Origin of the sequence: Mycobacterium sp. DL99 (assembly GCF_004762045.1) — a bacterium.
In the GTDB taxonomy this organism is placed as follows: Bacteria; Actinomycetota; Actinomycetes; order Mycobacteriales; family Mycobacteriaceae; genus Mycobacterium.
This window is the reverse complement of the sequence record NZ_SJOM01000007.1, coordinates 4,811,420-4,868,450: the sequence shown is the minus strand read 5'-3', so window position 1 is coordinate 4,868,450 and position 57,031 is coordinate 4,811,420. Positions and strand designations below refer to the sequence as shown.

Genomic DNA, 57,031 nt, shown 5'->3' with positions numbered 1-57,031 from the left:
CCCGCATTTCGGCCACCCTGGCCCCGATCACCGACATCGATCCGGAGCACACCGCCGATGAGCTGACCGAACAGGTGCAGAAGGCCATCGACGGCAAGGGGCTGATTCCATGAGCCGCACCGACAACCGCACGTCCGAACGCAAGTTGGCGTTCGCGCTGATCGCGCCCGCCGTGATTCTGATGATTGCGGTGACCGCGTACCCCATCGGATATGCGGTGTGGCTGAGCCTGCAGCGCTACAACCTGGCGGCCCCGGACGACACCGCCTTTGTGGGGTTCGCCAACTACCAGACCATCCTCACCGACCGCTACTGGTGGACGGCGTTCGCGGTGACGCTGGCGATCACCGTCGTCTCGGTGACCATAGAGTTCGTACTCGGCATGGCGCTGGCACTGGTCATGCACCGCACCATCTTCGGTAAGGGTGTGGTCCGTACCGCGGTGCTGATCCCCTACGGGATCGTGACGGTGGCGGCCTCCTACAGCTGGTACTACGCCTGGACGCCGGGTACCGGTTACCTGGCGAACCTGCTACCCGACGGCAGCGCCCCGCTGACCGAGCAGCTGCCATCGCTGGCCATCATCGTGCTCGCCGAAGTGTGGAAGACCACCCCGTTCATGGCGCTGCTGCTGCTCGCCGGCCTGGCGCTGGTGCCGCAGGATCTGCTCAACGCTGCCCAGGTCGACGGCGCCGGAGCCTGGACGCGGTTGGTGAAAGTGATTCTGCCGCTGATCAAACCGGCCATCCTGGTCGCGCTGCTGTTCCGGACCCTCGACGCGTTCCGGATCTTCGACAACATCTATGTGTTGACCGGAGGTGCCAACAACACCGGGTCGGTGTCGATCCTGGGGTACGACAACTTGTTCAAGGCATTCAACCTCGGATTGGGTTCGGCCATCAGCGTGTTGATCTTCCTGTCGGTGGCGATCATCGCGTTCATCTTCATCAAGATCTTCGGTGCGTCGGCGCCCGGTGCAGACGTGGAGGGACACCGATGACCGAGCGAGTGGGTGCGCGGCGCGCGACCGGGTGGACGATCGTGAACATCCTGGTGGTGCTCTATGCGTTGGTACCGGTGTTGTGGATCCTGTCGCTGTCGTTGAAACCGACGTCAAGCGTCAAGGACGGCAAGCTGATTCCGACCAAGATCACGTTCGACAACTACAAGGGCATCTTCAGTGGCAACATCTTCACCTCGGCACTGATCAACTCGATCGGTATCGGTCTGATCACCACGGTGATCGCCGTGGCGATCGGCGGCATGGCCGCCTACGCCGTGGCACGGTTGGATTTTCCCGGCAAGAAGCTGTTGGTGGGCGTAGCCCTGTTGATCGCGATGTTCCCGCAGATCTCGCTGGTGACCCCGATCTTCAACCTGTGGCGGAGCATCGGGTTGTTCGACACGTGGCCCGGGCTGATCATTCCCTACATCACGTTCGCACTGCCGCTGGCGATCTACACACTGTCGGCGTTCTTCCGGGAGATCCCATGGGATCTGGAGAAGGCCGCCAAGATGGACGGGGCCACTCCGGCCCAGGCCTTCCGCAAGGTGATCGCGCCGTTGGCGGCCCCGGGCATCGTCACCGCGGCCATCCTGGTCTTCATCTTCGCGTGGAACGACCTGCTCCTGGCGTTGTCGCTGACCGCGACGCAGCGGGCGATCACCGCACCCGTGGCGATCGCGAACTTCACCGGCAGTTCGCAGTTCGAGGAGCCGACCGGGTCGATCGCGGCGGGCGCGATGGTCATCACCATCCCGATCATTATCTTTGTTCTCATCTTCCAGCGGCGCATCGTCGCTGGCCTTACATCCGGTGCGGTAAAGGGGTAATTGGATGGCCGAAATTGTGTTGGACCGGGTCACCAAGAGTTACCCCGACGGTGCAGGCGGTACCAGAGAAGCCGTCAAAGAGTTCTCGATGACCATCGCCGACGGCGAGTTCATCATCCTGGTGGGGCCGTCGGGCTGCGGTAAGTCGACCACGCTGAACATGATTGCCGGGCTTGACGACATCTCGTCGGGCGAGCTGCGCATCGGGGGCGAGCGGGTCAACGAGAAGGCGCCCAAGGACCGCGATATCGCGATGGTGTTCCAGTCCTATGCGCTCTACCCGCACATGACGGTGCGCCAGAACATCGCATTCCCGTTGACCTTGGCCAAGCTCAAGAAGGACGAGATCGCGGCCAAGGTCGAAGAGACCGCCAAGATCCTCGACCTGACCGAACTGCTCGACCGCAAGCCGGCCCAGCTGTCCGGCGGGCAGCGTCAGCGGGTGGCGATGGGCCGGGCGATCGTGCGCCGCCCCAAGGCATTCCTGATGGACGAGCCGTTGAGCAACCTGGACGCCAAGCTGCGCGTGCAGATGCGTGCCGAGATCGCGCGGCTGCAGAGCCGGCTGGGCACCACCACGGTCTACGTGACGCACGATCAGACCGAGGCGATGACGCTGGGGGATCGCGTCGTGGTGTTGCTGGCCGGCGAGATCCAGCAGATCGGCACGCCTGACGAGCTGTACAACAACCCCGCGAACCTGTTCGTGGCCGGTTTCATCGGATCCCCGGCGATGAACTTCTTCCCGGCCACCTTCACCGACGTCGGGGTGCGGCTGCCGTTCGGCGACGTCACTCTGACGCCGCAGGTGCACGATCTGCTGGACCGTCAGCCCAAACCCGACAACATCATCGTCGGAATCCGGCCCGAGCACCTGGAGGATGCGTCGCTGCTCGACGGGTACGCCCGGATCCGGGCGCTGAGCTTCGGAGTGCGTGCCGACATCGTCGAATCGCTCGGTGCGGACAAGTACGTGCACTTCACCATCGACGGTGCCGGCGCCGAGGCGGCGCAGCTCGCCGAGTTGGCCGCCGATTCCGGGGGCGGTGTCAACGAGTTCGTGGCTCGGGTGTCGGCAGAATCCACGGTGGCCAATGGTCAGCAGATCCAGTTGGCGTTCGACACCTCAAAGTTGGTGATCTTCGATGCCGAAACCGGAGCGAACCTGACCCGTACCGAGCCCGTGGCGGCCGAGGAGCCCGAGGAGCCCGAGACCGAAGAAGCCGAGGCACCCGAGGCATCCGAGGCAGCTGCACCCGCCGAATCGGCCGAATCGGCCGGAGAACCGACAGAAGAGTGATCGACGTCCTGGCTGCGGTTCGCGCCCATGTGGTCGAGCACTTCGATGCGGCGGGTATCACCGCGGAACCTGTCAGCGCCAGCGTCACCTTCCTGGGAACCGAGCGCATCGATGTGCTGCGGTTCGGGCCGGACCTGCGGGCCGGGGGTACCGACAGTTCTGGCAGGGATCTGTATCACTATGTGACGCTGGGCTGTTCGCGGCACCCGATGTTCGATCCGACTGAGCTGGTCTCCGATCCGATCCACGGTCCCCGGGCCGAGGTGGTGCTGTCGCTGCGGGGGCCGACCCCCGGCGGGCTGGCCCGGTCGCTGGCCGTCCTGGCTGCCGCACCCGCCGTGGAGGGGCTGATCCTGGAGGCCGACGCGCTCGTCGACCTGGAGACGCAGTTGTTCGACTCCGCACCGTTCAGTGCATTCCTGTTGGGCCCCAGCGATATCGGCGAGGTAGTCCTGCCCGACCCGCTGTCTCCGGTGACGGTGCTCTCGGCCACGCCGATCACTGCCACCGAGGCTGCCTGGGTGCGGCTCAAGGGTGCGGATGCGATGCGCGAGGCGTGGCAGACCGACGGGGTCGACGTGCTCGATCCGACCCGTAGGGCCGCCAGCCCAAGCTGATCCGGGCTAGAGCCAATCGTTGTGACGGAACGTGCGGTACAGCACGAAGCAGATGGTGGCCATCGCCAGAAGCACGGCGGGATAGCCCCACGTCCACTGCAATTCGGGCATGTGTTCGAAGTTCATCCCATAGATCCCGGCCATCGCGGTGGGTACCGCGGCGATCGCCACCCACGCCGAGATCTTGCGCATGTCGACGTTCTGCTGCATGGCGACCTTGCCGAGCGCGGCCTGCACCAGTGAGCTGAGCATCTCGTCGTAGCTCGTGACGCGGTCGGAGGCCTGCACATTGTGGTCGTGCACGTCGCGCATGTACCTGCGCACCTCGACCGAGATCAGGTCGTTGTGGTCGGTCAGCAACCGGGCCAGCGCAAGCGTCAACGGCGCCACGGCACGGCGCATCTCGACGACCTCCCGCTTGAGCAGGTAGATGCACTCGATGTTGGTGTGCGTGCGGGGGGAGAAGATGTCCTCCTCCATGGCGTCGATGTCGGTTTCCATCAAGTCGGTCACGTCGAGGTAGCTGTCCACCACGTGGTCAGCGATCGCGTGCATGACGGCGAATGGTCCGAGTTTGAGGATGGCGGGCGAGGATTCGAGCTGTTTCCGGACCCCGGCCAGTCCGCCGTGCTCGCCGTGCCGCACGGTGACCACGAAGTCCGGCCCGACGAAGATCATGATCTCGCCGGTCTCGACGATCTCGCGGGCCAGCGCCACCGACTCGTGCTCGACGTAGTTGATGGTCTTGAGCACCAGGAACAGGGTCTTGTCGTACCGTTCGAGCTTGGGACGCTGGTGGGCGTGCACAGCATCCTCGACAGCCAGCTCGTGCAAGCCGAAAACGTCTGCCACCGACTGCATCTGGAATTCGTCGGGTTCGTGCAGGCCGATCCAGACGAACGCCTTCTCGCCTGCGGCCTGCAGTTCGCGGACCTTGTTCAGTGCCGCCGCGTGGGTGTATTTGCCGGGCAGCCGGTCGCCACCGCTGTAGACACCGCAATCGACCATGGCCCGCGCCACCGGAACGTGGATCGTCCTGGCGTCCGGGTCTGCGGGCCGGGTCCTCGCCGTGGCCCGCAGGGCCGGTGGCAAGGCGCGGAATGTGGGCATCGTTTCCGGCCTTCCTGCGCGATGTGCAGCAACCTGATCAGCACAACGAATGGTACGCGTACCTACTGTTAAGTAACGCTCACCAGCGGGGAACCCGCCCCTGTGAGAATTGGCATTGAAGTACCCTTGCGCCGTGTCGGAAAGTACAGTCGCCTCCTCGTCCGAGCGCTCGTCAGCGGAGCGCACCCCGCAAGTTGTCATCGAAGACGCCGAGATCTTCGATCATCACGAAGGCGGAAAGCTCTCGGTCGAGTTGAAGGAGCCGCTGGATACCCAGCGTGCGCTGTCGATCGCCTACACCCCTGGCGTCGCCCAGGTGAGCCGGGCGATCGCCACTGATCACACCCTTGCCGCCAAGTACACATGGGCCAACCGCCTGGTCGCGGTGGTCAGCGACGGTACCGCGGTGTTGGGCCTCGGCGACATCGGCCCCGCGGCGTCGCTGCCGGTCATGGAGGGTAAGAGCGCGCTGTTCAAGTCCTTCGGAGGGCTGAACTCGATCCCGATCGTGCTCGCTACCAAGGATCCCGACGAGATCGTCGAAACCCTGATCCGGCTGCGTCCGACGTTCGGCGCGGTGAACCTGGAGGACATCTCGGCCCCGCGGTGCTTCGAGATCGAGCGCCGGGTCATCGAGGCGCTGGACTGCCCGGTCATGCACGACGACCAGCACGGCACGGCGATCGTGGTGCTGGCCGCGCTGCTGGGCGCCACCAAGGTGCTCGAGCGGGACATCCATGCATTGCGTGTGGTCATCTCGGGTGCCGGTGCGGCGGGTGTCGCCTGCGCAAACATCTTGCTGAACAAGGGCATCGCCGACGTCGTCGTGCTCGATTCGCAGGGCATCGTGCACTCCGGCCGGGACAACCTCAATGCCTTCAAGGCGGAGCTGGCCGGGCGCACCAACCCGCGCAAGCTCACCGGCGGTGTGGCCGAGGCGCTCGAGGGCGCCGACGTCTTCCTCGGGGTGTCGGCCGGCGTCGTGCCCGAGGAGCTCATCGCGACGATGGCGCCCAACGGCATCGTCTTCGCACTGTCCAACCCGGATCCCGAGATCCACCCGGACGCCGCCCGCAAATACGCGGCGGTCGTGGCGACCGGGCGCAGCGACTTCCCGAACCAGATCAACAACGTGCTGGCCTTCCCCGGGGTATTCCGCGGTGCACTGGATGCCGGCGCCCGCCGCATCACGGAGAAGATGAAGGTGGCGGCTGCCGAGGCGATCTTCTCCGTCGTCGGCGATGATCTGGCCGTCGACCACATCGTGCCCAGTGCGCTGGATCCGCGGGTCGGCCCTGCGGTTGCGGCCGCGGTCGCGGCGGCGGTTGACCCCGCAGAGTCCTGAGCTCACGAATGCGCCGCACCCTGGCGTCGGCACTACTGCTGCTGTTGGCGCTGGTGGCACCGGTGTTGGGGGGATGCGTGTCCAACTCGGCCCCGGCCGCTCTTGCGGTCGGGGCGGGTCCGGCGCCCGAGTCGGTGCTGCTCGGTCATCTCTACGCGGCGGCGCTGCGCTACTACGGCACCCCGGCGGTGGTGACCGACACCGATGGCGTCCCCGGCGTGCTGGATTCCGGATCGGTGACGGTGCAGCCGGGGTTCACCGGCAGGTTTCTGACCGAGCTCGATCCGAGCGCCACGGCACGCGCGGATGAACAGGTCTACCGGGATCTGCTGTCGGCGCTACCCGAAGGTGTCGCGGCCGGCGACTACACCATGTCGGCGCAGGACAAGCCCGCGCTGGTGGTCACCACGGCCACGGCCACGGCGTGGGGTGGGACCGATCTGAGCGCGCTGCGCCGTAACTGTGCCAAGGCCCGGCCGGGTGCCGTGGCGTCGATGCGTGTGCCCGCGGCAGTCGGGTCGTGCACGTTGCCCACGGCACTCGTGTTCCCTGATGACAAGAGCCTGTTCGTGGCCCTGCGGGCCGGCAAGATCAACGCGGCCTGGTCGACGACGGCCGATCCTGCCATCCCGTCGGACCTGACCGTGTTGGCTGACAAGACGTCCCTGATCCGCGGCGAGAACGTGGTGCCGCTGTATCGCCGCAACACGCTCGACGAGCGCCAGATCCTGGCTCTCAACGAGATCGCCGGTGTCCTCGACACGGGGTCACTGGCCGATATGCGCAGGCAGGTCGCCGAGGGCAAGGATCCCGGTGCGGTGGCCGATGCGTTCCTCCAGGCCAACCCGCTGGGTCACTGAGCCTTCCCGGTCAGCCGGGCAGGCGCCGGGTGATGACCAATCCGGCCACAGTGGCCGGCACCAGGACCATCACTCCCAGCCAGTCCGACGGTGAACACCGCGAACGAGCACACCAACAGCAGTGCGGGTACCTGCCGCCATCGTGAAATCCGTTGCGGGGCAACGCTGGAAAGCAGGTCCAGAGTCGCGAAGCGCAGCACGCGCCTGCGTTGTGACACCTGCGCCACCGCATACCGGGCGCACAGGGCCGGTACCGGTGTCTGCTGCTGTCAGGCTCAGGCGTGGCGGATGCGCAGCGGCATGTCCGGGTCGGCGTGCCCGCCGATCGCCTCTCGGATGACAGCGAGTACGCGCGGGTCTGTCGCGACGTAGACCTGGCGCTTGCCGTGCCGTTGGGCGCGCACCAGGCCGGCCAGCTTGAGCTTGCCGAGGTGGTGGCTCACGGTGGCCAGGCTCTGTCCGGTCTTGTCGGCCAGGGTGCCGACGTCCTGTTCGCCGCGGGAGAGCAGCCACAGGATGTGCAGACGTACGGGCGCGGACAGCAACCCGAAGGTGGCCGCGGTGTCTTGCAACAGCCGCGGCGGAAGCTCGTCGTCAGCTGGCGTGGGGTCGGGCACGGAACTCCTCTCGGTGGCATCTGCCAGGCTGACGGATTTCTAACAGTTGTGCAAGCGTTTGACTGTTCGGATGTCTTGGGTTCTACTGGACTGCGACGCCGCACCCGCGGCGAACGGCGGCTTGGAGGTGGACCACATGGTCGAGGGAAGTAGTACCCGCCTCCGCGCACGGACGCAGCGCAACCTGTTGCAGTCCGTCTAGCCGGCCTCGGTCCGCGCGGAGCACAAACCCCACCCAAGGAGCCTCCGACGCGATAAGGACCGGATCATGACCTCACCCGGGATTCACCGCAGTGCGGGCCGTCTCGACGCGGTCGGCGACGTGATGCCGCTGCGCGAACTGGCCGAGGCGCCGGTGTTCACGGTGTTCCAGCAGATGGACGCGACGCCGCGGGGACTGACCGAAGCGCAGGCGGCTGAACGGCTGCACCGCCAAGGCGAGAACCTCCCAGCAGCCGCCGAGGACGGCTTCTTCGCGCGGCTCGCCGCGGCACTGCGCAGTCCGTTCGTCGCCCTGCTCAGCGGACTCGCCGCGATCTTCGTGGCCGTCGGTGACCCGCGCGGATCCATCACCGTGGCCGTAATGGTGGTCCTCGCGGTCGGGCTGCGGCTGTGGCAGCAGACGCGGACGGTACGGGCGACGCGACAGCTGCGCACCCTGGCATCGGCCACCGCGACGGTGCGCCGCCGGGCCGACGAATCCGAGGAACCGCTCGAGCGTGAAGTGCCGGTGAGCGACCTGGTGCCCGGCGACGTCGTGACGCTGCGGGCCGGCGACGTGGTGGCAGCCGATCTGCGGCTGCTGTCCTGCACCGACCTCCTCATCGACCAGTCGGTGCTCAGCGGTGAGGCGCTGCCGGTGCGCAAGAGCGCCTCGGTGGCCGACGGCGCCGCGGCCGGCACCGGGATCATCGAATCGGCCAGCCTGTGCTTCGCGGGATCGGCCGTGGTCGCGGGAAGCGGTACCGCGGTGGTGGTGGCCACCGGAAGTCAGACCTACGGCGGATCGCTCGCGCGCGACGCCGCTCGCGTGCGCACGGAGTCCAGCTTCGACATCGGGGTCCGCACCGTCGGCTGGACCCTGATCCGGTTCATGCTGGTGCTGGTCCCGATCGTGTTCGTGGTCAACGGATCAGTCTCTGGAATCTGGTCCCAGGCAGCGATGTTCGCGGTGGCGGTGGCGGTCGGCCTGACCCCGGAGATGCTGCCCGTCATCGTCACCTCCAATCTCGCACGGGGTGCCACCCGGCTGGCCCGCGACCGGGTGGTGGTGAGCCGGCTCAACGCCATCCAGGATCTGGGTGCGGTGGAGGTGTTGTGCGTCGACAAGACCGGAACCCTCACCGAGGACCGGGTGGTCTACGCCAACAGCATCGACGTCACCGGCCGGATCGATCACGGGGTTGCCGAGTTCGCCTACCTCGCATCATTTTTCGCCGATGAGTCGCACGACCGGCTGGACGCCGCGATGTGCGAGATGCTGGCCGAACACGGCATGCCGTTGCTGGCCGAGGCCGCTTTCGACAAGGTCGACGAGATCGCCTTCGACCCTGCGCGCCGCCGCTCCAGCGTGGTGGTGCAGCGCCAGCCGGATGAGCATGTACTGATCTGCAAAGGTGATCCCGACCGGGTGCTGCCGCGCTGCTCGCGGGTGTGGCTGGAGCAGGCGGATGTCGCGCTGGGCGACGACGTCCGGCTGGAGGCCGACGATCTCGTTCAGGCTTACCGCAGGCAGGGGATGCGGGTGCTGGCCGTGGCGGTCAAGCCGGGACCCGCCCGCCTGGAGCATTACCGCGAGGACGACGAAACCGACCTGATACTGGCCGGATTCGTGGGATTCGTCGATCCGGTACGGGCCAGCGCGGCGCCCGCTGTCGGCCGGCTCGCCGACTGCGGCGTCGAGGTGAAGATTCTCACCGGCGACAGCGCGATCGTCGCCCGGCAGGTCGCCGGCCAGGTCGGGGTCGACCCGGAGCGGGTGTTGGTCGGTACCCAGATCGACCGGATCGGCGACCACAGGTTACCCGCGGTGGTGACCGGAACGTCGGTGTTTGCCGAGTTGGGGCCGGGGCACAAGGTCAGGATCGTGTCCGCGCTCCGCCAAAATGGCTGTGCTGTCGGCTTTCTCGGTGACGGAGTGAACGACGTCGCGGCGTTGCGCACCGCCGACGCCGGGATCGCCGCCGACACCGCCACCGACGCGGCCAAGGACGCCGCCGACGTGATCCTGTTGGACAAGGATCTCGAAGTGGTGGCCCGCGCCGTGGTCGAGGGCCGGCGCACGTTGGCCAACACCATGAAGTACGTCAAGATCACCGCCGCGTCGAACTTCGGCAACGTGTTGTCGGTCGTCGCCGCAAGTGTTCTCCTGCCGTTCCTGCCGATGCTGCCCATCCAGTTGATGGTGCAGAACCTGCTGTACGACACCGCACAACTGGCCTTGCCGTGGGACCGGGTCGAGCGTGACTACCTGCGTGCGCCGCGACGGTGGCCGTCGGACGGCCTGGTCGGCTTCATGGTGGTCTTCGGTGTGCTGAGCTCGATGTTCGACCTGGCCACATTCGCCGCGCTGTGGTGGATCTTCGGGGCCGGCCAGAACCCGGCGATGTTCCATGCCGGTTGGTTTGTCGAAGGCCTGCTGACCCAGCTCGCGGTGGTGCTGGTGCTGCGCTCGACAATGGCGCCGTGGCGCGGCGCGCGTCCCGCCCGCATCGTGGTGGCGGCAGCCGCCGTCGTGGCGGGTGTGGGTCTGGTCCTCGGGTTCACCCCGTTGGCCGGTCTGCTCCAAATGAGTCCGTTGCCAATGACATACGCACTGTGGTTGACCGCGGTCGTGGCGGCGTACGGACTCGCCGCGCACGTGGTCAAGCGCAGGTACCTTCGCCGGCACCGTAGCTGGCTGTAATTCCTTCACGATTTCGAAAGCGAGCGCAGGATGACGACTGCGGAGATGTTGCTGCGCCTTGGGACCGGGGTGGGCCTGGGGGCACTGATCGGACTGGAGCGCCAGTACCGGGCGCGTATGGCGGGGCTGCGCACCAATGCGCTGGTGGCCGCCGGGGCCACGCTTTTCGTGTTGCTCTCGGCGCACGGCTTCGCCGGTGCCACCGCTGACCCGACACGGGTGGCCGCCCAGATTGTGTCCGGTATCGGATTTCTCGGCGGCGGGGTGATCCTGCGCGAGGGATTGACCGTGCGCGGGCTGAACACCGCGGCCACCCTCTGGTGTTCGGCGGCGGTCGGTGCGCTGGCGGGGGCCGGCATGTACGTCGAGGCGGTCGCCGGTGCCGGTGTCGTGGTCGCCGTGCACGTGATCCTGCGGCCGGTCGGGATGTTCGTGGACCGGCAGCCCGACACCGGGACCGAGACCCCGACCACCTACACGTTCCGCGCGATGGCAGCCGACAGCGCCGAGGCGCACGTGCGCACAGTTCTGGTAGATGCACTGTCCCGCACCGATTTTGCGCTGCAATCGGTGCAGAGCACGCACATGGCCGACGGCGACCGGGTTGAGGTGTGCGCGACGCTGAGGGCACCCGGGCGTGACGACAAGGGCATGGAGACGGCGGTCAGCCGGTTGTCGTTCGAGCCGTCGGTGATCAGTGTGCGGTGGCAGATCGACGAACCAGAGACCAACGAGGATCAGGACTGAGGCGATATGGCTGTGACACAAACCTTTCCGACCCGCGGCGCCCTGTCGCGACCGTCCCGCAGCGTGGCTGCCGACGTGCTGGTGTTCGTCGGCGCGGCCGCGGTGCTGTGGGTGGTCGTGCGGCTCGTGCAGAGCGCCGCAGTGCCGTGGCAGGTGACCTCCGCCCCGTCCTCGGTGTCCACCGATCTGGCGAATCTGCCGTACTACGCGGGCCGGTCGCTGTTGCGCATGTTCGCCGCGCTCGGGCTGTCGCTGGTGTTCACCTTCGTCTACGCCACCGCCGCGGCACGCTTGCGGCGGGCCGAGAAGGTGCTGATCCCACTGCTGGACATCCTGCAGTCGGTGCCGATCCTGGGCTTCCTGTCGATTACCATCACCGGCTTCATCGCGTTGTTCCCGGGCTCGGAGCTCGGGCTGGAATGCGCCGCGATCTTCGCGATCTTCACGTCGCAGGCCTGGAACATGACGTTCTCGTTCTACTACTCGCTGAAATCGCAGCCGCGTGAGCTGGATGAGGCCTGTCGGCTGCTGAGACTGTCTCGGTGGCAACGGTTCTGGCGGGCGGATCTGCCCGGCGGCATGATCCCGCTGGTGTGGAACGGCATGATGAGTTTCGGCGGCGGCTGGTTCTTCCTCACCGCGGCCGAGGCGCTCAGCGTCAACAACCACGAATTCGCGTTGCCGGGTATCGGCGCGTTCGTCGCCGCCGCGAGCGACGCAGGTGAACTGAACAAGGTGCTGGTGGCGATCTCGGTGATGATCGTGATGGTGGTCGGGGTGAACGTGCTGTTCTGGCGCCCGCTCACGGCCTGGGTGGAACGGTTCCGGATGGAGGATTCCGAGGCGGCGCAGGCGCCACGCAGTATCACCCTGGACGTGTTGCGCCGGTCGAATGTCTCGCGCCTGGTGGGACGTCCGCTCGGTTTTCTGGTCTACCCGATGGATCGGGTGATGTCGGTGTTCGGCATCGCCGAGCGCCCACTACGGACCGCGATGGCCCGGCGCCGGTTGGGGGACTGGGTGTTCGGGGTCGTTCTGGCGGTACTCATCGGGTACGGCTGCTATCGCGCGATCGGTTTCATCTCGAGCACCGTCGGTCTCGGCGAGGTCGGCGATGCACTGCTACTCGGGCTGGCCACCTTTGCCCGGGTCGTGGTGCTGGTGGCGGTCGCGACCGCGATCTGGGTTCCGGTGGGGGTGTGGATCGGATTGAACCCCAAGGTGTCCCGGCTGGCGCAACCGGTGGTCCAGGTGCTGGCGTCGTTTCCGGCGAACTTCCTGTTCCCTCTGGTCACCGCGGTGTTGCTGTTCACCGGCATCAGCCTGAACATCGGCGGCATCCTGTTGATGGCACTCGGTGCGCAGTGGTACATCCTGTTCAATGTCATCGCGGGGGCCAGCGCGATCCCCAACGACCTGCGCGAGGCCGCCGCCAATCTCCGGCTACCGCGAATGCTGTGGTGGCGCAAGCTGATTCTTCCCGCGATCTTCCCGAGCTACGTCACGGGCGGCATCACTGCCGCGGGCGGGGCCTGGAATGCGTCCATCGTGGCCGAGGTGGTCAGCTTCAACGGCACCACGCTGACCGCAACCGGTCTGGGTGCCTACATCACCCATGCGACCGCGGCAGGCGACGGCGGTCGCATCCTCGTCGGCGTGATCGTCATGAGCATGTACGTGGTCGCGACCAACCGGCTGTTCTGGCGTCGCCTGTACACCTTGTCCGAACGCCGATTCTCCTTGTCCTGAAATGAAATCCGATGGAGGTTCCCATGACCGACAACGTACTGATCAGCGTCGACGGCGTGAGCAAGAGTTTCACCGGGTCGGCCGGTGACTCCCTGCTGGTGCTCGACGACATCAAGCTGGACCTGCGGGCCCGCGAGGTCGTCGCACTGCTGGGCCGCTCCGGCTCCGGCAAGTCGACCCTGCTGCGCACGATCGCCGGCCTGATCGCCCCGACGAGCGGCTCCGTCCGTTATCGCGGCACCGAGCTCAACGGCGCGAATCCAGGCACCGCCATGGTGTTTCAGACGTTCGCGCTGATGCCGTGGCTGACCGTGCAGGACAATGTCGAGCTCGGCCTGGCCGCCCGCGGTGTGTCGCCGTCACGGCGGCGGGCGCAGGCCCTGGCCGCGATCGACATGATCGGCCTGGACGGGTTCGAATCGGCTTATCCGAAGGAGCTTTCCGGCGGCATGCGGCAGCGGGTCGGGTTCGCCAGGGCGCTGGTGCTGGAGCCGGATCTGCTGTTGATGGACGAGCCGTTCTCCGCGCTGGACGTGCTGACCGCCGAGAACCTGCGCACCGAGCTGATGGCGCTGTGGACCGGAGGGCAGTTCCCGACCCAGGCGATCTGCCTGGTGACCCACAACATCGAGGAGGCCGTGCTGCTCGCCGATCGGGTCATCGTGCTGGACGCCAACCCCGGCCGGATCCGCGCCGAGGTCAGCGTGGACCTGGCCCGGCCCAGGGACCGCCGCGCTCCGGCGTTCGAGGCGCTGGTTGACAAGCTCTACGAGCTGTTGACCGGTACCGAATCCGGTGCGGCGCGGCCCGAATCCACCGAGGCGACCCCGACGAGCGTCCCGCTGCCGGATGCCACCGTCGGCGGCCTGGCCGGGCTGGTCGAGATCGTCTACGCCAGAGGCGGGAAAGCCGACCTGCCCGACATCGCCACCGAACTCAACTTCGAGATCGACGACCTGCTGCCGCTCGTGGACGCCGCGGCCATGCTCGGGATGTTGCACGTGCGCCACGGGGACCTCGAATTGACGGTTACCGGAGGTGAATTCACCACCGCCGACATCCAGTCGAGCAAGCGGATCTTCGCCGAGCAGGCGCGCACACGGGCGCCGTTGGTCCGCACCATCTGCACCGCGCTGGGTACCAGCTCCGATGGAAACCTGCGGGCCGGGTTCTTCCTGGATCTGCTCCGGCGTGGGTTCGGTCCGGACGACGCCCAGCGCCAACTCGACATCGCGATCGACTGGGGTCGCTACGGCGAGCTGTTCGACTACGACACCGACAGCGACCAGATCTCGGCAGATCCAGTGGCCGGCGTCAGCGCGGGATCATCCGACCCATCGCGGAGGCGAACAGCTTCTGGTAGCCGGAGCCGGTGATCCGCACGATGACGTCGAGGATCTTGGCGTCGGCCCCGACCAGCACGCGCGCCTTGTCCTTGCGCACGGCCTCGAGGATGATCGTGGCGGCGCGCTGGGGAGTGGTGTTGGCCAGCTGCCGATCGAAGGTTTCCGCGAGCGCCTTCTGGTCCAGTCCCTCGGCGACGGTGGCATTGCGCGCGATGGCGGTCTTGATCCCGCCCGGGTGCACACACGTCACCTTGACCGGATGCTTGGCCAGGGCCATTTCCTGACGCAGGGCCTCGGTGAAGCCGCGCACCGCGAACTTGGCCGAGTTGTAGGCGGCCTGGCCGGGAACCGAGAAGATGCCGAACAGGCTGGAGACGTTGATGACGTGCCCGTCGCCGGAGGCGATCAGGTGCGGCAGGAAGGCCTTGGTGCCGTTGACGACGCCCCAATAGTCGACGTCCATCACCCGCTCGATGTCCTTGAACTGGCTGATCTCGACGTCGCCGCTGAATGCGATGCCTGCGTTGTTGTAGATCTGGTTGACCTTGCCGAAGTGCTCCTTGACCGCGTCGGCGTAGAGCAGGAAAGCCTCGCGCTCGGTGACGTCGAGCCGGTCGGTCTTGACCTCGGCGCCGATCGCCTTGAGGCGTTCCTCGGTGACGGCCAGGCCTTCGGTGTCGACGTCGCTGATCGCCAATTTGGCGCCCGAGCGTCCCAGCTCGATGGCCAGAGCCTGTCCGATGCCTGATCCGGCGCCGGTTACGACGGCGACCTTTCCGGCGAAGCCTTCCATGCCCACTCCCTTGTGTCGTTCGACCTTTTGTCGAGATTAGCCGGTACCCGCGGTCTCGCGTTCGTCGGCTGGCTTGGTGGCGGTCACCAGGTGAGTTCCCACATAAGGGCCGCCCCACCACATCCGCCAGCCGAGATTTCTTCGCCGCACGTCTTGCCAGCCGATGGCGCGCAACCGGTCGGTGTGGCGCCGGGTGTCCCAGATATCGGCGATCGCCAGTCGCCCACCGGGGCGCAACACCCGGGCGGCCTCATCGAGTGCGCGGGACCGGCCGGCGCGATCCGGGATGTTGTGAATGGCCAGGCTGCTGACGATGACGTCGACGCTGGCATCGTCGAACGGCAGCGCGGTCATGTCGCCGGTGTGTACCTCGACCCTGTCGGCGACGCCCTCGGCTGCCGCGTTGGCCAGAGTCTGCTCCGGCGAGTTGCCGGTCTGATCGGCACGCCACAGGTCGACGCCCAGGGCGCGTCCGTCCGGTAGCCGTTTGGCCGCGGCGTGCAGCACCGCGCCGCGCCCGCAGCCGAGATCGAGCAGCGTCTCATCGCCCCGCAGGGCCAGGTCGTCGAGGATGTCGCGCCACACCACGAACTTCCCGCGCCGCGTGGCGTGCACGAACAATCCGACGGTGGTCGCCAGCAACGCGGCCAAACCCCCTGCGAGCCGGCCGGTTCGGTGTCGACCGCGAACGATGCCGATGATCGCCGTGATCAGCAGGCCGATGAACGCGCCGCCGGCGATCGCGGCCTGGTTGCGTGCCGACACCTTGTTGTAATCGCCGTCGAATCCGTAATCCGGGGAGTCCATTTCTCCCACGGTAGGGCTATGACGCCGCCGCGCGCACCGGCCGCCATACCTGCGCCAGGGCCTCCAGCGGAATTCCGAGGGCGTCGCTCAGTCCGACGACCGTGCCGAACGCGGGGGAGGGCAGCCGGCCGGTCTCGATCTTGCGCAGGGTCTCCGGGGAGATGCCGGCATGTTCGGCCACCTCGTCGAGCGAGCGGGCGCCCCGGGCGGCGCGCAGGGTCTCGCCGAGCCGTCGGCCGGCCGCGATCTGTGCGGGTGTGAGCGGGGTGCGGACCACGGCTCCACGGTAGCGCCGGTATTTATATACCGCTAGTGTTGGTATTTAAATACCGAGGAAGGTGTAGACATGATCGAGCTGAAGACCGACGCCGAGATCGAGAAGATGCGGGTCACCGGGCGGTTCGTGGCCGAGGTGCTCAGCGAGCTGAGTGGGCTCGCCGCGATCGGAGTGAACCTGCTCGACCTCGAACACCACGCCCGCGACATGGTCAAACGCCGCGGCGCCGAGTCCTGCTACTGGGACTACGACCCGTCGTTCGGCAAAGGTCCGTTCCGCAACGTCATCTGCCTGTCGGTCAACGACGCTGTGCTGCATGGCCTTCCGCATGACTACCGGCTGTGCGACGGCGATGTGCTCAGCATGGACTTCGCGGTGTCCATCGACGGTTGGGTGGCTGACGCGGCGCGCACCGTGATCGTCGGCACCCCCGCGGCCGCCGACGTGCGACTGGTCCGGGCCACCGAGGAGGCGCTGGCCGCCGGAACCGCCGAAGCACGGCCGGGTAACCGGCTCGGCGACATCTCGGCCGCCATCGGCGCCGTCGCGGCCGACTACGGCTACCCGGTCAACCTCGAATTCGGTGGGCACGGGCTGGGCCGGACCATGCATGAGGACCCGCACGTGCCCAACCGCGGCAATCCGGGCCGCGGCATGAAGTTGCGGGCGGGGATGACGCTGGCGCTCGAACCGTGGCTTGCCGCCGGCACCAACCGCATCGTCTACGACCGCGACGGGTGGACCATCCGATCGGCCGACGGCTCCCGTACCGCCCACACCGAGAACACCGTGGCGATCACCGAGTCCGGCCCGCTGGTACTGACGTGCTGACTCTTGCTGCCGCCTAGTGCTCGGGGCGCAGCAACAGTGTCGCGACGACGCTGATCACCGCGGTGGCCACCAGGTACCCGCACGCCAACCAGGGGGTGCCGCCGCCCGCCGCGATCAACGCCGTCAGGATCAGCGGGGTCAGGCCAGAGGCGTAGACCCCGGAGAGCTGATACACCGTCGACAGCCCCGTGTAGCGGGTGCGGGTCGGGAACAGTGACGCGTACAGCGTGCCCTGCGCGCCGTAGAACCAGGCGTGAATGACCCCGAACGCCAACAACATTCCCACCGCGTACGCCACGATGTTGCCGGTGCCGAACAACGCGAACGCCGGGAACACCACGACCGCGTATGCGGCGATGCCCGACGCGTAGACGGCCTTCGGGCTGAACCGGTCGGCCAGGAGACCCGACACCGGCAGCAGCACCGCCATGAGCAGCGCTGCCGCGGTCACCACGGCCAGGACGGGCACCTTGCCCAGGTGCAGGGTCGCGGTGGCATACGAGATGGTGAACACGCCCCAGGTGTTGAACGCGGCGCCCTCGCCCCAGCGTGACAAGAGGCCCAGCACGGTCGAGCGCAGCGTCGGGGGACGGAAGATCTCCTTCACGGGGACCGCCGAGCGTTCGTCGTCGTCGCGCAGCTTCTCGAACGCCGGGGTCTCGGCCACCCGGAACCGCACCACGACGCCGAAGATCACCAGCACGACGCTGAACAGGAACGCGATCCGCCACCCGTAGGCCTGGAACGCCTCGGCCGACAGCCACAGCTGCAACAGTACGAACACCCCGGTGCCGAGCGCCAGGCCCAGCGCCAGCCCGACCTGGGGGATGCTCCCGAACAATCCGCGGCGATGACGAGGGCTGTGCTCGACGGCCAGCAGCACCGCGCCGGCCCACTCACCGCCGAGGGCGAATCCCTGAACCACGCGCAACACCAGAAGCAGGACCGGCGCCAGCACACCGATCTGCGCCGCGGTGGGCAGCACACCCATCAACGCGGTGGCCGTGCCCATCAGCAGCATCGTCAGGGCGAGCGTCTTCTTGCGGCCGATCCGGTCGCCGATGTGACCGAAGACGAATCCGCCGATGGGCCGGACCAGGAACCCGACCGCGAACGTGGCGAACGCCAGCATCGTGCCGACGAAAGAGCTCTGGTCCGGGAAGAAGGTGTGGTTGAACACCAGGCTCGCGGCCGTGGCGTACAGGAAGAAGTCGTACCACTCGATCGTCGTCCCGAGCACGCTGGCCAGGACCGCGGTGCGCACCGTGGCGGGATTGGTGGGTGTCGCTGGGCCCGTCTGGGCGGGGGCGGCGACGGGCGTCAATGTCACCCTAGTTGTCTAGTTACCGCCACTCGCCCCGCCCAGCGTTGTGCGCACCCTGATCGAAACCCGCCCCGAAAGAAGCGAAATGGTCGCTACCGTCGTGCGGCAGCGACCATTTCGTTGACTTCGGAGATCAGGGAAGCTGGTTACCCGAAGGCCAGATCGATGATCTCCTGCTGTTCGACGGCATGCACCTTCGACGACCCCGAGGACGGAGCCGACATCGCGCGCCGCGAGATCCGCCTGATCGGGGTGAAGTAGTCCGGCAGCACCTCGGGCAGGGTCAGGCCCAGCGACGGCCATGCACCCTGGTTGGCCGGCTCCTCCTGTACCCAGAACTTCTCCGTGGCGTTCGGGTAGCGGTCCAGCGTCTCCGCCAGCCGGCGCCGCGGCAGCGGGGCGAGCTGTTCGAGACGCACGATCGCGACGTCCTCACGGTTGTCCTTGGCCTTGCGCGCCGCCAGGTCGTAATAGATCTTGCCGCTGCACAACAGGACCCGGGTGACCTTGCTGCGGTCGCCCTCACCATCGGTGTAGGAGGCTTCCTCCAGCACCGAGCGGAACTTGTTCTCGGTGAAGTCCCGGATGTCGCTGACGGCGGCCTTGTTGCGCAGCATCGACTTCGGGGTGAAGACGATCAGCGGACGCTGGATGCCGTCGAGGCCGTGGCGGCGCAACAGGTGGAAGTAGTTCGCCGGGGTCGACGGCACCGCGATGGTCATCGAACCCTCGGCCCACAGCTGCAGGAAGCGCTCGATGCGGCCCGACGTATGGTCGGGGCCCTGGCCCTCGTGGCCGTGCGGCAGCAGCAGCACGACGTCGGACAGCTGACCCCACTTGGCCTCACCGGAGCTGATGAACTCGTCGATGATCGACTGGGCGCCGTTGACGAAGTCGCCGAACTGGGCCTCCCACAACACCATTGCGTCCGGATTGCCCACCGAGTAGCCGTATTCGAAGCCCACCGCGGCGTACTCCGACAGCGCCGAGTTGTACACCAGGAGCTTGCCGCCGGTCGGGGTGCCGTCGGTGCTCGTGGCCAGCAGCTGCAGCGGGGTGAACTCCTCGCCGGTCTTGCGGTCGACGATCACGGCGTGGCGCTGGGTGAACGTGCCGCGCTGGGTGTCCTGGCCGCTCAACCGGACCAGCTTGCCCTCCGAGATGAGCGACCCGAGCGCGAGCAGCTCGGCGAATGCCCAGTCGACCTTGCCTTCGTAGGCCATCTCCCGGCGCTTCTCCAGCACCGGCTTGACGCGCGGGTGCACGGTGAACCCGTCCGGCAGGGCCAGGTGGGCATCGCCGATCCGGGCCAGCAGCGACTTGTCCACCGCGGTGGCCAGCCGCTGCGGGATCTGCTGGTCGGACTCGACGGACTCGCTGGGTTCGGCGGCGTGCTTCTCCAGTTCGCGCACCTCGTTGAACACCCGCTCGAGCTGGCCCTGGTAGTCGCGCAGGGCGTCCTCGGCCTCTTTCATCGAGATGTCGCCGCGGCCGATCAGGGCCTCGGTGTAGGCCTTGCGGGAGCCGCGCTTGGTGTCGATGACGTCGTACATGTACGGCTGGGTCATCGACGGGTCGTCGCCTTCGTTGTGTCCGCGGCGGCGGTAGCACAGCATGTCGATGACGACGTCCTTCTTGAACGCCTGGCGGAAGTCCACGGCCAGCCGCGCCACCCAGGCGCACGCCTCCGGGTCGTCGCCGTTGACGTGGAAGATCGGCGCACCGATCATCTTGGCGACGTCGGTGCAGTACTCGCTGGAGCGCGAATCCGTTGGCGCCGTGGTGAACCCGATCTGGTTGTTGACCACGATGTGGACCGTGCCGCCGGTCGTGTAACCGTTGAGCAGCGCGAGGTTCAGTGTCTCGGCGACCACGCCCTGGCCGGCGAATGCCGCGTCGCCGTGCAACATCAGCGGGACGACGGGGTACTCACCGGAGACGTCGGCGTCCCTGCTGCCGTCCAGTAGATCCTGCTTGGCCCGGACCAGGCCCTCGAGCACCGGGTCGACCGCTTCGAGGTGCGACGGGTTGGCGGTCAGCGACACCTGAATGTCGTTGTCGCCGAACATCTGGATGTAGTTGCCGGATGCGCCGAGGTGGTATTTCACGTCGCCGGAGCCATGCGCCTGCGACGGGTTCAGGTTGCCCTCGAACTCGGTGAAGATCTGGCTGTAGGGCTTGCCTACGATGTTGGCCAGCACGTTGAGCCGGCCGCGGTGTGGCATGCCGATGACGACCTCGTCGAGCGCGTGCTCGGCGCACTGGTCGATCGCGGCGTCCATCATCGGGATGACGGTCTCTGCACCTTCGAGCGAGAAGCGCTTCTGCCCAACGTATTTGGTTTGCAGGAAGGTCTCGAACGCCTCGGCCGCATTGAGCTTGCTCAGAATGTACTTCTGCTCGGCGACGGTCGGCTTGTCATGCTTGATCTCGACGCGTTCCTGCAGCCAGCGTTGCTGCTCGGGCTCGAGGATGTGGGTGTACTCCACGCCGATGTGGCGGCAGTACGCATCCCGCAGCACCGACAGCACATCGCGCAGCTTCATGTGTTGCTTGCCGGAGAACCCGTCCACCTTGAACTCGCGGTCCAGGTCCCACAGCGTCAGCCCGTGGGTGTTGACGTCGAGGTCCGGGTGACTGCGGAACCGGGTGTTGTCCAGTCGCAGCGGGTCAATGTCGGCCATCAGGTGGCCGCGGTTGCGGTAGGCCGCAATCAGTTCGATGACACGTGCGTTCTTGTCGGCGATGGAGTCCGGGTTGTCCGTGCGCCAGCGCACCGGCTCGTACGGGATGCCGAGTTCGCGGAAGATTTCGTCGAAGAACTCGTCGTCCAGCAGCAACTGGTGGATGGTGCGCAGGAAGTCACCCGACTCCGCGCCCTGGATGATGCGGTGGTCATACGTCGAGGTCAGGGTGATCAGCTTGCCGATGCCCAGGTCGGCGATGCGTTCCTCGCTGGCGCCCTGGAACTCGGCCGGGTACTCCATGGCGCCGGCACCGATGATGGCGCCCTGGCCCTGCATGAGCCGCGGCACCGAGTGCACGGTGCCGATGGTGCCCGGGTTGGTCAGCGAGATCGTCACGCCGGAGAAGTCCTCGGCGGTCAGCTTTCCGTCGCGGGCCCGCCGCACGATGTCCTCGTATGCTGCGATGAACTGGCCGAAATGCATGGTCTCGCAGCGCTTGATCGCGGCCACGACCAGTGAGCGGCTGCCGTCCTTGCCGGGCAGGTCGATGGCCAGGCCCAGATTCGTGTGGGCCGGCGTGACCGCGGCGGGCTTGCCGTTGGCCTCGGCGAAGTACCGGTTCATGTTCGGGAACTTCTTGACCGCCTGCACGATGGCGTAGCCGAGCAGGTGGGTGAAGCTGACCTTGCCGCCGCGGGTGCGCTTGAGGTGGTTGTTGATGACGACGCGGTTGTCGATCATCAGCTTGGCCGGGATGGCCCGCACGCTCGTCGCGGTGGGCACCTCCAGCGAAGCGTTCATGTTCTTGACGACGGCTGCTGCGGCGCCGCGCAGCACCTGCGTCTCGTCGCCCTCGGCCGCGGTGGGAGCGGCCGGCGCAGCCTTGGCCGGAGCCGCTTTTGCCGGAGGCTTCGCGGGCGCCGCCGGAGCGGCGGTCGCCGGAGCGGGCGCCGCAGGCGCGGCCGGAGTTGCTGCTGGCGCAGCCGGCGCTGCTGGCGCGGCCGGAGTTGCTGCTGGCGCAGCCGGCGCCGTCGACTGACCGTTGGCGACGGTGTTGTCGGTGGTGGGCTCAGGGGAGTAGTCGACCAGAAATTCGTGCCAACTCGGATCCACCGAAGAGGGATCCTCGCGGAACTTGCGATACATCTCCTCGACCAACCACTCGTTCTGCCCGAATGGTGAAGGTGAACTGCTCACGGCAGACACTCGCCTCGATTCTTATGTCCGGCTCGCCGTCACAAGGAGGCTTGCCGCTTGTGTTTCTTCTGTGGGCGGTTGACCCCGCTCGACCGCCGCATAAAGGCTATCGCCTTTCGGCGCGACCCGAGGTCGGCATGGGCCTCAGGACTTTGCGGACGGCAGTACATGCAGCGTTGCAGGCCACCGCGGCGGGGGCGCGCCGAACGCCTGGCGGGCGTTGGCGACGATCTTCTTACCCATCAGCCGGTTGCCGACACCGCCGATGACAGCACCGATACCCACCGGCAGCATCTTGCCGAAAGCCATCGCGCCGCGCTTGAGCGTATACCGCTTGACGAAGTACTTGACCAGCCGGGAGTTGAGCTGCGACACGGCGGGCAACGGTAGGGTCGCGGCACCGTCGGACAGCCATGCGCCGCTTGTGCGTCCGGTGCCCAGGAGGTCGGCGATGGCGTGCTTGCTGTCATCGCCGACGAGCACCGAGAGCACCAGGGCGCGGCGCCGTTCGCGGTGGTCGGCGGGGATGCCGTGGACCTCGGCGACCGCCAGCACGAACACCGACGTGGCTTCGAGGAACACGACTGTCTCGCCGGCGACGGCCGACAGGGCCACCAGGGTCCCGATGCCCGGGAACGCCGCCGCGGAGCCGACGGCGGCACCGCTGGCCATCACTGCGGCCAGGTAGTGCTTCTCGAGCCGGGTGACGATCTGGGCCGGGGTGGCATCGGGCTGGTTGCTGCGAAGCCGGTCCACGTACGCCTTGACCGCGGGCGCCTGGACCCGTGAGCTGCCCTCGATGATGGTCGAGAGCACCCTGGCGGCGGCGCTGGGATCTTCGGACGCCTCGACCGTCGCAGGCAGTTGTGGCTTGGACCGCGCACGCACTTCGGGGCCTCCCAGGTGTGAACCCATCGTTGACTGCCAGGCTAACGCGTGACCTGACGCCGGGAGAACGAACGACGACCGGCTGCGGGTGCCCGAGGGTGACGGCTGTCACTGCGTACGTCCGCCGGACGTGACGGGGAACAAAAAACTCAAATGCGGGGCTGTTCAACTTCATGGCATCATCGCCCGACGTGGGGCAGGCAGCATCGGCAACAGCGCACACTCGGATGCCGGGCCGGATCCGGATGATCCTGGTGCTGGGCGCCCTGGTGGCGCTGGGGCCGCTGACCATCGACATGTATCTGCCGGCGCTGCCCCGGATCGCCGACGAGCTCTCGGTCTCCTCCTCGGTGTCGCAGTTGACGCTCACCGGCACCCTGGCCGGCCTGGCACTCGGCCAGCTGATCGTCGGCCCGCTGTCCGATTCGCTGGGCCGCAGGCGTCCCTTGATGGCGGGCATCGTGCTGCACATGGTGGCCTCGGTGCTGTGTGTACTGGCGCCCAACATCGCGATCCTCGGGCTGGCCCGCGGACTGCAGGGCATGGGTGCGGCGGCCGCCTCGGTGGTGGCCATCGCCGTGGTCGGTGACCTCTACAGCGGCACGGCGGCGGCGACGGTGATGTCGCGGTTGATGCTGGTGCTCGGGGTGGCTCCGGTGCTGGCGCCGTCGTTGGGCGCGGCGGTGCTGTTGCACGGGTCCTGGCACTGGGTCTTCGTCGCGCTGGTGGTGGCGGCCGGCGGACTGTTGGTGATGGCTGCGCTCGCCCTGCCCGAGACGCTGCCGGTTTCGCACCGGCGCCCGCTGGCGGTGGGCGGCATCATCGGCACCTACGTCGAGCTTCTGCGTGACTCGCGGTTCGTGATCCTGGTGCTGGTCGCCGCGCTGGGCATGTCCGGGCTGTTCGCCTACATCTCGGCCGCGCCGTTCGTCCTGCAGGGCCATTACGGTCTGGACCAGCAGGCGTTCGCGTTGGTGTTCGCCGCGGGCGCCATCGCGCTGATCGGCTCCACACAGTTCAACGTGGTGTTGCTGCGCCGGTTCTCGCCGCAGGCCATCACGGTGGCGGCGCTGACCTGGTCGACACTGGCCGGCGTGGTGTTCGTCGCACTGACGGTCGCGCACGTGGGCGGGCTGTCCGCGTTCTTGGTGCCGGTGCTGGCGATCCTGGCCGGGATGGGTCTGGTGCTTCCCAATGCCCCGGCGGTGGCGCTGTCGCGCCATCCCGACGCTGCCGGAACGGCGGCCGCGCTGCTGGGCGCGGCGCAGTTCGGGCTCGGTGCCGCGGTGGCACCCGCGATCGGGGCCCTGGGCAACGGTGCGCCGGCGTTGTCGTGGGTGATGACGGCCGGCATGGCGATCGCCTTGGCAGCGCTGCTGATGGTGGGTCGGCGTAACGGTGACGACGATGCCGGCGAATACCCAGGCGACACGCTCGACGTCGCTCCGGAGGCGGTTGTCGAGCCGGCCTGACCCGTCCCGGGTAGCGTCGGCTGGGCGCGCCAACAACCCAAATTAGGTCGGACCCGAGGCCCAACCCACCACATTCGACATGTCTCCAGTGCTGAACGCCCGCACCCCGAGCCCGCAGGGCAGGGTGTCCGCGCGTCCGGAGAATCCGTGGAACGCGCTGTGGGCCATGATGGTCGGCTTCTTCATGATCCTGGTGGACGCGACGATCGTCGCGGTCGCCAACCCCACGATCATGGATCAGCTCGGTGCGGACTACGACGGGGTCATCTGGGTGACCAGTGCGTACCTGCTCGCTTATGCGGTGCCGTTGCTCGTCGCCGGTCGGCTCGGCGATGTGTACGGGCCCAAGAACCTCTATCTGGCCGGACTGGCCGTGTTCACCTTGGCCTCGCTGTGGTGTGGTCTGGCCGGCAGCGTCGAGATGTTGATCGCCGCACGCGTGGTGCAGGGCATCGGCGCGGCGTTGTTGACGCCGCAGACCTTGTCGACGATCACCCGCATCTTCCCGCCCGAGCGGCGCGGGGTGGCGATGAGCGTGTGGGGTGCGACCGCCGGGGTGGCCACCCTGGTCGGGCCGCTGGCCGGTGGCGTGCTGGTCGGGGGACTGGGCTGGCAGTGGATCTTCTTCGTCAACGTGCCGATCGGAATCCTGGGTCTGGCGCTGGCGGTGTGGTTGGTTCCGGTGCTGCCGACCCAGCCGCACCGGTTCGACGTGCTGGGCGTGGTGTTGTCCGGCGTCGGCATGTTCCTGATCGTGTTCGCGCTGCAGGAGGGGCAGTCGCGGGACTGGGCGCCGTGGGTGTGGGCCACCGGGGCCGTCGGCATCGCGGTGATGGTGGCGTTCGTGTGCTGGCAGGCGGTCAACACCGCCGAGCCGCTGATCCCGCTGCGGATCTTCAAAGACCGCGACTTCAGCCTGGCCAACGTGGGCGTCGCGACGATCGGGTTCGCGGTGACAGCGATGATCCTGCCGCTGATGTTCTACGCCCAGACCGTATGCGGACTGTCGCCGATCCGCTCGGCCCTGTTGACCGCGCCGACCGCGATCGCCAGCGGTGTGCTGGCACCGGTGGTGGGCCGCATCGTCGACCGGGCACATCCGACGCCGGTGATCGGCTTCGGCTTCTCGGCCATGGCGATCGGGTTGACCTGGCTGGCGCTGGAGATGACCCCGACGACACCGATCTGGCGGCTGCTGCTGCCGCAGGTGGTGATGGGCGTCGGGATGGCGTTCATCTGGTCCCCGCTGGCCGCGACGGCGACGCGCAACCTGCCACCGGACCTGGCCGGGGCGGGGTCGGGTGTGTACAACGCCACGCGCCAGGTCGGGTCGGTGCTGGGCAGCGCCGGTATCGCGGCGTACATGACGTCGCGCATCGGCGCCGAACTGCCGGGGGCGGCAAGTGCGGCGCCGCGCGGGGAGGGTGCGGCGGCCGAGCTGCCCGAGTTCCTGCACGCGCCGTTCGCCGCGGCGATGTCGCAGTCGATGCTGCTGCCTGCGTTCGTCGCGCTGTTCGGTGTGGTGGCGGCCCTGTTCCTGCTCGGTTTCGATGCCCGGCCCACCTTGGCGGCGGAGCCCGATCCGGAGCCCTACATCGATCCTCGTGACGACGATGACGACGACTACGTCGAGTTCGCCGTGAGCCATGACGGCGACGACGACGACGTGGACGACGAGGCGGTGACGGATGCATTCCGGGCGGTCCCCGTGGCTCAGCCGGTATCGGCTGACCCCGACCGGTGGGAGAACCTCTACGCCGAGTTCATGTCCGAGCGTGACCAAACAGTACGGCGCGATTGAGGTAACCACCGGGGTCGAACGCGGCCTTGACCGTGCGCATTGCCGCGATGTCGGCCTCGGTGCGTGACATCGCCACGTAGTCGCGTTTGCGTGAGCCGACGCCGTGTTCGGAGCTGACGTTGCCGCCGCAGTCGGCGATCAGCGTCATCATCGCGGCGTACAGCCCGGGTTCGGACTGGGTGGAGCAGCGCAGCACGTTCAGGTGCAGGTTGCCCTCGCCGATGTGACCGAACAGCACCGGGATGGCGTCTGGCGCGTGGCCGGCGATCAATTCGGTGGCCGCGTCGGTGAAACCCTGGATGGCTGACAGCGGCAGGGAGACATCGAATTTCAGTGGCGGGCCGAACAACCCGAGTACCTCGGCCACCGATTCGCGCACCTGCCACAACCGCTGCTGGGAGTTCGTGTCGACGCCGACGGCAGGTTCGCCGCAGAGGTCGGCGCCCTCGAGCGCATCGGCCAGGCGTTCGGTCTGGTCGCTGTCACCGGCCAGTTCGATCAGCAGCTGCCAGGCACCGTCGACCGGGGCGCCCACGCCGAGGTGCTCGGCGGTCAGTGCGCTGGCTCGGGCGTCGATCAACTCCAGGGCGGCGATGCCCTCGAGGTCGCGGAAGATGCGGCCGGCGCCGACCAGTGCGTCCAGGTTGGCGAACCCGCAGATGGCGGTGACCCGGTGGGTGGGGGAGGGATGTAGCCGGAGGTCCAGGCCGGTGATCACGCCGAGGGTGCCCTCCGCGCCGACGAAGAGGGAGGCCAGGTCGTAGCCGGTGTTGTCGCGTCGTACCCGGCTGTGCCGGTGCACCACCGACCCGTCGGGCAGTGCGACGTCCAGGCCCAGTACCTGCTCGCCCATGTTGCCGTACCGCACCGTGCGCAACCCCCCGGCGTTGGTGGAGGCCATGCCGCCGACCGTGGCCGATTCCCGCGCGGCAAGGTCCACCCCGAACGCCAGCCCGGCCGCGGTGGCAGCTCGCTGCACGGCGGCCAGCGTCACCCCGGCACCGACACTGACCCGGCGCTCGACGGTGTCGACGGTGCCGATCTCGGTGAGTCGCTCGGTGGACAGCAGGATGTCGTCGTTCTCGGGCACCGTCCCGGCCACCAGCGAGGTTCGGCCGCCCTGCACCGTGACACACGCTCCGGCGTCGCGGCAGGCCCGCAGCACCGCGGCCACTTCGTCGGCGCTGCCGGGGCGGACCAGCGCGGTGGCCTGTCCGCGGTAACGCCCGGTGTGGTCGACGCAGCGACCGTCCAACACGTCGGGGTCGGTGGTGACGTACCCGGCACCGACGATCCCGGCAAGCGTTTCGGTAAGCGTTTCAGTCACCGGTCGGGTGTATCACAGGATCGGTCAGGGCCAGGAATGCACCGAGCGCGATCAGGCTGTCCGGCTGAGCCGGCAGATAGTCGGTGAGCTGGGGTGAGCGCACGATGTACGCGACATATTTGGCCCGGCTGATCGCCACGTTGAGCCGGTTGCGGTTCAGCAGGAACCCGATCCCGCGGGGCACATCGGCGGCCGAGGACGCCGTCATCGATACGAAGACCACAGGTGCCTGTCGGCCCTGAAACTTGTCCACCGTGCCGGCCTGTACCTCGGTCAGGCCCGCCGCGTCGAGAGCTCGACGCACGGTGGTCACCTGGGCGTTGTAGGGCGTCACCACCAGGAAGTGGTCCTGCCCCAGCGGCGTGCTGCCGTGCTCGTCGGTCCATGTGGTGCCGAGCAGGCCGGTGATGGCCGCGACGATCGCTGCGGACTCTTCGGGACTGTCGGTCGAATTGCCCAGGTGCCCGACCTCGAGTACCCGAACTCCGGGTTCGATACCGTCGAGTTTGCGTGCGCCACTGACCTTTTCGTGTGACTTCAGCCGACCGTCATAGGACAGGCGCGACACCGGGCCGCACACTGCCGGATGCATCCGAAACGAGCAGTCCAGGAAGTAGCCGCGGTCGGCCGGCAGCGTGTGCGCACCCTCGACCAGCCACCCCAATGCGGAATCGTCGACCGGTGCCGGATGGGTGCCCTGGCAGACCTGGGGCAATTGCTGCGGATCCCCCAGGAGCAGAAGGTTGCGTGCGGCCGGGGCCACCGCGACGGTATTGGCCAGGTTGAACTGGCCGGCCTCTTCGATCACCAGCAGGTCGAGGCAAAGGCGCGGGACCCGGGCCTCGTTCGCGAAATCCCATGCGGTACCGCCGATCACGCATCCGGGATGATCGGCGATGAACGAGGCGTACTGATTCTGGTCGATCTCAGTCCACCGGGGGTCGGCGCCCTTGCGTTTCTTGGCAACCAGCGCGGCGTCCACCCCGGCGTCGATCACCTGATCCAGCAGGTGCTCGATCACCGCGTGTGACTGCGCGACGATGCCGATCCGCCAGTGATATTCGTTGGCCAGGTGGGCGATGATCTTCGCCGACGTGTGGGTCTTGCCTGTGCCGGGCGGCCCGTGCACCGCGAGGTATGAGGAGTTCAGATCCAGCAGGGCCGCGGTGATATCGGCGGCGGTCTCCCCGCCGCGGGGCAGTGCCCGGCCGCTGACGGTGCGGGGTGGGCGGCGCAGCAGGACATCGGTCACCGCGTCGGCGGGCAGCTTCGGCAGACCGGCGGAGACGGTGGTTGCCGTGCTGTCGATGGATGCCTGCAGGGGCTTGGTGTTGATCGGCGGCCCGGGGGTCAGCGCGAACGGCACCTGGGCGAAGGTGTCGCCGTGTTTGGGTTGGCGTTCGGTGATCACCACCTCGGTGGGCGCATCCGGGTTGTTGCACTCGACGACGGCGGCGCTGCCGAAGCCGCGACGGTCCGGGTCGTCGGACAGGCCTGCCGGTGCCGGCGGGGCGTAGAGCGCGTACACCTCGGTGCCCAGCTCCCCGGTGTCGATGGTGCCGGTCAGCAGGACCTGTCGTTGTGGTTTGCGGGCCCGGGGCGGGGTGTGCCAGTCGGTCACGACCCGGGCTTGTTCGGCGACGAAAACACCTGTGCTGTCGGCCCATTCGTCGACGGGACTGTTGATCCGATCGAAATGACCCCACCAGAACGGTTTGTCCTCACGTTTGTGGAAACCGCGGGCCGCGGCGATGAGCGCCACCGCCTGTTGCTCGGCCGTTCGAGGTTCCACTCCGTCACCGGCGAAGCGCATCAGCTTGCGGTCGACGGCGTCGGCCTTCTCGATCGGTGCTCCGTCACGCACCGGTTGTGGGCCGCGCGGTGGCACCTCGGCTTCGAACGCTCGATTGATCAGCCAGTCCCGCAGCCGGTGGGTGGACCGGCAGTCGTAGCGGTTGTAGTCCTCGATCTCCTTGAGCACGGTGGCGGCCTCGTCGTGGTGACCGGCGTCGCGCAGTGCGCAGTAGCGTGCGTATTCGGTGATCGAATCGGTGGCCTTCGTGACCTCACCGCCGCGCAATTCGTTACCCATGTACAGCGGTTCCAGCGATTTGATGCTGTAGTTCTCGGTGCCGACGCGAATGCTCTTGCGTACCAACGGAAGCAGATCGACGAGGATACCGTTGCGCAGCAGGTCGTCGACATCGTTCTCGCCGACCCCGTAGCGGCCGGTCAGACGCAGCAGGGTGCTGCGCTCATAGGGCGCGTAGTGGTAGATGTGCATCTTGGGAAAACGCTTGCGCCGCTTGCGGACCAGGTCCAGGAAATCGATGAGTACCTGGCGTTCGCTGGCCCGGTCGTGCGCCCACAACGGCTGGAAGTTCCCTTCGGCGCCCAGAACGCCCCACAGGTATTCCAGGCCCCAGTCCTGACCGTTGGCCGTCCACAACGGGTCGCCTTCGTAATCGAAGAACAGGTCGCCCTTGTCCGGATCCGGCAGCAGCATCAGCGGCTGCGGATCGGCGACTTCGTAGGGCGGCTTGCCATCTGGCCGCGGTGCCACCTGCAGCCGGGCCTGCCCGCTCAGCGCGGTCAGGGCGCGCTGGGCCAACCCGGGCGCCGCATCGGTGTGGTCGGCCAGTTGACGGGTGGTGGTGACACCGGCCTCGATGAGCCGGGCGCGCTGGCTGGCCCGAATTCCGGCCACCAGGAACAGGTCGTCGGTGGCGCGGATCTGCTGCTCGCATTCACTGCAGCCGAAACACGCCCGCACCGTGTCGTCGGACCACTGCACTGCGGTGCCGCCGGCGAGGTGACCGTCGAGCAGTGCCTGAAGCGCGGTGCGCCGCGGGCGGTACACCGCCAGCAGTTCTTCGACGCGGTAGCTGGACATCGCCCCGTCGCCGAGGACGAGGTCGACCTCATCGGCGACCGGCACGCCGGCGCCCGACAGCACATCGGCGTAGGCGGCCAGCTGGAGCAGCGCCTCCACCTTGACCGAGCGGGACAGTTTGGTGTCCCGCAGGCGGTAGCGCTGACCGTCCCAGATCAGGAAATCGGCGAACCCGGCGAACCGTCCGTCGAACATCGCGGCCTGATAGATCGCCGGGTCGCGGCGTTGCACCGCTTGGAGGGTGGCTTCGGCCGCCGTCGTCAAGCCCGCCGCCGTGTAGGTGGGCCGGCCGATCACCGTCACCTCAGAGTCGGCGCGCAGGTCCTCGAGATGGCGCTGCTCGTGTTCGCCGCCGAGTTGTGCGGTGCGAGCCAGCAGTTCGTCGTCGGACGACACCGCAGGGCCACGACCGAGCTGCGCGTCGAAGGAACGCAGCAGGGCGTACTCACAGCGGGCGGCCGCGGCCAGATCCGAGGCGCTGTAGATGACCGTCGGACCCGACGCGCCCTCGTCGGTGACGAACACGCTGCCACTGTAGGTGAACGCCCCGACACGTCAGGCCGCTTGCGCGGTGAGGTGCGCGGTGGCGGTCCGGAGGAACTCGGCAACCAGGGGGTTCGGGTCACCGACGCGGCTGGCTACCAGGACCCGGCTGGCCGCGAACCCCACCACCGGCACGGTGACCAGGTCGGCGCGCAACGAGGTGCGCCGATCGCCGACGGGCAGCACGGCGATCGCCTGCCCGCCCGCGATGAGCTCGAGCCGGTCCTCGAAGCTCTCGTTGAGGGGACCGGCGGAGACCGGCCCGGGGTCACTTTCCCGGTAGGAGCCGGTCGGGTAGATCGACCGGGCCCCGCCGTGGGGGCAGATGAATTCCTCGCCGGCGAAATCGTGCGGTGACACCGCGGTTCGGTCGGCCAGGTGGTGGTCGGTTGGCACCACCAGCATGCGCGGCTCCTCGTAGAGCACGGTGATCCGGGCCCCGGCGGTCGGGATGAACAGCGGGTCCCTGGCAACCAGGACATCCACCTGTCCCTCGGTGAAGGCCCGCTGCTCGTGGCACTCCAGGTGGTGGGTGCTGATCTCGGCCCCGGGGTGCAGGCGGCGCAGTTCCCGGACGGCCGGGGTGATGATCAGGTCCTCGACATAGCCGACGATGATCTTGCCGGCCGGGGCGTAGGCGCGCGCGGTCAGTGCGGCCTGTCGTGCGGCCTGCAGGAGGGCCTGGGCCTGCGGCAGGAACGCCTTACCGGCCTCGGTGAGCAGGGCGCCCTGCGGTGTGCGATCGAGCAGGCGTACACCGAGACGCTTTTCCAGGCGCTGAATCTGGCGACTCAGCGACGGCTGTGCCAGGCGCAGCTCGGCGGCCGCCCGGCTGAAGTTCAGCTGCTCTGCCACCACCGTGAAATACCGCACCAGCCGCAGCTCGAGGTCGACCCCGGAATCGTTCACCGTGCTGTCTCCATGAGACATCTCAACCCCGGCGTGACCCAGGGGTATTCCGTTTCGGTATGCCCGGGTGCCGAACAGGTCTTGGACGCCCGTCGGCGGCTGCCGAAGACTCGAACGCATGGGCAGATACGACGGCAAGAATGTGGTGATCACCGGGGGCAGCAGTGGTCTGGGGTTGGCGGCCGCACAGTTCCTGGTGGACAACGGCGCTCGGGTCATGGTGACCGGCCGAGGACAGGACACCCTCGACGATGCGGGCCGCCGCCTCGGCGACAACGGAATCACGGTCCGCAGCGATGCGAGCTCGCTGGCGGATATCGACGCCCTGGCCGACCGTGCCAGGGGCGAATTCGGCACGATCGACGCGCTGGTACTGAACGCCGGCATCGGCAGCTTCGACCCCTTCGACGCGGTGACCGAGCAGACCTTCGACAAGGTCTTCGCGATCAACGTGAAGGGTCCGTTCTTCACCGCCCAGCGACTGGCGCCGCTGCTGTCCGAGGGCAGTGGCGTGGTGCTGACGACGTCGATCGCCAACCAGACCGGGTGGGATGCACTCAGCGTGTACTCGGCCAGCAAGGCGGCGCTGCGATCGATGGCTCGCACTCTCAGCCGGGAGTTGTTGCCCAGGGGAATACGGGTCAACGCGATCAGCCCCGGCTCGATCGACACCGGCAAGTTGGAGAAGGAAGTGCCGGAGAAGGCCGCCCAACTCAAGGCCGAGTTCACCGCGAGCAGTCCGATGAAGCGATGGGGCCGCGCACAAGAGTTCGCGCCTGCGGTGGCGTTTCTGGCGTTCGACGCGACATATGTCGCCGGGATCGAGCTGGTGGTCGACGGCGGCGAATCGCAGCTGTGAGAGGGATCTGAAAGTGACGGCATACCAAGGAAAACGAGTGGTCATCACCGGCGGGACGAGCGGTATCGGGCTGGCCACCGCCAAGGTGCTGCTCGGCGGTGATGCCCGCGTCCTGGTCACCGGGCGGACCCCGGCATCGCTGGAAAGTGCAAGGGCCACACTGGGTCCGGGCGCGATCGTGGAACACAGCGACGCCGTCACCGACATCGACACGCTCGTCACCCGGGTGGCCGCCGAGTTCGGCGGCGTCGACCTGCTGGTGCTCAATGCCGGTGGGACCGCGACCGCGACGATCGAGGACACCACTGAGGCCATGTACGACACGCTCTTTGCGCTCAACGCCAAAGCACCGTTCTTCACGTTGCAGAAGTTCCTGCCGCTACTGCCCACCGGCAGCGCCGTGGTGCTCACCACTTCGGTCAGCAACACCAAGGGCATCGCGACGACGGGTGTCTACTCGGCGACGAAGGCGGCACTGCGGTCCATGACACGGACGTTCGCCCGGGAACTGATCGATCGGGGAATCCGGGTCAACGCGGTCTCCCCGGGGCCGATCGACACCGGCATTCTCGAACGCACCATGTCCGCCGAAACGGCCCGGGAGTTCCTCGATCAGATCAAGGCCACCAACCCGATGCGGCGATTCGGTAACCCCGAGGAAGCGGCGAAGGCGATCATCTTTCTCGGGTTCGACGCCACCTACACCACCGGCACCGAACTACTCGTCGACGGCGGCGCTTCCGATCTGTGAACTCAGCCGACGTTGCCCGTCAACTCCACACCGCTGCCGTTCCAGCGGAACTTCACGGTGCTGGCCAGCCCGTGGAATCCGCCGGAGTACTGCAGCGCCACGGTGTCACCGGTGCTGACCGATTTGTCGATGCCGTTGAAGCCGTAGGTGTCGGGCACGCCGGTCGGGATGAACTTGCCGAGGTGGAACAGCACCGCCCGGGTGTTGGGGTGCTCGGTGTTGGTGTTGGCCCGCACGATCACCGCCGACAGCTGTGCGCACTCGTTGAAGTTGCCCGCCACCGGCTCGGGGCTCCAGGCCTGATTGCTGCGCGGATCGCGGGGCAGCTCGGAGACGGCCTTGGCGATCTCCGGGGCGGCCAGGTTCACCGCACAGGGGTCGGCCTGTGGTGGTGCTGACGTCGGAGCGGCCTTCGGGGCAGGTGCGGACACCGAGGTCGGGGCCGGGCCGGGTCCCGCATCGGGGGTTTTGGAGACGGTGGAATCGCCCGATCCGCACCCCGCGAGAGTGAGCACAGCCGCCAAAATGGCGCCGGGGGCCATGGTGAACATTGCGACCCGTTTCACAGTTGGGCAACCTACCGCGCTCCTGTGGCGGGTTTGTGCAGGCGCGCGGCCAGGATTCCCGTCGATTGGCACTAGACTTCTGAACCGATGACCTCGCCAGACCCGGATTCGGGGGATACCGCCCCAACGTTTGCCGACCTGCAGATCCACCCTGCGGTGTTGAAGGCAGTCACTGAAGTCGGCTATGAATCGCCGTCGGCGATCCAAGCCGCGACCATTCCGGCCATGCTCGCCGGCTCCGACGTGGTCGGGCTGGCCCAGACCGGTACCGGCAAGACCGCGGCCTTCGCAATCCCGATCCTGTCCAAGATCGACACCACCAGCCGCAACACCCAGGCGCTGGTGCTGGCACCGACTCGTGAGCTGGCATTGCAGGTCGCCGAGGCATTCGGCCGGTACGGCTCGCATCTGCCCGCGATCAACGTGCTGCCCATCTACGGCGGGGCGTCCTACACCGTTCAGCTGTCCGGGCTGAGGCGCGGAGCGCAGGTGGTGGTGGGCACCCCGGGCCGGGTGATCGATCACCTAGAGCGCGGCACGCTGGATCTGTCGAACCTGGACTACCTGGTGCTCGACGAGGCCGACGAGATGCTCACCATGGGCTTCGCCGAAGAGGTCGAGCGGATCCTCGCCGACACCCCGGAGTACAAGCAGGTGGCGCTGTTCTCGGCCACCATGCCGCCGGCCATCCGCAAGATCACCACCAAGTACCTGCACGATCCGGTCGAGGTCACGGTCAAGGCCAAGACCGCCACCGCCGAGAACATCACGCAGCGGTTCATCCAGGTGGCCGGCGCGCGCAAGCTGGACGCGCTGACGCGGGTGCTCGAGGTCGAAGAGGGCGACGCGATGATCGTGTTTGTCCGCACCAAGCAGGCCACCGAGGAGGTCGCCGAGCGGCTCAAGGCCCGCGGTTTCGCGGCTGCAGCCATCAACGGTGACATCAACCAGGCTCAGCGTGAGCGCACGATCAGCGCGCTGAAGGACGGCACGATCGACATCCTGATCGCCACCGACGTCGCCGCGCGCGGTCTGGACGTCGAACGCATCTCGCATGTCGTCAACTACGACATCCCGCACGACACCGAGTCGTACGTGCACCGCATCGGCCGGACCGGCCGGGCCGGCCGGTCCGGACATGCGCTGCTGTTCGTCACCCCGCGCGAACGCCACCTGCTCAAGTCGATCGAGAAGCACACCCGGTCGAAGGTTATCGAGGCCGAGCTGCCCAGCGTCGACGATGTCAACGCGCAGCGCGTGTCCAAGTTCCGTGACTCCATCACCGACTCGATCAATGGTCCGGGCCTGGAGTTGTTCCGTCGGATCATCGAGGACTACGAGCGCGAGAACGACGTGCCGATGGTCGATATCGCCGCGGCGTTGGCGTTGCAGTCGCGCAACGGCGAAGAGTTCCTGATGACCGAGCCGCCGCCGGAGAAGCGCCGCGAGCGCGACCGTGACGATCGGGGCGAGCGGCCCGCGCGCAAGGAGCGCCCGCCGCGCGAAGGGCTGGCGACCTACCGGATCTCGGTGGGCAAGCGGCACAAGGTCGGGCCCGGCCACATCGTCGGCGCCATTGCCAATGAGGGTGGCCTGCACCGCAACGAATTCGGCCACATCACCATTCGCGGCGACTACTCGCTGGTGGAGCTGCCGGAGAAGCTGCCCAGCAAGACACTCAAAGCCCTGGAGAACACCCGTATCTCGGGGATGCTCATCAATCTGGAGCGGGAGCATGTTGAGCGCGCAGACCGCGGCGATCGTGGGCCGCGCCGCGAATACAAGGGCCGTTCCGAGTACAAGGGCCGATCCGACAACAAAGACCGTTCGGATTACCGCGATCGCTCGGGGAAGCCGCACCGGAAGACCAAGTGACGGTCTCCAGGAGCGTGACGGGGCCGTCGGATCAAGGTGGCCTTGAGTCGATAGACGCCGTGGCTTCTGCCTCGACGCGTGTCGCCGCTCTGACGGGGATCCGTGCCGTGGCCGCCATCCTGGTGGTGCTGACGCATGCGGCCTACACCACCGGAAAATACGGGCAGGGCTATCTCGGGCTGGTGTATTCGCGCGCCGAGATCGGTGTGCCGATCTTCTTTGTGCTCAGTGGTTTCCTGTTGTTCCGGCCCTGGGTGAAGGCCGCGGCCACGAATGGCGAGGCACCGTCGGTGCGCCGCTATGCCTGGCACCGGGTGCGACGGATCATGCCGGCCTATGTCGTGACGGTTCTGATCGCCTACCTGCTCTACCACTTTCGCACGGCGGGCCCGAATCCTGGTCACACCTGGATGGGGCTGTTTCGCAATCTGACGCTGTCGCAGATCTACACCGACAACTACCTGTTCGCCTATCTGCATCAGGGGTTGACCCAGATGTGGAGCCTGGCGGTCGAGGCGGCGTTCTACGTGGCGCTGCCGCTGATGGCCTATCTGCTACTGGTGGTGCTGTGCCGGCGGCGCTGGCGGCCGGGGTTGTTGTTCTTCGGCCTGGCGCTGCTGGCCGCGGTGTCGCCGGTGTGGCTGTGGATCGTGCACGATTCCACGAATCTCCCTGACGGGGCCCGGCTTTGGCTGCCCACCTACATGGCCTGGTTCGTGGCGGGCATGGCGCTGACGGTGCTGGGGCAGCTCAAGGTGCGCGGCTACGGGATGGTGTGTGTGCCGTTGGCCCTGGTGAGTTACTTCATCGCGTCGACGCCGATCGCGGGGGAGCCCACCACGTCGCCCGCCAAGTTGAGCGAGGCGCTGGTCAAGACGTTCTTCTACGCGTTCATCGCGGCATTGCTGGTGGCACCGCCCGCACTCGGCGACCATGGTTGGTACAACCGGTTTCTGGCTTCCCGCCCGATGGTCTTCCTCGGTGAGATCTCCTACGAGATCTTCCTGATCCACCTGATGATCATGGAACTGGTGATGGTCGAGGTGATGCGCGATCCGGTCTACACGGGGTCGATGTTCAACCTGTTCGTGCTCACGATGGTCTTCACCATTCCGGCGGCCTGGCTGCTGCACCGGTTCACGCGCGTCCGCTCCTGAATATTTAGTTAGGATATGCTTACCTAACGAAGATGTTCACGGGAGGTGGCATGGGCGAGCAGAAGGCGTCGCGCGGGCTCGAAGGAGCCCTGGTCAAGCTCTGGCGGGGCGGTGACTACGAGCTGACGGTGTCGGGCCGTACCGAGCTCACGCCGAATTACCTCAGGCTGCATTTCAGTGCCGAGCGGTTGCTCGCCGAACACCGGGTGCACCCGACGATGTGGGTGCGGGGCTGGTTCCCTGACGAGGGCAAGGCCCATCAACGCGGCTACACGCTGGTCAACGCTGATCCTGAGGCCGGAACGGTGGACATCGATTTCGCCATGCACGACGGCATCGCCACCCGCTGGGCACGCGAGGCCCAGCCCGGCGACGTTCTGGACGTGACGGTCCTCGGCAGCAACTTCACGCTGCCCGAACCGGCACCGGCCGGCTACCTGATCGTCGGCGACACCGCCTCGCTTCCGGCCATCAACTCGCTGCTGGACGCGATCGGGGATGCCCCCGCGTGGGTCTTCCTGGAGGCGGGTCACGACGACGACCGTGAGCTCCCGGTCACCGGGGGCGCGGAGATCATCTGGGTGGACCGATTCGACGAGGATCTGCTGGAGACCCTCAGCGCGTCGGCTTTCGACGCCTCCGACCACTTCGGTTGGGTCGCCTGCAACAACCGCACCACCCGGGCCGTGGCGCGGGTCTTCCGCGAGGAGTACGGGATCCCGCGCAGATCCATCAAGGCGCAGGCGTACTGGGTGGCCTGAGCCACCCGGATCACAGCGCGGTTTGGATCGGGGCGGGCGTCGCCGCGATCTCGTCGAGCACCTGGACGTTGTGGGCCACGTCGCGGCTCTCGCGCGCGGCGATCTCTTTGATCGCCAGATCGAATGCGCCGACCAGGCTGGGCGGGTCGAACACTGCCTGCGCCTGTTGGCTCACCTGTAGGTCTCGCGCCCAGATCGTCGCGGGCCGGGCGAATCCGGGTTCAAGGGCCAGTACCGTGGCGAACCGCCAGGCGCTGTCGCGCAGGGAGCGGATCGCCTCGTTGAGGACGAAGATCTGATGCTGTTGGAGTACGGCATAGATGTCCGCCAATGCCGGGGATAGTTCGTTGATGTCGTTGACCACCCCGCCGATCTGGCTTGCCAGCACCGCGTTGATGGTGTCGAAATCCTTGTGCAGCGAGGGTAGTCGGCCCGCGCCGACGAGACCCTGGACCGCAATGCCGAGATCCAGGACGATGTGGGCGGTGACCCCGGCGAGCATGTGCTGCACCAGGATCGGCTCGGGCTTGTCGGCCCACTCGAAGGTGGCCCGCCACGACCGGGTGGGTTTCGGGTAGCGGTCGGGGTGGAAGTACCCGTTGAGCGCATCGAAGTACCGGGACGCGAACGCCGCGTCGAGCCGGTCCATCCGCGGACCGTCCTCGAATGCCCCGTCCTCGACCGCGGTGCCGACTGCGATGGTGATCCGCTTGTACAGGGCTGCGAAATAGCCCAGCCGACTTGAGGTTTCCACGGCCCAGTCGGTAATCGTGTCGATCGCCGAGACAACTTCGGCGATGCTGGTGACCACCGGTAGCGGTGGCAGTGGCGTCGGAAGGCTGCCCATACTCGAGAGTATGGGCCAGGTCAGCCTGTCCCGCTCGGCAATCGGCTACTCGACCGGTAGTTGTCCCGGTATGACGAGCGGGGCGACGAACTCGGCCAGCATGGCGCGCTCGTCGGCTTCGTTGCAGCCGGGAAAGACCAGCAGCGACACCATGACCCGCACCAGCCACCGGGCCCGCCGGCCCACCTCGTCGTCGCTGCCGTCGGCTCCGCCGGCGAGCGAACGGACGAAGCCCTCGACCAATGCCCGGATCACCTCGGAGTGTTCGGCCATCTCTCCGCCGATCGGTCGCTGTGCGGTGGCGAACCACGAGGCCAGCGCCGGACTGTCGCGCACTGCGTTCAGCGCGGTGATCACGCCTTCGATCAGCCGTTGCGCCGGATCGGTGACCGCGGCCACCTGCTCGCTGACCTCTTCGTACAGTCGGCGCGCCTCGCGGTGCACGTAGGCGGTATAGAGCGCGTCCCGATTCTCGAAATACCGGTACAGCGTGGCACGGGAACAGCCTGCGGCCGCCGCGATCTCATGCATGCCGACGGTCGCCGCGTCCTGTCGGGTGAACAGGGCGTCGGCGGCGTCGAGGATGTGGTCGGCGGCCACTTCGGACCGCCGTGCCGACAACCAGTCGCGGGGCATCAGGCCCCGGCCTGGAACGGCACCGACAACGGCCGTCGCACATAGCTGCCGCCTGCCCATGCCACCGAGTCCAGGTCGACCTCGAAATCCGGGTAGCGCGAGAGCAATTCGGTCAGCGCCACCCGGGACTGCATCCGCGCGGCCGCCGCGCCGAGGCAGAAATGCGCACCGTGGCTGAAGGTCAGGATGTTGCGCGGAGCCCGCCGCACGTCGAGTTCGGCTGCGTTGTCGCCGAATTCGCGTTCGTCGCGGTTGCCCGAGCCGTACAGCAGCAGGGCCTTCCGTCCGGCCGGGATCGTGGTGTCACCGATGGTGACGTCGCGGGTGGTGGTGCGGGCCAGTCCCTGTACCGGAGAGGTCAGCCGCAGGAATTCGTCGATCGCTTCCGGGATCAGTTCGGGATCGTCGATGAGGAGTTGGCGTTGATCGGGCCGCTGCTGCAGGAGTTGTACTGCGCCGCCGAGCATTCCGGTTGTGGTGTCGTTCCCGCCGGTGACCATGGTGAAGGTGAAGGCCAGGATCGATAGCACGCCGGCGATGTCGCCGTCGGCGCCGACGCCTGCGGCCACCAGGTGCGAGATCGTGTCGTCGCCGGGTTCGCTGCGGCGCCGTTCGATGAGCTCGGAGAAGTAGGCCATCATCGAGGCCACGGCGGCGCCGGCGGTGCCTATGGCCGCGGTGATGCCGCCGGCCGAGCTGTTGGCCGCGACGATCGCATCGGTCCAGGCGTCGAACTGGTCTCGGTCTTCCTCTGGTACCCCGAGATAGTGCGCGACGACCATCGAGGGCAGCGGCTTGAACAGCTCGGCGGCGATGTCGCCCCCGCCGTTCGAGCGCAACCCCTCGAGGCGCTCGACGACGAACTCCCGAACCTTCGGCTCGACGGCTTCTACCTGGCGCGGGGTGAACCCGCGGGAGACCAGCTTGCGGAACTCGGTGTGTACCGGCGGGTCCTGCATGACGAACGGCGGATTGTCGGCCAGGCCGATCATCTCCAGTTCGCCGTAGGTGACCGTCAGGCCCTGTGCCGAGGAGAAGGTCCCGTGGTCACGGGCCGCGGCCCAGATGTCGGCGTGCCGGGACAGCACGTAGTAGTCCTGCTCGGGATGCTCGTCGGGCACCACGTGGTGCACCGGGTCGTGGTCGCGCAGCGCGGCGTACATCGGCCAAGGGTTGGGCCAGGTGTCGGCGTCGGCGGGTACGAACCGGGCGGAGCTGTGAGACAAAGTCGCTGCCATGTCTTATTCGTACGACATCGAGCGGAATAGTGTCAATAGCTGGTTCGTGCGGTCGTACTCACCGCGCGTCGTGTAGGACAAGGTCTGCTGCGCGGTGGGCGATCATCATCGTGGGTGCGTTGGTGTTGCCCGAGGTCAATGTCGGCATGACCGACGCATCGATCACGCGGAGTCCCTCGATCCCGTGAACGCGCAGATGTGGGTCCACCACCGATCCGTCATCGGTGCCCATCCGGCAGGTTCCGACCGCATGGCCGATGCTGGCCTCGCGTTGTGCCAGCCAGGCGTGGTTCTGCTCGCCCGTGTTCCGGTATTCGCCGGCGATGCCCCGCATCGCCGAGGAATTCTCGATGATGTCGCGGGCAGTAGCGGTGCCCCTGAGAAGCCGCTGGACGTCATCGCCGTCGCCCAGGCGCTCGAATTCGATGCGTGGTGATCCGTGGTCCAGCACGACGCGACCACGTCCGCGCGGATGCATGAGCACGGTGTACACGGTGAATCCGTCGGTACGTTCGAGCCCCATCCGGCCGGAGTTGGAGTCGAGGTCGTAATGCATTGGGCTCACGGCGATTTGGAACTCATCGGTGAAGATCTGTGCCTCGAACGGAGACAGGGTGAGTATGCCTTCGCCTCTGAGCAACAGGGAACCGATCCCCTTGAGTGCACGGATGGGGCCCAGCGTATTGGCGGTGGGTACTCGAGATTCCCAGGTCTGGGTGGCGACCAGGTGATCCTGGAAGTTCGCGCCGACGCCGGGCAGATCCAACACAGCGCCCGACGGTCCGATTCCGGAACGCAACAACATGGCCGGTGAACCGATGGCACCTGCGCACACGAGGACCCCTTGGCGGGCCAGGAGTCGGCGGCCTGCACGGCTTCCACGGCCCGCACATTCGACACCTACAGCTCGGCCGTTCTCGACCAGAATCCGTTGCACGTACGTCCTGGTGAGAAGCCGGGGCCGTCTGTCCGGCGGTAGCGGTCGTAAGAAACCGCGCGCCGACGAAACCCTCAGTCCGCGGCGTTGATTGACCTGAGTCCGAGCGACGCCCAGCTGCGAAACGCCATTCTGGTCGGGGTTCAGTCGATGGCCGGCCTCGACGGCGGCCGCGATATAGGCCTCGTCGACGTCGTGATGGTGTCCGCACCACGACACCGGGATCGGGCCGGTAGCACTGCGATACGCATCCTCGCCGCCGGTCCAGGTCTCGATCGCCTTGAAATGCGGCAGCACCTCGTCGTACGACCAGCCCTGGCACCCGGCGTCGGCCCAACGGTCGTAGTCGTCCCTACGGCCACGCACATAGACCATGGCGTTGATCGACCCGCTGCCGCCGATGATCCGGCCGCCGGGAAACCGTTCGACGTCTCCATTCTTGCTGGAATCGGGTTTGATCGAGATTGCCTTGGAGGTCAGAACGGCGGTCGCGCAACCGTCAAACCACCCAATCGGTCGGAGCGGGGCCGACGCCTACCCACGCCCTGCCGGTACTGGTCAACGGTATGGCGTTCGGGCCAGACCTTTGCAATTGATTGTCCACTCGCCGATCTAATCGCCTCAGGAGGATCGGCCCGCATTAGGCTCGGGCGTGATGAGCATCCCTGACACGCCGCAGCTACCTGCCCAGACGCCGACGTGTTACCGGCATCCGGACCGTCCCACCTACGTGCGGTGCACGCGTTGCCAGCGTCCCGTCTGCCCGGAGTGCATGCGCTCGGCGGCCGTGGGGCATCAGTGCGTGGACTGCGTCAACGAGGGAGCCAAGTCGGTTCAGGCACCGCGCACCCGGTTCGGCGGGAAGGTGCGCACGGGTGCGCCGATCCTGACCTACGCCCTTATCGCGGTGAACGTGCTGATGTTCGTGGTGCAGATGACCTCGAAGAACCTGGAGCAGGAACTCACGCTGTGGCCGCCCGGCGTCGCCGCGCACGACGAGTACTACCGCTTGGTGACGTCGATGTTCCTGCACTACGGCCTGATGCACCTGGCGTTCAACATGTGGGCGCTCTACGTGGTCGGGCCGCCGCTGGAACAGTGGCTGGGCCGGCTCCGGTTCGGGACGTTGTACGCGCTGAGCGGGCTCGGCGGCTCGGTGCTCGTGTATCTGCTGTCCCCGCTGAACAGCGCGACGGCCGGCGCCTCCGGGGCAATCTTCGGCCTGTTCGGCGCGATCTTCGTGGTGGCCCGCAAGCTCAACCTCGACGTCCGCTCGATCGTTGCCGTCGTCGTCATCAATCTGGTGTTCACCTTCGCCGGGCCGGCGCTGGGGACCGGAGCGATCAGCTGGCAGGGTCACATCGGCGGGCTGGTCACCGGTGCGGGCATCGCCGCGGCCTTCGTGTACGCCCCGCGTGAGCGCCGCAACGCGATTCAGGCCGGGGTTTCGATGGCGGTACTGGTGCTGTTCGCCGCGTTGATCGCCTGGCGCACAACCAGTCTGCTCACCAGCTACGGGATGGCCTGAGCGGGGTCTAGATCGCCGCGCCCGGGTTGAGGATGTTCTGCGGGTCCAGCGCCCGCTTGATCCGGTGGTTGAGTTCCACTGCAGCCGGGCCGATCTGACCGGCCAGCCACGGCTGCTTGAGCCGGCCCACGCCGTGCTCGCCGGTGATGGTGCCGCCCAGTCCTACAGCGAGATCCATGATCTCGCCGAATGCCAGCTGGGCCCGCGCCGCCATGTCGGCGTCGGCCGGGTCGAAGACGATCAGCGGGTGGGTGTTGCCGTCACCCGCATGGGCGATCACCGAGATCAGCAGGTCCCGATGGGCCGCGATCGCCGCCACTCCGCTCACCAGTTCGGCCAGTGCGGGCAGCGGCACCCCGACGTCCTCCAGGAGTAGTGACCCCTTGGCCTCCACGGCCGGGATGGCGAACCGGCGGGCCGCGACGAAGGCCTCGCCCTCGTCCGGGTCGGAGGTGGAAAACACTTCGGTGGCACCGCATTCGGTGAACACCTGTGCCATGAATTCGGCGTCGTCGGCGCCTGCGGCACCCCGATCGTCTGAGGCCGCCACCATCATCGCCGCGGCGTTGCGGTCCAGCCCCATCTTGAGCTTGTCCTCGACGGCGTTGATGGCAACCGAGTCCATGAACTCCAGCATGGACGGCCGGATCTTGCCGGTGATCGTCACGACTGAGTTCGACGCGGCTTCCACGGAATCGAAGGTGGCCACCACGGTGCAGGGGGAGTGCTGCGGGGGTAGCAGCCGCAGCGTAGCCTCGGTGACCACGCCGAGGGTGCCCTCGCTGCCGACGAACAGTTTGGTCAGGCTCAGTCCGGCAACGTCTTTCAACCTCGGGCCGCCCAGGCGCACCGCAGTGCCGTCGGCCAGCACGACCTGCAGGCCCAGAATGTAGTCGGTGGTCACGCCGTACTTGACGCAGCACAGCCCGCCCGCGTTGGTGGCGACATTGCCGCCGATGCTGCAGATCTCGAAGGACGACGGGTCGGGTGGGTACCAGAGGCCCTGTGCGGCAACGGCTTTCTTCACCTCGGCGTTGAGCAGCCCGGGTTGGACGACGGCGGTGCGGGTGACCGGGTCGACGGTGATGTCCCGCATCTTCTCGGTGGACAACACGATGCCGCCGTCGAGTGCCGTCGCGCCGCCGGACAACCCGGTGCCCGCGCCGCGCGGCACGACCGCCACCTGGTGCGCGCTGGCCCAGCGCAGCACGGCCTGCACCTCCTCGGTGCGGGTGGGCCGGACCACCGCCAGCGGTGTGCCCGCAGTCGGATCGGCAGCCCGGTCCTGGCGATAGGAGGCCAGGATGTCGGGGTCGGTGACGACGACACCCTCGGGGAGTTCGCTGATCAGCATAGGCAGCGCGGCGGCATTCACGCTTCGATGCTAGAAGGGCCGTCTCAGAGTGGGCGAATCGCTGCGCCCACCAGGTCGTCGGCCTCTGCCCGGCGCAGCATGAGGCGGGCGATCCCGTCGTCGGAGCCGTCGACGCGATGCTCGTCGGCCCCTGGGCCCTGGACCCAGTTCGTCCCGGTCCAGGTGATCGCCATCGACTTCGACGGCGCGGTCAGCCTCAAGGTGACGGGCCCGCTCTCCAGCGGCTGGGCTTGGCGTAGCAGGAACAGCTCACCGAATCCGAGGATCGCTTCGATGGTGGCGGGGGAGAACGTCGAGTGCCGGTCGCCGGTGGCCACTCTCAGGTCGTCGAGGTGTACCCCGAATTCCAGGATCAGCGAGCGGAGCGCGGCGGCCACCGGGAAGTCGCCGAACGGGGCCGGTATCACCGGCCACTGACTGGGTGCCTGGTCGAACGCGGTCTGCAGATGTCCGACCGCCAGCCGGATGGCCGCCGGTAAGTCGGGGTTGGCCAGCGTGAGTTCTCCTGGCGGCGTGGCGATTTGGGCCCGTGCGCGGTGGTAGGCCTCGGCGTCGCGGAAACAGACGACGGCCACGTGGTCGGCCAGGTCGTCGATTGTCCACCCCGCGCATGGGGTGGGGCAGCGGCGCTGGTCCGCGTCGAGGCTTTCGAGCAGGTCGGCGAAGGCCAGGGCCTCGTCGGTGGCGGCGGTGAGCAGATGGTCGAGGGTCATGTCGTCACGGTAGGCCCACCGACTTGGAAAAAACAAGTAGCAAGTTGGAAATTCCAACTTCAGCTATTCTGGGCGTATGGCGTCACGGTCCTACGGGCAGCACTGCGCACTGGCGAAGAGCCTCGACATGGTTGGCGATCGCTGGACCCTGCTGGTGGTCAGGGACCTGCTGGAAGGCCCGCTGCGGTACGGGGATCTACTGAGCTCGCTGGCCCCGATCTCCACCGACATGCTGGCCGGGCGGCTGCGCGACCTGGAGGCGAACGGGCTGGCGCGCAAGCGGATGCTGCCCAAGCCCGCGTCCACCGCGGTGTACGAGCTCACCGACGACGGCCGGGCGCTCGAGGAGGTGATCAACGCCTACTCCCGGTGGGGCCGGCATCTGATCGAGACCCGCACACCCGGGGATGCGGCGCGTCCCGAGTGGCTGATCCGCGCGGTGCGTGCCTTCGTCAGTGCGGACCGTGACGGGCCACCGGTCACCGTGTGTCTGGTGACGCCCGAGGGGCAGGCGACCGTCGAGATCGGGCCGGACCGCATCGACGCGTGTGAGGACGGGACGGCGGCTGACGTGACACTCATGGGCGAGGCCGAGGTGTTGGGTGCGGCGATGGACCCGGCGCAGGTGCCCGCCCTGTTAGCCGATGGCAGCCTGGTGATCGACGGAGATCCCGCCGCGGTCAGGCAGTTGGCGAGAGTCTTTGCCCCGCCACGGATCAGGAGCTAGTCGAGCTCAGCCCACGGTCCGCTGGTCTCCTCTTTCGGGATCCATAACAGCGGCTGGCTGGCCCGGCAGTATTCCTGCGCCTGCTCGTCCCAGGGGAATCTGCCGTCCCGGTCGGGCCAGAACATCTGTACGACCGGAAACCATGCTTGGTGGAAGTCGATCCCGGCACCGAAGAAGTCCCGGTACCAACTGGGGTGTACCTCCCGGACGGCAACCGAATAGTCGTCGAGGATGTCGTCACGTTCCTGGTCGGGTTCCAGTGGACGGCCGTCGCGGACTTCCTGTCCCGCGACATTGACGATCGTCATCATCGTTTCGATCCGTAGGCCGAACAGGCAGACCTCCGGACTGCGCAGGGTGTGCCACAGGCCGATCGAGTACGCCCAGTCGGCAGGGGCCTCGCCCCCGGCGCCGACGCCCATCACGTGCCAGCCGTGATCGGTCACGCTCGCGCTGATGCGGTCGTCGCGTTCCTCCCAGGCGGGGCCGTCGGCCGGGGGTGCGCACAGAAGGCAGAGGCACGAGTCGTCGCTCACCCGAAGAGGTTACGTCGAATCGTGTTCCTGTTTGGACGGCCGGTCCAGCTCGCGTAGCGCGGTCAGGAACAGCGCGACCAGGCCGAGCAGCAGCATCGGCAGGGACAGGGCCAGGAACGTCGCGTGCAGGCCGGCGGCGTCGGCCAGCGGCCCGGCCAGGATCAGCCCGAGCGGGCCTGCGGCGTAGGCCAGTGAACCCATCACCCCGACCACCCGGCCGCGCAGGTGCTGCGGTGCGGTGGTCTGCATGACGTAGTTGTAGATGGGCGCAATCGGGCCGTATACGAACCCGACGATCCCGCACAGCACCAGGATCAGTGGAAGCGGCGGCAGGAACGCGATCACCGTCATCGCCACACCGAGCGTGATCACCGCGGTCAGCATGGTGGCCCGTCGGCTCATGTACTTCGACAGCACCGCGTAGCCGAGTGCGCCCAGCAGCCCGCCGATGCTCAACGCCATCAGCACCCAGCCCAGTTCGGTGGGCTCGTTGCGGTCGGTGAAGTACTTCGGGAACAACACGGATTCCATCGGCATGTAGAGGCCGGTGGCCACCAGGTCGACGATCGCCAGCGTGCGCAATACCGGTGTGTTCCAGACGAATCGCAGCCCTTCGACGATGCCCGCGAGCACGCCCTCGGTCAGCATCGAGCGGTCCGGGGTGCCCGCGCCTTCCAGTCGTAGCACCGAGATGGCCAGGATCGAACAGCAGAACGCCCCGGCGGTCACCCACATGGTGTTGATCCCGCCGAGGGTGGCGATCAGCAGACCGCCGATGCCCGGGCCGACGATGTAGGCCAGGTTGAACACCGCCTCGTACACGCTGTTCGCGTGGTCCAGCGTCCACCCGGCCCGGCCCGCCGCCTCGGGCAACATGGTCTCGCGCGCGGTCATCCCGGCCGGGTCGAAGAACGCGCCGAGCGCGGCCAGGGCGGCCAGCACCGCGACATTGACCGCGTCCACCCCGAATATCAGGGCCAGCATCGGAACCGCCGCGACCGACAGGGCCGAGAGCAGATCGGAGATCATCGAGACCCGCCGGCGGCCCAGATAGTCGACGGCGGCCCCGGCGATCAGGGTGGCCACCAACAGGGGCAACGTCCCGGCCATCGCGACGATCGACGCATCGAGCGCGGATCCGTTGCGCTGCAACACCAGCCACGGGAATGCGACAATCGTGATGCCGTTGCCCGCGCCGGCCATCAACGCGGCGAACAGGATCAGCAGCAATGGGCCGCGCTTGGTGTTCGTCATGGGGTATCGCGGCGAATCTAACAGCGCGCCCGCACCCGCCGCGACGGAATTTCCGGCACAGTGAGTTGGTGCGATTGCCTCATCCCGGGACGGGGGTTGAGTTCACCTCGCCGGTACCGCCCGGTTCGGGGTGGCCCGGCGATCCGGCGGATGCGACGACGCCGGTGGCCAAGACCGCCGCGCAGGTGCGGCGACTGGCCGCCCGAGTGCCCACCGTGCCGGAACTGGACGCGCTGATCTCTGTCTGCCGGGCCTGCCCCCGGCTGGTCGAATGGCGCGAAGAGGTGGCTGTCGCCAAGCGAAAATCCTTTGCCGATCAACCGTATTGGGGTAGGCCGGCCACCGGGTTCGGTGCGGAGGCGCCCGGCATCTTCATCGTCGGGCTGGCCCCGGCCGCCCACGGCGCCAACCGCACCGGGCGGGTGTTCACCGGGGACCGGTCCGGGGATTTCCTGTTCGCCGCGTTGCACCGGGCCGGGTTGGCCAACCAGGCGGTGTGTGTCGATGCTGCCGATGACATGCAGCTGATCGGCACCCGGGTGGCCGCGGCGGTGCGCTGTGCGCCGCCGGCCAACGCGCCGACCCCAGCCGAGCGCGCCACCTGCGCGCCGTGGTTGCAGGCCGAATGGCGAATCGTGGGGCCATCGGTGCGGGTGGTCATCGCGTTGGGTGGGTTCGCGTGGCGGGCCGCGCTGGAGTTGCTCGGTTCAGACACCAAACCGGCCCCGAAGTTCGGCCACGGCGCGACGGCGGTGCTGACCTCGGCTTTCGGCCCGGTCACCCTGCTCGGCTGCTTTCACCCCAGCCAGCAGAACACCTTCACCGGTCGGCTCACCGAGGCCATGCTCGACGACATCTTCGTCACCGCCGAACGCCTGGTGGCACAGGTGGGCGGGAACGAACCGGGCCGCTCGTGACGTTGACGCTGTCATGCGGCTTTCTGTCCTCGACCTCGTCCCGGTGCGTACCGACCAGTCCACTGCCGATGCCCTGACCGCAACGACTCACCTGGCCCAGACCGCCGACCGGCTCGGATATACCCGCTACTGGCTCGCCGAGCACCACAACATGCCGGCGGTGGCTGCCACCAGCCCGCCGGTCCTGATCGCCCATCTGGCCGCGCACACCACGCAGGTGCGGCTGGGTTCGGGCGGGGTCATGTTGCCCAACCATGCACCGCTGGCGGTGGCCGAGCAGTTCGCGCTGCTGGAGGCCGCCCATCCCGGTCGCATCGACCTCGGCATCGGCCGGGCCCCGGGTTCCGATCCCGTCACCTCGCTGGCGCTACGCGGCGCCGCCGGCCGCGATGATCGCGATATCGAGGCGTTCCCGCAGTACCTCGACGACGTGGTGGCGCTGATGGGCGCGCGCGGGGTACGGGTGCCGTTGCCGCGGGATCTGATGCGGGAGAACTATGTGCTCAAGGCGACGCCGGCCGCGGTGACCGAGCCACGGATGTGGCTGCTCGGCTCGTCGATGTACTCGGCGCACCTGGCGGCGGCCAAGGGGCTGCCGTATGTGTTCGCCCATCATTTCTCCGGGCACGGCACTGCCGAGGCGCTGGCCGTCTACCGCGACGAATTCCAGCCCAGTGACCTGGCGTCCGAGCCGGTGACCTTCCTGACCGTCAACGCCTCGGTGGCCGAGACCACCGAGGAGGCCAAGGCGTTGCTCCTGCCGCAGCTGCAGATGATGGGCCGGTTGCGCACCGGTCAGCCGCTCGGCGCCCTCGATCTGGTCGAGGATGCCGAGGCGACGACTCTCACTCCGCAGGCACAGGCCATCGTGGCCTCCGGTCTGGCCCGCGCGGTCGTGGGCTCGCCCACCGAGGCGGCCGACCAGGTCCGGGCCCTGGCCGAAGAATTCGACGTCGACGAGGTCATGGTCAACCCGGTGGGCTCGGCTCGCCGCGGTGCCGACCCGGCCACCGCGACGGCGCGCGACACCACCCTGGAACTGCTCGCCAAGGAACTCTTCTAAGGCGTCAGCACGACCACCGGAATGGGGCGTGTTGTCCGCTTCTGGTAGCCGATGTAGCGGTTCTTGTTGCCCTTCATGTCGTTGACGATGTCCCACAGCCGCGGGTAGTCAGGGTCGCCGGGCAGCACCGGCTTGGCCGTGACGCCGAACCGCTTGGGACCGACGTTGATCTCGACCTGCGGCTTGGCCTTCAGGTTGTGGTACCAGCCCGGAGATGTGGGCTCGCCACCTTTCGACGCCACCACGAGGTAGTCGGCGCCGTCTTGTGCGTAGGCCAGCGAATTCGCGCGCTGCTGACCGGTTTTGGCGCCGACGGTATGCAGGATCAGCGTCGACGGGCCGCCAGGGATCGTGTGGCCGATCCGGCCGTCCGTGGCTTTGTAGATCTTGTCGTGCAACATCAACATCGGGAGACCGATATAGCGCTCCCACCAGGGCATGCTCATGCGCTCAATCCTGCGCGGATTCGTCGAGCCGCGCCAACGCCGCACGTAGGAGGCGCCCTGATTCCTCACGGTCGGGGTCACGGCGCACCACCATGCCCTTGACGAACGACAGCTTGTCGCCGGCCTGGCGCGGCACCACGTGCAGGTGGATGTGGAACACGCTCTGGAAGGCGGCCTTACCGTCGTTGATCACGATGTTGTTGCCGTCGGCGTGCAGCCCGGACAGCCGGGCTGCGCGCGCGATGCGCTGGCCGATGCCGGCCATCGCGGCCACGGTTTCCGGCGGGGTATCCGTCAGGTCCACGGTGTGCCGTTTCGGGATCACCAGGGTGTGTCCCCGGGTGAATGGCCTGATGTCGAGAATGCCCAGGAAGTCGTCGTCCTCGTAGACGCGGACGGCGGGGGCTTCCCCTGCGACGATGGCGCAGAATACGCAAGACATGCCGCCACGTTAACCCCCGGCGGTGGCCGCCCATTCGGCGACGCGGCGTTCGCGCTCCTGCGGCGTGAAGTCCTCGACGCGCGTCATGACGGTCCAGCGCTGGCCGAACGGATCGAGGATGGAGGCGAACCGGTCGCCTGTGACGAAGGTCTGCGCGGGCTCACGGATCGTCGCACCCGCCTCCTCGGCCCGGGCCACCACCTCGTCGACGTCGGGGCAGTACAACCCGATCGAATGAGTTGCAGGGGCTCCGGGGGTGGGGGCAGCGATTTGATAGGCCTCCTGCGGATCGCCGAGCTGCAGCCGGCCGGTGCCGAAGTCCAACTCGGCATGTGCCACGGTGCCGTCGGGTCCGTCCATCCGCTCGGTGACATCGGCGCCGAACACGTTCTGGTAGAACGTGATCGCCGCGGCGGCACCGTCGACGCAGATGAACGGGGTCAGGCTGCTGTAGCCCGCGGGAATCGGTGTGACACTCATGTTGACCAGTTTCGTAGGCTATTGGCCATGGCCGCTTGGAAAAACGCGCCAGTGCGCGGGGTGGTCGGCCGTTCCGGCAATGTCTCGGCATTCGACCTGCACCGGTGGGCGCCGTCGGAGGACGCCGCGAGGTTCGTCGAGCACTTCTGGTCGGTGAGTTGGGACCGGCGCGAGGCAGGTCCGGTCGAGAGCACCGTGATCACCTTCCCGGCCATGCATCTGACCCGTGAGTGGGGCGATGATGTTGTGCGCCATGGTCATCAGCTGCCCAGTACCTTGCTGCATGGTGTCGTGCCCAAGGTTTTCCGCATCACCATCAGCGGGCGCGGGGCTGTGGTCGGAGCCCGATTCCGGCCCGGGGGCTTCACCGCCCGCTTCGGTGGGGACGCTGCCGCGATGACCGGTCGGGTGGTACCTGCGAGTGACGAATTATTCGGTACACCAGCCGTTCTCGGTGAGGATGCGGCTACCGTCCACGCCCGCCTGGAAGCCGGCATCTCCGCTTCGACAGCCCAGATGGATGAGACCTACCGTGCGCTGGTCCCGTTGGTCGACCGGATGCGTGACGACGCGTCATTGCATCGGGTGGAACAGGTCATGGCGCTCTCACCGTGGAGTGCGCGGACCACGCAGCGGGTGTTCCGTCGCTATGTCGGGGTGACGGTCAAGTGGGTGCTGTGCCGGTACCGGTTGCAGCAGGCGGCGCTGGAGATCGAGAGTGTGCCCGGCGTCGATTTCGCCGATCTCGCAGTGCGACTCGGCTGGTATGACCAGGCCCACTTCATCAACGACTTCCGGTCCATGCTGGGCAGCACGCCGGGGGAGTACGCGGCTCAGCATGGAGGCGATTAGTCGTCGATATGGGTCGGCGGATCGGTGAAGGTGAAATCGAAGGGATAGTCGTGGCCCGGGCCCATCGGGTCGCAGCGCTTCACGGGCACCAGGTGGGAACTGAAACCGCTGGGCACATAGCCCCAAGTTCCGATGCAACGTTGCCAGCTGCCGTCGGGCTGGATGGGTCCGTCGCACTTGCTGATCACGTTACCGCCATACAGGCAGCCGGCACTGGCCGGCGGGGCCGAGGTGATCAGCCCGGCCGCCGTCAGCACGGCGGCCAGGCCTCCGATGATGAAGAGCTTCATGGGTTCTCCCGTCTGCAGCTACACACGGACGCTACCGCGCAGGCAACTCGTGGGTGGCGCCTTTGTGCCTTTCGCTGCGGGCACGCAGCGTCTACACCTAATCAGAATGGTGGGGGTGGTCCGTATTCTTCGGCGAGCCAGGCTTGGTAGTCGCGTTCGAATTCGAGGTCGTTGTTGAGTTCGGCGCGTAGCCGTCGTTCGGCGTTGATCCGGTCTCGGCGGTCTTGTTCGCGGGTTTGGCGGCGGGTCGGCATCCTCGCGCCCCGGTTCGGGTGGTGGGCCGGCGGTTCGGGAAGGTTCAGCTCCCCAGTGGGTTGTGCCAGGGTCGGGAACAGGCCGGCGCCGTGGGGTTCGGTGACATAGGTGTGCCCGGTGGGTGCGGTGAATTCGACGGTGCCATCGGGGAATTGGCGGTCCGACCACCCGGCGCAGAAGGCCAACCGGCCCGCGATCGCCACCGACTCCGCCCGCGCACCGGCACTGATCCTGTCGATCAGGGCCACATCCGACACGGTCTCGAACATACGTTCGATTATGCCACCGTCTGCCGACACAAGCGCAGTTTCACTGGATTCCGGTCTGGAGAAGCTGTAGTGCGATCGCTAACTTCCTGCCGCCTCATCGATCTTGTTGGTCATCTCCGAGACGAGCCGACCGAGGGTGTCGGCATCGGCGTTGCCTCCGCACAACTGGATTTCGGCCACGACGTTGTGCCGTGGGGCCACCGCGTACTGACACGTCCAACCGCCCGCGTCGCCGAGTTCGTCCGCCGAGGAGGACAGCACGCCGTCGTTTTCTGAGACGTCGCCGTTGCGCCATTGGTGGGTCGACCCATCGGTATCGTCCGATTCCACGGTCTTTCCGGCGCATTGCTGCAATTTCTCTTTCGCCTTCTGGACGAATCGTCGCGCGGCGTCGGCATCGGGAAACGCGACGACTGCCTGGTCGAAATAGACGCTCGGTCCGTCGCCGCTGTCGTCGGGTGACTGCAGATATTGCCGCCGCACTGCCGTCGATCCGCTGCCCTTGTGATCGCGTTCGGCGCCGGGGGTGCCGACCAGGCAGGTTCCGCCGGGGTCACTGGTATCCCAAGTCGACTGAACACTGCCGTCGCCATCCTCGGAGTTGCCGATCAGCGTTCCGACGTGCAGGACCTTGCCGGCTTCTTCCTCGGTCAGCAGCGCACCCGACAACGCGGAATCCCCGACGGTCTTGGTCTTCTCGCCGAATCTGCCGAGCAGCAGAAGCGCCGCGACAATCACGACTACGACAACCAGGATCGCCACGGCAATCATGATCAGCCGGCTGGATCGGTTGCCGGGCGGCGGGCCGGCCGCGGGTGGCGTCGGGTAACCACCGGGGGCCGGTCCCCACCCCTGGCCGGGCACAGGCTGTGGTGGCGGCCAGTTCTGCGAAGGGGGCCAGGGGTTTGCCGGCGGAAACGTCATCGATCACCTTAATTGGCTGGGGCGTGGTGGCTGAAGCGTAATAGGTGGCCCGCGACCCGGCCGCGCAGTCAGGGCAACGCCGCGGCCAACGCCATGTGTCCCTCGAAGCCGAGCCGGCCGGCCAGGTCCCGGTACCGGTCTCGGAAATCGCGGTAGCCGGCGTCGTCGCCCTTGACGCGGGCGATGAGTGCGCGGATCCGCAACAACATGACGTCGCGAAGGATGAGGCCATCGTCTACGGGGATCGCCACCAGTCTGGAGATCGCCGCCTCGGCCTCGTCTACGTCACCTTCGGCGCCCCGGTCCAGCAGGGTTTCCGCGAGGATCCCCGTCGCCAAGATGTTGTAGGGAAGCTGTCCACTGTGAAAGAGGTCGTCGATCGCTTCGCGCAGCACCCGGATCGCCCCGGCCCGGTCACCGCGCTTGGCCCGTTCGCGCGCGGTGTACACATCGATGCCGACCAGCTCGGACATGTAGAACCGTCCGCTCACGCACATCTGCCGCACCTGGCCGAGCAGGCCCAGTCCGCGCTCCCGGTCCGCCGGCGATTCTCGGTTCAGCAAGGCGTATCCCATGGTCACTCGAGCCAGGCCGAGCGCGATGTCGTCGCCGGCACCTTCGGTGATCTGCAGCGCCCCGTCGATGTCGCGTAGCGCATCGTCGCTGGCGAGCAGTACTCCGCAGGACACTGTGGTGAAGTACGTCCAGGTGATGACGAGTGCGTGGGTGAATCTGTCGGTGTTGCGTGCCATGGCGAGCGCATGATCGAGGTCCGCGCGCCAACCCTCAAGGCCCAGGGCCCATTTGGCGATGCTGCGCGCCGCGAAGGCCGCCGCCAGCGGTGAGCCGACGATGAAGTTGCCCTTGGTGGTGTCCCCGTCGGCCAGGTCGATCGCCATCTGCGACCACCGCAGCACCTCATCCATTTCACCGCTTTCGATCTTGAGTGAGATCGGAGTCGCCGACAAGCCGACGGTGAGTGCGGGGTCACCGATCGACTCGATCAGGGTCATGTGCTCGGACACCTGCCGTGATGCGTCGCGCACCCGCCCCTGCAACATCAGTTCGCCGGTCAGCCCGGCCATGCCGATGGCCAGTGAGGCTTTGTCTCCGGCGGACTCGCACAGCTCCTGCAGTTCCTCGAACCGGGCGCCGGAAACCTTCACGTTGCTGCGGAAGCCATTGCCGCACACCAGGGTGCGCGGAGCTATCCGCATCGCGGGCCGGTCGGGATCGTCGGCGGGCAGCAGGTCGGCGATCTGCCGGGCGCGCTCCCAGCACATCTGGGCTGCCGCGGTATCGCGGTTGTTCGCCCGCGCTCCGGCGCGCATGTGCCAGGTATATGCCGCATGCAGGTCGCCGGCGGCTTCCAGGTGTTCGGCGATCAACGCTGCGTTCTCGTCGGCCAGTTCGGGTTCACGCTCGGCAATGGTGTCGGCCAGGCGTCGATGCAGTTCAGCACGATCGGACTTGAGCTGCGATTCGTAGGCGACGGTCCGCACCATCGGATGGTGGAATGCGAACTCCGCGTGCGGCGTGTATTGCACCTGATCGATCAGCTCCGCTTCGATCAGATCCTCGAAGACCGGCTCGGTGTCCAGGCAGGCCAACAAACCGGCACTGAACCGGGACCCGATCACCGCGGCGGCGCTCAGCGTTCGTTTGGCCGCCGGATCCAGCCGGTCGATGCGCGCGGCGATGGTGGCCTGGAGGGTGGCCGGCACGCTCACCCGGCCCTGCCCACCGCACAGCACGTAGGCGCCGCGTTCGCCGCGGAGCAGGCCCCGTTCGGCCAGGTCACGCACGATCTCGAGGGCGAAGAACGGGTTCCCGGCGGCCCGCCCGGCGATGGTGTCGGTGAGGTCGGCTACTCCGTCACCGGTCCCCAGGAGCTCGGTGATCAAGGTCGAGGTCTCCGAATCATCCAGTGGTGCAAGCACTATCGTCTGTGCGCCATGGACATGACTCAATGCGCCGTGGTACTCGGGGCGGTATGTGATCACGACCAGGGACGGAGTCTGCGGCGTCACCGACAGGAAGTCCGACAACATCGATTCGCTGACGCCGTCGATCCAGTGGGCATCCTCGACGACATAGACCGCCGGCGTGGTCCGCGCCAGCGACGCCGCGTTGACCAGGGTGGTGAGCCGGCGTCGCCGGGCGTCGGGGTCGATCACCGGTAGAACGACATCAGGGTCGGCGATGCCGAGCAGGTCGTCGAGTAGCTCCAAACTCTCCGTGGTGTCGCCGGGGACCTGGTCTCGAACCTTCGCGCGGGCCGCCTCACGGTCCAGGTCTGCCACACCGAACCCTGCCCGCAGCAAGCCGGCGATGGCATGAAATGGGATTTCGCTGGTGTGCGACTCGCAGAATGTGGAGTTCACCGGTACACCACGGGCGGCGGCCTTCGCCGCAAGCTCGCTGACCAGCCGGCTCTTGCCGATGCCGGGCCCGCCCACCAGCAGGACGATGCTGCCGTGCCCCTGGATCGAGCGCTCCAGGATGCCCTCGATGGCGGATAGTTCCCAGCCTCGGCCGACCAGGGTCGATTCGCCGACATTGAGCAGGTTGTGCGCGGAATTGAGCTCCAGTAGCCGGCGCGCCCGGATCGGGTGGTCGGCACCTTTGACCTGCACCATCTCGGGCTCGCCCAGCATCATGGTGTCTTCGACCAGGTGTGCGGTCGACTCCGTCAGCATGACCCCGCCAGGTGGGGCGACCGATTCCATGCGTTGCGCCATGCCCACGTGTTCGCCGATCGCGGTGTAGCTCATCGTGTCGGTGCCGACTTCGCCGGTGATGACCTGGCCGGAACTCAATCCGATGCGCAACTGCAGGTCGAGGCCATCGCGGGCCTTTACCTGCACCGCCAGCAGGGCGGTCTGCTGATGGATCTCCAGTGCGGCCAGGCAGGAGCGAAAAGCATGGTCTTCCAATGCAACCGGCGCCCCGAAGATGGCCATGATGCCGTCGCCGGTGAACTTGTCTACGGTGCCGCCATATCGGCGGACCACGGCGGCGGAGCGGTTGAACAGATCGCTCATGATCTCGCGGAGCCGCTCGGCGCCCAAGGTCGCTGCGATGTCCATGGACCGCACGACATCGGCGAACAAGACTGTGACCTGCTTGTACTCGGCGCCCGCTGTCGAAGTGAC

Annotated in this window: 51 protein-coding genes (2 of these 51 cut by a window edge); 24 read left to right on the top strand and 27 right to left on the bottom strand. The window is 67.3% G+C overall.

What is annotated here, in order from left to right; genetic code table 11:
* The 5 genes in view from EYZ64_RS23700 to EYZ64_RS23680 are tightly spaced (at most 8 nt apart) and all read left to right on the top strand, a layout consistent with a single transcriptional unit that may run on beyond the window.
* Positions 1-113: the end of an ABC transporter substrate-binding protein gene (locus EYZ64_RS23700; RefSeq protein WP_135457253.1), read on the top strand. 1,285 nt of this gene lie to the left of the window's left edge; 113 of the gene's 1,398 nt are visible here — the last part of the coding sequence; the start codon falls outside the window, past its left edge; its stop codon occupies positions 111-113.
* A complete protein-coding gene (locus EYZ64_RS23695) occupies positions 110-1,000 on the top strand; it encodes a carbohydrate ABC transporter permease (protein ID WP_135457251.1) in 891 nt (296 codons plus the stop codon). The genes EYZ64_RS23700 and EYZ64_RS23695 overlap by 4 nt, the downstream gene beginning before the upstream one ends.
* 8 nt (positions 1,001-1,008) lie before the next feature.
* The gene (locus EYZ64_RS23690) at positions 1,009-1,833 is read left to right on the top strand and encodes a carbohydrate ABC transporter permease (protein ID WP_210115690.1); all 825 of its coding nucleotides are present in this window, start codon (positions 1,009-1,011) and stop codon (positions 1,831-1,833) included.
* A 4-nt stretch (positions 1,834-1,837) separates the two neighbouring features.
* Positions 1,838-3,133 (top strand): ABC transporter ATP-binding protein, encoded by a 1,296-nt coding sequence (locus tag EYZ64_RS23685; RefSeq protein WP_135457247.1) that lies wholly within the window; start codon positions 1,838-1,840, stop codon positions 3,131-3,133.
* Positions 3,130-3,750, top strand: coding sequence for a suppressor of fused domain protein (locus EYZ64_RS23680; protein WP_135457245.1), 621 nt, complete (start codon positions 3,130-3,132; stop codon positions 3,748-3,750). Before EYZ64_RS23685 ends, EYZ64_RS23680 begins: the two co-directional genes overlap by 4 nt.
* 6 nt (positions 3,751-3,756) lie before the next feature.
* Here EYZ64_RS23680 and corA read toward each other — a convergent pair whose 3' ends face one another.
* Positions 3,757-4,860: a magnesium/cobalt transporter CorA gene (corA, locus tag EYZ64_RS23675; RefSeq protein ID WP_135457243.1), complete on the bottom strand. Its 1,104-nt coding sequence runs from the start codon at positions 4,858-4,860 to the stop codon at positions 3,757-3,759.
* Between the two features lie 133 nt (positions 4,861-4,993).
* On the opposite strand from corA, the gene EYZ64_RS23670 reads away from it, so the two are divergent.
* On the top strand, positions 4,994-6,205 hold the full coding sequence (locus EYZ64_RS23670) for an NAD(P)-dependent malic enzyme (RefSeq protein WP_135457241.1): 1,212 nt from the start codon (positions 4,994-4,996) through the stop codon (positions 6,203-6,205).
* A gap of 8 nt (positions 6,206-6,213) precedes the next feature.
* Positions 6,214-7,065 (top strand): glycine betaine ABC transporter substrate-binding protein, encoded by an 852-nt coding sequence (locus EYZ64_RS23665; protein WP_135457239.1) that lies wholly within the window; start codon positions 6,214-6,216, stop codon positions 7,063-7,065.
* A gap of 275 nt (positions 7,066-7,340) precedes the next feature.
* Here EYZ64_RS23665 and EYZ64_RS23660 read toward each other — a convergent pair whose 3' ends face one another.
* On the bottom strand, positions 7,341-7,682 hold the full coding sequence (locus EYZ64_RS23660) for an ArsR/SmtB family transcription factor (RefSeq protein ID WP_135457237.1): 342 nt from the start codon (positions 7,680-7,682) through the stop codon (positions 7,341-7,343).
* A gap of 268 nt (positions 7,683-7,950) precedes the next feature.
* Between EYZ64_RS23660 and mgtA the strand changes: the two genes are divergently transcribed.
* The 4 genes from mgtA to EYZ64_RS23640 are packed head-to-tail and all read left to right on the top strand — an operon-like array spanning position 7,951 to position 14,459.
* On the top strand, positions 7,951-10,587 hold the full coding sequence (gene mgtA, locus EYZ64_RS23655) for a magnesium-translocating P-type ATPase (protein WP_135457235.1): 2,637 nt from the start codon (positions 7,951-7,953) through the stop codon (positions 10,585-10,587).
* Positions 10,588-10,617: 30 nt separating this feature from the next.
* Positions 10,618-11,334, top strand: a complete 717-nt coding sequence (locus EYZ64_RS23650; protein ID WP_135457233.1) for an MgtC/SapB family protein — start codon at positions 10,618-10,620, stop codon at positions 11,332-11,334.
* Positions 11,335-11,340: 6 nt separating this feature from the next.
* On the top strand, positions 11,341-13,083 hold the full coding sequence (locus EYZ64_RS23645) for an ABC transporter permease (RefSeq protein ID WP_135457231.1): 1,743 nt from the start codon (positions 11,341-11,343) through the stop codon (positions 13,081-13,083).
* Positions 13,084-13,106: 23 nt separating this feature from the next.
* Positions 13,107-14,459, top strand: coding sequence for an ABC transporter ATP-binding protein (locus EYZ64_RS23640; RefSeq protein ID WP_286175108.1), 1,353 nt, complete (start codon positions 13,107-13,109; stop codon positions 14,457-14,459).
* On the opposite strand, the gene EYZ64_RS23635 is transcribed toward EYZ64_RS23640, so the two are convergent.
* The 3 genes from EYZ64_RS23635 to EYZ64_RS23625 are packed head-to-tail and all read right to left on the bottom strand — an operon-like array spanning position 14,398 to position 16,306.
* Entirely contained in the window at positions 14,398-15,222 is an 825-nt protein-coding gene (locus tag EYZ64_RS23635; protein WP_135457227.1) for an SDR family NAD(P)-dependent oxidoreductase, read from the bottom strand. The two genes, EYZ64_RS23640 and EYZ64_RS23635, sit on opposite strands and share 62 nt — an antisense overlap.
* A 36-nt stretch (positions 15,223-15,258) precedes the next feature.
* Positions 15,259-16,029, bottom strand: a complete 771-nt coding sequence (locus tag EYZ64_RS23630; RefSeq protein ID WP_135457226.1) for a class I SAM-dependent methyltransferase — start codon at positions 16,027-16,029, stop codon at positions 15,259-15,261.
* A gap of 16 nt (positions 16,030-16,045) precedes the next feature.
* Positions 16,046-16,306, bottom strand: a complete 261-nt coding sequence (locus EYZ64_RS23625; protein ID WP_135457225.1) for a helix-turn-helix domain-containing protein — start codon at positions 16,304-16,306, stop codon at positions 16,046-16,048.
* 69 nt (positions 16,307-16,375) lie between these two features.
* On the opposite strand from EYZ64_RS23625, the gene map reads away from it, so the two are divergent.
* Complete coding sequence (map, locus tag EYZ64_RS23620) at positions 16,376-17,137, top strand: type I methionyl aminopeptidase (RefSeq protein ID WP_135457224.1); 762 nt, start codon at positions 16,376-16,378, stop codon at positions 17,135-17,137.
* Between the two features lie 13 nt (positions 17,138-17,150).
* On the opposite strand, the gene EYZ64_RS23615 is transcribed toward map, so the two are convergent.
* The 3 genes from EYZ64_RS23615 to EYZ64_RS23605 all read right to left on the bottom strand — a co-directional run bounded on the left by EYZ64_RS23615 (position 17,151) and on the right by EYZ64_RS23605 (position 23,260).
* Positions 17,151-18,461, bottom strand: a complete 1,311-nt coding sequence (locus EYZ64_RS23615; RefSeq protein WP_135460209.1) for an MFS transporter — start codon at positions 18,459-18,461, stop codon at positions 17,151-17,153.
* Positions 18,462-18,607: 146 nt separating this feature from the next.
* A complete protein-coding gene (locus tag EYZ64_RS23610) occupies positions 18,608-22,345 on the bottom strand; it encodes a multifunctional oxoglutarate decarboxylase/oxoglutarate dehydrogenase thiamine pyrophosphate-binding subunit/dihydrolipoyllysine-residue succinyltransferase subunit (RefSeq protein WP_135457223.1) in 3,738 nt (1,245 codons plus the stop codon).
* A 144-nt stretch (positions 22,346-22,489) separates the two neighbouring features.
* Positions 22,490-23,260 (bottom strand): hypothetical protein, encoded by a 771-nt coding sequence (locus EYZ64_RS23605; protein ID WP_135457222.1) that lies wholly within the window; start codon positions 23,258-23,260, stop codon positions 22,490-22,492.
* Between the two features lie 146 nt (positions 23,261-23,406).
* Here EYZ64_RS23605 and EYZ64_RS23600 point away from each other — a divergent pair, with 146 nt between their 5' ends.
* Together EYZ64_RS23600 and EYZ64_RS23595 are read left to right on the top strand one after the other, a co-directional pair.
* Complete coding sequence (locus EYZ64_RS23600) at positions 23,407-24,705, top strand: multidrug effflux MFS transporter (RefSeq protein WP_135457221.1); 1,299 nt, start codon at positions 23,407-23,409, stop codon at positions 24,703-24,705.
* Between the two features lie 79 nt (positions 24,706-24,784).
* Positions 24,785-26,506, top strand: a complete 1,722-nt coding sequence (locus EYZ64_RS23595; RefSeq protein ID WP_135457220.1) for a DHA2 family efflux MFS transporter permease subunit — start codon at positions 24,785-24,787, stop codon at positions 26,504-26,506.
* On the opposite strand, the gene EYZ64_RS23590 is transcribed toward EYZ64_RS23595, so the two are convergent.
* Genes EYZ64_RS23590 through EYZ64_RS23580 form a run of 3 tightly spaced genes read right to left on the bottom strand, consistent with a single transcriptional unit; the run spans position 26,469 to position 32,178 of the window.
* Complete coding sequence (locus EYZ64_RS23590; RefSeq protein WP_135457218.1) at positions 26,469-27,833, bottom strand: FAD-binding oxidoreductase; 1,365 nt, start codon at positions 27,831-27,833, stop codon at positions 26,469-26,471. The genes EYZ64_RS23595 and EYZ64_RS23590 overlap by 38 nt on opposite strands.
* On the bottom strand, positions 27,826-31,251 hold the full coding sequence (locus EYZ64_RS23585) for a TM0106 family RecB-like putative nuclease (protein ID WP_135457216.1): 3,426 nt from the start codon (positions 31,249-31,251) through the stop codon (positions 27,826-27,828). Before EYZ64_RS23585 ends, EYZ64_RS23590 begins: the two co-directional genes overlap by 8 nt.
* Before the next feature lie 30 nt (positions 31,252-31,281).
* Positions 31,282-32,178, bottom strand: a complete 897-nt coding sequence (locus tag EYZ64_RS23580) for a LysR family transcriptional regulator (RefSeq protein WP_135457214.1) — start codon at positions 32,176-32,178, stop codon at positions 31,282-31,284.
* Positions 32,179-32,296: 118 nt separating this feature from the next.
* Here EYZ64_RS23580 and EYZ64_RS23575 point away from each other — a divergent pair, with 118 nt between their 5' ends.
* Both EYZ64_RS23575 and EYZ64_RS23570 read left to right on the top strand, forming a co-directional pair.
* Entirely contained in the window at positions 32,297-33,037 is a 741-nt protein-coding gene (locus EYZ64_RS23575; protein ID WP_135457212.1) for an SDR family oxidoreductase, read from the top strand.
* Positions 33,038-33,050: 13 nt separating this feature from the next.
* Positions 33,051-33,788, top strand: coding sequence for an SDR family oxidoreductase (locus EYZ64_RS23570; RefSeq protein WP_135457210.1), 738 nt, complete (start codon positions 33,051-33,053; stop codon positions 33,786-33,788).
* Positions 33,789-33,790: 2 nt separating this feature from the next.
* Here EYZ64_RS23570 and EYZ64_RS23565 read toward each other — a convergent pair whose 3' ends face one another.
* Positions 33,791-34,330, bottom strand: coding sequence for an LppP/LprE family lipoprotein (locus EYZ64_RS23565; protein WP_135460208.1), 540 nt, complete (start codon positions 34,328-34,330; stop codon positions 33,791-33,793).
* 111 nt (positions 34,331-34,441) lie between these two features.
* On the opposite strand from EYZ64_RS23565, the gene EYZ64_RS23560 reads away from it, so the two are divergent.
* Genes EYZ64_RS23560 through EYZ64_RS23550 form a run of 3 tightly spaced genes read left to right on the top strand, consistent with a single transcriptional unit; the run spans position 34,442 to position 38,147 of the window.
* Positions 34,442-36,229 (top strand): DEAD/DEAH box helicase, encoded by a 1,788-nt coding sequence (locus EYZ64_RS23560; protein WP_135457208.1) that lies wholly within the window; start codon positions 34,442-34,444, stop codon positions 36,227-36,229.
* A complete protein-coding gene (locus EYZ64_RS23555) occupies positions 36,226-37,386 on the top strand; it encodes an acyltransferase family protein (RefSeq protein ID WP_135457206.1) in 1,161 nt (386 codons plus the stop codon). The genes EYZ64_RS23560 and EYZ64_RS23555 overlap by 4 nt, the downstream gene beginning before the upstream one ends.
* A 50-nt stretch (positions 37,387-37,436) precedes the next feature.
* Positions 37,437-38,147: a siderophore-interacting protein gene (locus EYZ64_RS23550; RefSeq protein WP_135457204.1), complete on the top strand. Its 711-nt coding sequence runs from the start codon at positions 37,437-37,439 to the stop codon at positions 38,145-38,147.
* Positions 38,148-38,157: 10 nt separating this feature from the next.
* Here EYZ64_RS23550 and EYZ64_RS23545 read toward each other — a convergent pair whose 3' ends face one another.
* From EYZ64_RS23545 to EYZ64_RS23530, 4 genes are read right to left on the bottom strand one after another with little or no spacing between them, the layout of a single operon-like run.
* Positions 38,158-38,994, bottom strand: coding sequence for a DUF5995 family protein (locus EYZ64_RS23545; RefSeq protein WP_135457202.1), 837 nt, complete (start codon positions 38,992-38,994; stop codon positions 38,158-38,160).
* 45 nt (positions 38,995-39,039) lie between these two features.
* Positions 39,040-39,630, bottom strand: a complete 591-nt coding sequence (locus EYZ64_RS23540; RefSeq protein ID WP_135457200.1) for a TetR/AcrR family transcriptional regulator — start codon at positions 39,628-39,630, stop codon at positions 39,040-39,042.
* Positions 39,630-40,868: a cytochrome P450 gene (locus EYZ64_RS23535; protein WP_135457198.1), complete on the bottom strand. Its 1,239-nt coding sequence runs from the start codon at positions 40,866-40,868 to the stop codon at positions 39,630-39,632. The genes EYZ64_RS23540 and EYZ64_RS23535 overlap by 1 nt, the downstream gene beginning before the upstream one ends.
* 58 nt (positions 40,869-40,926) lie before the next feature.
* Complete coding sequence (locus EYZ64_RS23530) at positions 40,927-42,264, bottom strand: GMC family oxidoreductase (protein WP_286175324.1); 1,338 nt, start codon at positions 42,262-42,264, stop codon at positions 40,927-40,929.
* 196 nt (positions 42,265-42,460) lie between these two features.
* Here EYZ64_RS23530 and EYZ64_RS23525 point away from each other — a divergent pair, with 196 nt between their 5' ends.
* Positions 42,461-43,333: a rhomboid family intramembrane serine protease gene (locus EYZ64_RS23525; RefSeq protein ID WP_167857940.1), complete on the top strand. Its 873-nt coding sequence runs from the start codon at positions 42,461-42,463 to the stop codon at positions 43,331-43,333.
* Positions 43,334-43,340: 7 nt separating this feature from the next.
* Here the strand turns inward: EYZ64_RS23525 and EYZ64_RS23520 are convergent, their stop codons facing one another.
* A complete protein-coding gene (locus EYZ64_RS23520; RefSeq protein WP_167858173.1) occupies positions 43,341-44,687 on the bottom strand; it encodes an FAD-binding oxidoreductase in 1,347 nt (448 codons plus the stop codon).
* Between the two features lie 44 nt (positions 44,688-44,731).
* Positions 44,732-45,421, bottom strand: coding sequence for a maleylpyruvate isomerase family mycothiol-dependent enzyme (locus EYZ64_RS23515; protein ID WP_135457195.1), 690 nt, complete (start codon positions 45,419-45,421; stop codon positions 44,732-44,734).
* Positions 45,422-45,497: 76 nt separating this feature from the next.
* Between EYZ64_RS23515 and EYZ64_RS23510 the strand changes: the two genes are divergently transcribed.
* Entirely contained in the window at positions 45,498-46,148 is a 651-nt protein-coding gene (locus EYZ64_RS23510; protein ID WP_135457193.1) for a winged helix-turn-helix transcriptional regulator, read from the top strand.
* Here the strand turns inward: EYZ64_RS23510 and EYZ64_RS23505 are convergent.
* Together EYZ64_RS23505 and tap are read right to left on the bottom strand one after the other, a co-directional pair.
* Complete coding sequence (locus tag EYZ64_RS23505; protein WP_135457191.1) at positions 46,145-46,684, bottom strand: DUF4262 domain-containing protein; 540 nt, start codon at positions 46,682-46,684, stop codon at positions 46,145-46,147. The two genes, EYZ64_RS23510 and EYZ64_RS23505, sit on opposite strands and share 4 nt — an antisense overlap.
* A gap of 9 nt (positions 46,685-46,693) precedes the next feature.
* Complete coding sequence (gene tap, locus EYZ64_RS23500; RefSeq protein WP_135457189.1) at positions 46,694-47,938, bottom strand: multidrug efflux MFS transporter Tap; 1,245 nt, start codon at positions 47,936-47,938, stop codon at positions 46,694-46,696.
* 68 nt (positions 47,939-48,006) lie between these two features.
* On the opposite strand from tap, the gene EYZ64_RS23495 reads away from it, so the two are divergent.
* Both EYZ64_RS23495 and EYZ64_RS23490 read left to right on the top strand, forming a co-directional pair.
* A complete protein-coding gene (locus tag EYZ64_RS23495; RefSeq protein WP_286175107.1) occupies positions 48,007-48,855 on the top strand; it encodes a uracil-DNA glycosylase in 849 nt (282 codons plus the stop codon).
* A gap of 13 nt (positions 48,856-48,868) precedes the next feature.
* A complete protein-coding gene (locus tag EYZ64_RS23490; protein ID WP_135457185.1) occupies positions 48,869-49,918 on the top strand; it encodes an LLM class flavin-dependent oxidoreductase in 1,050 nt (349 codons plus the stop codon).
* Here the strand turns inward: EYZ64_RS23490 and EYZ64_RS23485 are convergent.
* From EYZ64_RS23485 to EYZ64_RS23475, 3 genes are read right to left on the bottom strand one after another with little or no spacing between them, the layout of a single operon-like run.
* A complete protein-coding gene (locus tag EYZ64_RS23485) occupies positions 49,915-50,358 on the bottom strand; it encodes a nitroreductase family deazaflavin-dependent oxidoreductase (protein ID WP_135460206.1) in 444 nt (147 codons plus the stop codon). The two genes, EYZ64_RS23490 and EYZ64_RS23485, sit on opposite strands and share 4 nt — an antisense overlap.
* A gap of 10 nt (positions 50,359-50,368) precedes the next feature.
* Positions 50,369-50,806, bottom strand: coding sequence for an HIT family protein (locus EYZ64_RS23480; RefSeq protein ID WP_135457183.1), 438 nt, complete (start codon positions 50,804-50,806; stop codon positions 50,369-50,371).
* A gap of 9 nt (positions 50,807-50,815) precedes the next feature.
* A complete protein-coding gene (locus EYZ64_RS23475) occupies positions 50,816-51,286 on the bottom strand; it encodes a VOC family protein (RefSeq protein WP_135457181.1) in 471 nt (156 codons plus the stop codon).
* 27 nt (positions 51,287-51,313) lie between these two features.
* Between EYZ64_RS23475 and EYZ64_RS23470 the strand changes: the two genes are divergently transcribed.
* Positions 51,314-52,138 (top strand): AraC family transcriptional regulator, encoded by an 825-nt coding sequence (locus EYZ64_RS23470; RefSeq protein ID WP_135457178.1) that lies wholly within the window; start codon positions 51,314-51,316, stop codon positions 52,136-52,138.
* On the opposite strand, the gene EYZ64_RS23465 is transcribed toward EYZ64_RS23470, so the two are convergent.
* From EYZ64_RS23465 to EYZ64_RS23450, 4 genes are all read right to left on the bottom strand, one after another.
* Complete coding sequence (locus EYZ64_RS23465) at positions 52,135-52,428, bottom strand: CDGP domain-containing protein (protein WP_135457176.1); 294 nt, start codon at positions 52,426-52,428, stop codon at positions 52,135-52,137. The two genes, EYZ64_RS23470 and EYZ64_RS23465, sit on opposite strands and share 4 nt — an antisense overlap.
* A 101-nt stretch (positions 52,429-52,529) precedes the next feature.
* Entirely contained in the window at positions 52,530-52,952 is a 423-nt protein-coding gene (locus EYZ64_RS23460; protein ID WP_353653689.1) for a hypothetical protein, read from the bottom strand.
* A 78-nt stretch (positions 52,953-53,030) separates the two neighbouring features.
* The gene (locus EYZ64_RS23455; protein WP_135457174.1) at positions 53,031-53,876 is read right to left on the bottom strand and encodes a sensor domain-containing protein; all 846 of its coding nucleotides are present in this window, start codon (positions 53,874-53,876) and stop codon (positions 53,031-53,033) included.
* A gap of 68 nt (positions 53,877-53,944) precedes the next feature.
* Positions 53,945-57,031: the 3' portion of an ATP-binding protein gene (locus EYZ64_RS23450; protein ID WP_135457173.1), read on the bottom strand. It continues 81 nt past the right edge of the window; 3,087 of the gene's 3,168 nt are visible here — the last part of the coding sequence; its start codon lies off the right edge, out of view; it ends in the stop codon at positions 53,945-53,947.

Bases quoted from the DNA above. Each gene is read 5' to 3' on its own strand.
- EYZ64_RS23515 (WP_135457195.1), bottom strand. From the start codon at position 45,421: ATGACCCTCGACCATCTGCTCACCGCCGCCACCGACGAGGCCCTGGCC.
- EYZ64_RS23640 (WP_286175108.1), top strand. From the start codon at position 13,107: ATGACCGACAACGTACTGATCAGCGTCGACGGCGTGAGCAAGAGTTTC.
- EYZ64_RS23510 (WP_135457193.1), top strand. From the start codon at position 45,498: ATGGCGTCACGGTCCTACGGGCAGCACTGCGCACTGGCGAAGAGCCTC.
- EYZ64_RS23560 (WP_135457208.1), top strand. From the start codon at position 34,442: ATGACCTCGCCAGACCCGGATTCGGGGGATACCGCCCCAACGTTTGCC.
- EYZ64_RS23475 (WP_135457181.1), bottom strand. From the start codon at position 51,286: ATGAGTGTCACACCGATTCCCGCGGGCTACAGCAGCCTGACCCCGTTC.
- EYZ64_RS23470 (WP_135457178.1), top strand. From the start codon at position 51,314: ATGGCCGCTTGGAAAAACGCGCCAGTGCGCGGGGTGGTCGGCCGTTCC.
- EYZ64_RS23595 (WP_135457220.1), top strand. From the start codon at position 24,785: ATGTCTCCAGTGCTGAACGCCCGCACCCCGAGCCCGCAGGGCAGGGTG.
- EYZ64_RS23665 (WP_135457239.1), top strand. From the start codon at position 6,214: ATGCGCCGCACCCTGGCGTCGGCACTACTGCTGCTGTTGGCGCTGGTG.
- EYZ64_RS23550 (WP_135457204.1), top strand. From the start codon at position 37,437: ATGGGCGAGCAGAAGGCGTCGCGCGGGCTCGAAGGAGCCCTGGTCAAG.
- EYZ64_RS23635 (WP_135457227.1), bottom strand. From the start codon at position 15,222: ATGGAAGGCTTCGCCGGAAAGGTCGCCGTCGTAACCGGCGCCGGATCA.
- EYZ64_RS23645 (WP_135457231.1), top strand. From the start codon at position 11,341: ATGGCTGTGACACAAACCTTTCCGACCCGCGGCGCCCTGTCGCGACCG.
- EYZ64_RS23695 (WP_135457251.1), top strand. From the start codon at position 110: ATGAGCCGCACCGACAACCGCACGTCCGAACGCAAGTTGGCGTTCGCG.
- EYZ64_RS23545 (WP_135457202.1), bottom strand. From the start codon at position 38,994: ATGGGCAGCCTTCCGACGCCACTGCCACCGCTACCGGTGGTCACCAGC.
- EYZ64_RS23650 (WP_135457233.1), top strand. From the start codon at position 10,618: ATGACGACTGCGGAGATGTTGCTGCGCCTTGGGACCGGGGTGGGCCTG.
- EYZ64_RS23520 (WP_167858173.1), bottom strand. From the start codon at position 44,687: ATGCTGATCAGCGAACTCCCCGAGGGTGTCGTCGTCACCGACCCCGAC.
- EYZ64_RS23600 (WP_135457221.1), top strand. From the start codon at position 23,407: ATGGCATCATCGCCCGACGTGGGGCAGGCAGCATCGGCAACAGCGCAC.
- EYZ64_RS23485 (WP_135460206.1), bottom strand. From the start codon at position 50,358: ATGCCCTGGTGGGAGCGCTATATCGGTCTCCCGATGTTGATGTTGCAC.
- EYZ64_RS23455 (WP_135457174.1), bottom strand. From the start codon at position 53,876: ATGACGTTTCCGCCGGCAAACCCCTGGCCCCCTTCGCAGAACTGGCCG.
- map (WP_135457224.1), top strand. From the start codon at position 16,376: ATGATCGAGCTGAAGACCGACGCCGAGATCGAGAAGATGCGGGTCACC.
- EYZ64_RS23630 (WP_135457226.1), bottom strand. From the start codon at position 16,029: ATGGACTCCCCGGATTACGGATTCGACGGCGATTACAACAAGGTGTCG.
- EYZ64_RS23535 (WP_135457198.1), bottom strand. From the start codon at position 40,868: ATGGCAGCGACTTTGTCTCACAGCTCCGCCCGGTTCGTACCCGCCGAC.
- corA (WP_135457243.1), bottom strand. From the start codon at position 4,860: ATGCCCACATTCCGCGCCTTGCCACCGGCCCTGCGGGCCACGGCGAGG.
- mgtA (WP_135457235.1), top strand. From the start codon at position 7,951: ATGACCTCACCCGGGATTCACCGCAGTGCGGGCCGTCTCGACGCGGTC.
- EYZ64_RS23490 (WP_135457185.1), top strand. From the start codon at position 48,869: ATGCGGCTTTCTGTCCTCGACCTCGTCCCGGTGCGTACCGACCAGTCC.
- EYZ64_RS23525 (WP_167857940.1), top strand. From the start codon at position 42,461: ATGAGCATCCCTGACACGCCGCAGCTACCTGCCCAGACGCCGACGTGT.
- EYZ64_RS23480 (WP_135457183.1), bottom strand. From the start codon at position 50,806: ATGTCTTGCGTATTCTGCGCCATCGTCGCAGGGGAAGCCCCCGCCGTC.
- EYZ64_RS23465 (WP_135457176.1), bottom strand. From the start codon at position 52,428: ATGAAGCTCTTCATCATCGGAGGCCTGGCCGCCGTGCTGACGGCGGCC.
- EYZ64_RS23605 (WP_135457222.1), bottom strand. From the start codon at position 23,260: ATGGGTTCACACCTGGGAGGCCCCGAAGTGCGTGCGCGGTCCAAGCCA.
- EYZ64_RS23460 (WP_353653689.1), bottom strand. From the start codon at position 52,952: ATGTTCGAGACCGTGTCGGATGTGGCCCTGATCGACAGGATCAGTGCC.
- EYZ64_RS23540 (WP_135457200.1), bottom strand. From the start codon at position 39,630: ATGCCCCGCGACTGGTTGTCGGCACGGCGGTCCGAAGTGGCCGCCGAC.
- EYZ64_RS23565 (WP_135460208.1), bottom strand. From the start codon at position 34,330: ATGGCCCCCGGCGCCATTTTGGCGGCTGTGCTCACTCTCGCGGGGTGC.
- tap (WP_135457189.1), bottom strand. From the start codon at position 47,938: ATGACGAACACCAAGCGCGGCCCATTGCTGCTGATCCTGTTCGCCGCG.
- EYZ64_RS23575 (WP_135457212.1), top strand. From the start codon at position 32,297: ATGGGCAGATACGACGGCAAGAATGTGGTGATCACCGGGGGCAGCAGT.
- EYZ64_RS23685 (WP_135457247.1), top strand. From the start codon at position 1,838: ATGGCCGAAATTGTGTTGGACCGGGTCACCAAGAGTTACCCCGACGGT.